The sequence below is a fragment of the Cyclobacterium xiamenense genome (assembly GCF_042140265.1).
GTDB classification, from domain to species: domain Bacteria; phylum Bacteroidota; class Bacteroidia; order Cytophagales; family Cyclobacteriaceae; genus Cyclobacterium; species Cyclobacterium xiamenense_A.
This window is the reverse complement of sequence record NZ_CP159481.1, coordinates 2,286,200-2,343,870: the sequence shown is the minus strand read 5'-3', so window position 1 is coordinate 2,343,870 and position 57,671 is coordinate 2,286,200. Positions and strand designations below refer to the sequence as shown.

35 protein-coding genes and 1 pseudogene (2 of these 36 running past the window's edge) are annotated in these 57,671 nt (G+C 50.7%); 9 read left to right on the top strand and 27 right to left on the bottom strand.

The features are described 5' to 3' along the window. A protein-coding gene (locus ABWH99_RS09960) for a PQQ-dependent sugar dehydrogenase (RefSeq protein WP_375586125.1) crosses the window boundary here: on the top strand, positions 1 to 1,132 show its 3' portion. It extends 44 nt beyond the left edge of the window; 1,132 of the gene's 1,176 nt are visible here — the last part of the coding sequence; the start codon falls outside the window, past its left edge; it ends in the stop codon at positions 1,130 to 1,132. A gap of 3 nt (positions 1,133 to 1,135) precedes the next feature. On the opposite strand, the gene ABWH99_RS09955 is transcribed toward ABWH99_RS09960, so the two are convergent. The 5 genes from ABWH99_RS09955 to ABWH99_RS09935 form a co-directional block, all read right to left on the bottom strand. Further along, positions 1,136 to 2,620, bottom strand: coding sequence for an NAD(P)H-hydrate dehydratase (locus ABWH99_RS09955; protein ID WP_375586124.1), 1,485 nt, complete (start codon positions 2,618 to 2,620; stop codon positions 1,136 to 1,138). Between the two features lie 225 nt (positions 2,621 to 2,845). Further along, positions 2,846 to 4,252, bottom strand: coding sequence for an aminopeptidase P family protein (locus ABWH99_RS09950; protein ID WP_375586123.1), 1,407 nt, complete (start codon positions 4,250 to 4,252; stop codon positions 2,846 to 2,848). A 69-nt stretch (positions 4,253 to 4,321) separates the two neighbouring features. Beyond that, positions 4,322 to 5,239 carry a dihydrodipicolinate synthase family protein gene (locus ABWH99_RS09945; protein WP_375586122.1) on the bottom strand — a complete coding sequence of 306 codons (918 nt, stop codon included), beginning with the start codon at positions 5,237 to 5,239 and terminating at the stop codon, positions 4,322 to 4,324. A 78-nt stretch (positions 5,240 to 5,317) separates the two neighbouring features. Further along, a complete protein-coding gene (locus ABWH99_RS09940; RefSeq protein WP_375586121.1) occupies positions 5,318 to 7,546 on the bottom strand; it encodes a S9 family peptidase in 2,229 nt (742 codons plus the stop codon). 255 nt (positions 7,547 to 7,801) lie between these two features. Beyond that, positions 7,802 to 8,677, bottom strand: a complete 876-nt coding sequence (locus ABWH99_RS09935) for an AraC family transcriptional regulator (RefSeq protein ID WP_375586120.1) — start codon at positions 8,675 to 8,677, stop codon at positions 7,802 to 7,804. 176 nt (positions 8,678 to 8,853) lie between these two features. On the opposite strand from ABWH99_RS09935, the gene ABWH99_RS09930 reads away from it, so the two are divergent. Continuing rightward, positions 8,854 to 10,425, top strand: a complete 1,572-nt coding sequence (locus ABWH99_RS09930; protein WP_375586119.1) for an L-serine ammonia-lyase, iron-sulfur-dependent, subunit alpha — start codon at positions 8,854 to 8,856, stop codon at positions 10,423 to 10,425. Positions 10,426 to 10,488: 63 nt separating this feature from the next. Here the strand turns inward: ABWH99_RS09930 and ABWH99_RS09925 are convergent, their stop codons facing one another. From ABWH99_RS09925 to ABWH99_RS09905, 5 genes are all read right to left on the bottom strand, one after another. Then, positions 10,489 to 13,224: a DUF6797 domain-containing protein gene (locus ABWH99_RS09925; protein ID WP_375586118.1), complete on the bottom strand. Its 2,736-nt coding sequence runs from the start codon at positions 13,222 to 13,224 to the stop codon at positions 10,489 to 10,491. 70 nt (positions 13,225 to 13,294) lie between these two features. Next, positions 13,295 to 14,770, bottom strand: a complete 1,476-nt coding sequence (locus ABWH99_RS09920) for a sulfatase (protein WP_375586117.1) — start codon at positions 14,768 to 14,770, stop codon at positions 13,295 to 13,297. A gap of 247 nt (positions 14,771 to 15,017) precedes the next feature. Next, positions 15,018 to 16,940: a hypothetical protein gene (locus ABWH99_RS09915; protein WP_375586116.1), complete on the bottom strand. Its 1,923-nt coding sequence runs from the start codon at positions 16,938 to 16,940 to the stop codon at positions 15,018 to 15,020. Positions 16,941 to 17,416: 476 nt separating this feature from the next. Next, the gene (locus tag ABWH99_RS09910; RefSeq protein ID WP_375586115.1) at positions 17,417 to 18,484 is read right to left on the bottom strand and encodes an agmatinase family protein; all 1,068 of its coding nucleotides are present in this window, start codon (positions 18,482 to 18,484) and stop codon (positions 17,417 to 17,419) included. A gap of 52 nt (positions 18,485 to 18,536) precedes the next feature. Then, entirely contained in the window at positions 18,537 to 19,013 is a 477-nt protein-coding gene (locus tag ABWH99_RS09905; RefSeq protein ID WP_375586114.1) for a histidine phosphatase family protein, read from the bottom strand. Positions 19,014 to 19,182: 169 nt separating this feature from the next. Between ABWH99_RS09905 and topA the strand changes: the two genes are divergently transcribed. Beyond that, positions 19,183 to 21,528: a type I DNA topoisomerase gene (gene topA, locus ABWH99_RS09900; protein ID WP_375586113.1), complete on the top strand. Its 2,346-nt coding sequence runs from the start codon at positions 19,183 to 19,185 to the stop codon at positions 21,526 to 21,528. A 133-nt stretch (positions 21,529 to 21,661) separates the two neighbouring features. On the opposite strand, the gene ABWH99_RS09895 is transcribed toward topA, so the two are convergent. Then, the gene (locus ABWH99_RS09895) at positions 21,662 to 22,576 is read right to left on the bottom strand and encodes a ThuA domain-containing protein (RefSeq protein WP_375586112.1); all 915 of its coding nucleotides are present in this window, start codon (positions 22,574 to 22,576) and stop codon (positions 21,662 to 21,664) included. 376 nt (positions 22,577 to 22,952) lie between these two features. Here ABWH99_RS09895 and ABWH99_RS09890 point away from each other — a divergent pair, with 376 nt between their 5' ends. The 6 genes from ABWH99_RS09890 to ABWH99_RS09865 all read left to right on the top strand — a co-directional run bounded on the left by ABWH99_RS09890 (position 22,953) and on the right by ABWH99_RS09865 (position 29,795). Then, positions 22,953 to 23,744: a PhzF family phenazine biosynthesis protein gene (locus tag ABWH99_RS09890; protein ID WP_375586111.1), complete on the top strand. Its 792-nt coding sequence runs from the start codon at positions 22,953 to 22,955 to the stop codon at positions 23,742 to 23,744. A gap of 142 nt (positions 23,745 to 23,886) precedes the next feature. Continuing rightward, complete coding sequence (locus ABWH99_RS09885; protein ID WP_375586110.1) at positions 23,887 to 25,527, top strand: FAD-dependent oxidoreductase; 1,641 nt, start codon at positions 23,887 to 23,889, stop codon at positions 25,525 to 25,527. A gap of 442 nt (positions 25,528 to 25,969) precedes the next feature. Further along, entirely contained in the window at positions 25,970 to 27,346 is a 1,377-nt protein-coding gene (locus ABWH99_RS09880; RefSeq protein ID WP_375586109.1) for a DUF4038 domain-containing protein, read from the top strand. Between the two features lie 302 nt (positions 27,347 to 27,648). Further along, complete coding sequence (locus ABWH99_RS09875; RefSeq protein ID WP_375586108.1) at positions 27,649 to 27,876, top strand: hypothetical protein; 228 nt, start codon at positions 27,649 to 27,651, stop codon at positions 27,874 to 27,876. Positions 27,877 to 28,581: 705 nt separating this feature from the next. Next, complete coding sequence (locus ABWH99_RS09870; RefSeq protein ID WP_092168146.1) at positions 28,582 to 28,794, top strand: (4Fe-4S)-binding protein; 213 nt, start codon at positions 28,582 to 28,584, stop codon at positions 28,792 to 28,794. A gap of 74 nt (positions 28,795 to 28,868) precedes the next feature. Further along, on the top strand, positions 28,869 to 29,795 hold the full coding sequence (locus tag ABWH99_RS09865) for a DUF5996 family protein (protein WP_375586107.1): 927 nt from the start codon (positions 28,869 to 28,871) through the stop codon (positions 29,793 to 29,795). 30 nt (positions 29,796 to 29,825) lie between these two features. Here ABWH99_RS09865 and ABWH99_RS09860 read toward each other — a convergent pair whose 3' ends face one another. The 16 genes and pseudogenes from ABWH99_RS09860 to ABWH99_RS09785 form a co-directional block, all read right to left on the bottom strand. Then, a complete protein-coding gene (locus ABWH99_RS09860; protein WP_375586106.1) occupies positions 29,826 to 31,910 on the bottom strand; it encodes a plastocyanin/azurin family copper-binding protein in 2,085 nt (694 codons plus the stop codon). Between the two features lie 46 nt (positions 31,911 to 31,956). Beyond that, entirely contained in the window at positions 31,957 to 33,018 is a 1,062-nt protein-coding gene (locus tag ABWH99_RS09855) for a PA14 domain-containing protein (RefSeq protein ID WP_375586564.1), read from the bottom strand. Between the two features lie 147 nt (positions 33,019 to 33,165). Continuing rightward, a pseudogene (locus ABWH99_RS09850) lies at positions 33,166 to 33,656 on the bottom strand (DUF1080 domain-containing protein); the annotation flags it as partial. Between the two features lie 320 nt (positions 33,657 to 33,976). Continuing rightward, the gene (locus ABWH99_RS09845; RefSeq protein ID WP_375586105.1) at positions 33,977 to 35,533 is read right to left on the bottom strand and encodes an arylsulfatase; all 1,557 of its coding nucleotides are present in this window, start codon (positions 35,531 to 35,533) and stop codon (positions 33,977 to 33,979) included. Next, positions 35,530 to 36,960 (bottom strand): sulfatase, encoded by a 1,431-nt coding sequence (locus tag ABWH99_RS09840; RefSeq protein WP_375586104.1) that lies wholly within the window; start codon positions 36,958 to 36,960, stop codon positions 35,530 to 35,532. The genes ABWH99_RS09845 and ABWH99_RS09840 overlap by 4 nt, the downstream gene beginning before the upstream one ends. A gap of 9 nt (positions 36,961 to 36,969) precedes the next feature. Continuing rightward, positions 36,970 to 38,544, bottom strand: coding sequence for a sulfatase (locus tag ABWH99_RS09835; protein WP_375586103.1), 1,575 nt, complete (start codon positions 38,542 to 38,544; stop codon positions 36,970 to 36,972). A gap of 73 nt (positions 38,545 to 38,617) precedes the next feature. Further along, positions 38,618 to 40,138, bottom strand: a complete 1,521-nt coding sequence (locus tag ABWH99_RS09830) for a sulfatase (RefSeq protein ID WP_375586102.1) — start codon at positions 40,136 to 40,138, stop codon at positions 38,618 to 38,620. A 13-nt stretch (positions 40,139 to 40,151) separates the two neighbouring features. After that, on the bottom strand, positions 40,152 to 42,998 hold the full coding sequence (locus ABWH99_RS09825; protein WP_375586101.1) for a glycosyl hydrolase: 2,847 nt from the start codon (positions 42,996 to 42,998) through the stop codon (positions 40,152 to 40,154). A gap of 221 nt (positions 42,999 to 43,219) precedes the next feature. Beyond that, entirely contained in the window at positions 43,220 to 44,143 is a 924-nt protein-coding gene (locus ABWH99_RS09820; protein ID WP_375586100.1) for a dihydrodipicolinate synthase family protein, read from the bottom strand. A gap of 98 nt (positions 44,144 to 44,241) precedes the next feature. Beyond that, positions 44,242 to 45,690, bottom strand: a complete 1,449-nt coding sequence (locus ABWH99_RS09815) for a sulfatase (RefSeq protein WP_375586099.1) — start codon at positions 45,688 to 45,690, stop codon at positions 44,242 to 44,244. Between the two features lie 91 nt (positions 45,691 to 45,781). Next, positions 45,782 to 48,223, bottom strand: coding sequence for a family 78 glycoside hydrolase catalytic domain (locus ABWH99_RS09810; protein ID WP_375586098.1), 2,442 nt, complete (start codon positions 48,221 to 48,223; stop codon positions 45,782 to 45,784). Between the two features lie 340 nt (positions 48,224 to 48,563). Further along, positions 48,564 to 50,069, bottom strand: a complete 1,506-nt coding sequence (locus ABWH99_RS09805) for a S10 family peptidase (protein WP_375586097.1) — start codon at positions 50,067 to 50,069, stop codon at positions 48,564 to 48,566. A gap of 204 nt (positions 50,070 to 50,273) precedes the next feature. After that, a complete protein-coding gene (locus ABWH99_RS09800) occupies positions 50,274 to 50,465 on the bottom strand; it encodes a hypothetical protein (RefSeq protein WP_375586096.1) in 192 nt (63 codons plus the stop codon). A gap of 658 nt (positions 50,466 to 51,123) precedes the next feature. Further along, positions 51,124 to 52,611, bottom strand: a complete 1,488-nt coding sequence (locus ABWH99_RS09795; RefSeq protein ID WP_375586095.1) for a DUF3863 domain-containing protein — start codon at positions 52,609 to 52,611, stop codon at positions 51,124 to 51,126. A 143-nt stretch (positions 52,612 to 52,754) separates the two neighbouring features. Continuing rightward, entirely contained in the window at positions 52,755 to 54,482 is a 1,728-nt protein-coding gene (locus ABWH99_RS09790) for a RagB/SusD family nutrient uptake outer membrane protein (RefSeq protein ID WP_375586094.1), read from the bottom strand. An 11-nt stretch (positions 54,483 to 54,493) separates the two neighbouring features. Continuing rightward, positions 54,494 to 57,671, bottom strand: the 3' portion of a protein-coding gene (locus tag ABWH99_RS09785; protein ID WP_375586093.1) for a SusC/RagA family TonB-linked outer membrane protein. The gene runs 134 nt beyond the window's last position; 3,178 of the gene's 3,312 nt are visible here — the last part of the coding sequence; the start codon falls outside the window, past its right edge — the gene reads right to left on this strand; it ends in the stop codon at positions 54,494 to 54,496.

The following is a 57,671-nucleotide window of genomic DNA, read 5'->3' as shown; positions in this document are numbered from 1 at the left end:
GCCCCTGAGTTTACACGGACAGATCAATACACAAAAAGCCCAGCCCATCGTCGGCGAAGTTCCACAAAAAACCGAAGATGTGTTTCTACCAGAAGTTCCCGGCGTGAAGGTCGAAGTCTGGGTAGATAGCCTGACGATTCCCTGGTCTCTGCGCTTTCTACCGAACGGCGATGCGCTGGTAGCCCAGCGGCCGGGCACCATCGTGCGCATTCCTGCAGGGGAAACCAACCCCCTGCCCTATCTGGATGTTCCCGGTACGGTGCACGAAGTAGATGCCGGTCTGATGGGGATGGCAGTGCATCCGGAGTTCGAAACCAACCGTTGGATTTACGTCATGCATGCGTACCGGGACGCTGAAGAGCAGCTCTGGAGCAAAGTAGTACGTCTGGAGGATCTGGGAAATACGGCCCGCGTTGACAAGGTGATTTTGGATAAAATTCCTGCTTATGCGATCCATCTTGGTGGCCGGATCGCCTTCGGTCCCGACGGCATGCTGTATATTGGCACCGGAGACATGTCCCAACCTTTCGTGGCACAGGATACTAAAAACCTGGCCTCGAAAATACTTCGACTGACGGACGAAGGATCCATTCCCACAGATAATCCTTTCCCCAATTCTTCAGTTTATTCCTACGGGCACCGCGTGGTGCAGGGATTTGCGTGGGATCCGGAAACCGGAGCTTTCTTCAACTCGGAACACGGACCCTCTGGCGCGGAAGTGGAAGGAAGTGTGCGCTACCGCGACGAAATAAATAAGGTGGAGAAGGGCGGTAATCACGGCTGGCCCATTGTCGTCGGTGCTCCCAGAATGCAGGCGTACGTCGATCCGAAAGCCTCCTGGAACAAGGCGGCAGTTCCTCCCGCTGGCATGACGTTCTACAAGGGGGATCTGTATGTAGCCTCCCTGGGAGGCCAGGCCTTGATCCGATTGGTATTTGATAAAGCCAACGAGTACGAAGTGAAACGCGTGGAGCGATGGTTTTCCTATGCACCGTCCAGAGGGATATACGGAAGGATGCGGGACGTTACGGTGGGGCCTGATGGCAACCTGTACCTGACTACCAGCAATACCGATGGACGCGCAGCATTGCGCCTGCACGACGACAAAATTTTGAAACTGACCTTTGAATAAGCCTTAAACCACACCGAAAACCCGAAAACTCTCGGGTATTTTTTCGAGAATATCGCTGGCCAGGGTCCCTCGTCCGAATTGGGACCCGGCCAATTCTCCGGCATGCCCGTGATGATATACACCGCATACAACGCCATTCTCAATGGAATAACCCTGCCCAAGAAACGAGGTCAGCATGCCAGTGAGCACGTCTCCCGAGCCACCCGTAGCCATGTGCACCGACCCGGAATTATTGAACACTTGCTTTCCATCCGGAAAACTAATAAGCGTATACGCCCCTTTTAGTACCAACACGCAGCCGTATTTCAATACAAAATCCCGGGCCAAATCCATTCGGTGAAAATGATTTTTTGCCTCTACCCCTGTAAGCCGCTCAAACTCCTTAAGGTGTGGGGTCAACACCACATTGGCATGCAAAAAGGAAAACCATTCCGGATGATTCCCTAAGATATTAATGGCATCGGCATCCAAAACCGTGGGGCCATTATACGTTTGTAATAATTGATAGAGCATTTCCACCGCACCTTTGCCTTTACCGAGTCCGGGCCCCATACCTACCGCATCCATCCCATCAATTTCCAAGCTCCCTCCCACTTCATTTTCCCCACCGGGCGACAGTACCATCGCTTCCGGTATGCTGCCCTGCAACACCTCCACACCACAAGCAGGAACCTTGCAAAAGACCAGGCCTGATCCGGTACGCAGGGCGGCACGGGTACTCAAACCGATGGAGCCCATTTTGCCGTAACTCCCTCCTATCAAAAGAATCCTACCAAAATCGCCTTTATGACTGGCACCTGAAAAGGTCTTGTGGAGGGTTTCCAGAGATTCTCCGGAATAAAAAAAACGCTGGGAATCAAAGGATTCAAAATACCTGGCTTGCATTCCGATAGATTTGACAGCCAATTTACCTGTATACAGGGCATGTTCGGGAACCAATAAGGAAAGCTTTGGGAATTGAAAACTAAGCGTATGATCGGCTTGGAGAACATCCCCCTCTGCCGGGCCATCGGAGGGTAGGCCCGAGGGCATATCCACGCTTATTTTCATGCCAGCAGAGGCATTCAGCTGCCTTATCAGCCGCAGGTAATCGCCTGCCAATGGTCGATTGATGCCCACGCCAAAAATGGCATCGATGATCACTTGGCTGGAGGGACATTTTTCCCATGTCTGTGGGATAATTGTTTCAGGTAAGACCTGCAGGTTTTGCTGAAAATCGGGAGAGCCGGAATCCGGATCCCCAATCAAGCCTACCGATACCGCATACCCTTCCGCATGCAGCATGCGTGCAATTGCCAGTCCATCTCCACCGTTGTTTCCCGTTCCGCAGAAAACGGAAACGGATTTTTCTTTGGGAACCCACTGAACAAACCAGGATGAAAAAACCCGCGCCGCCCGTTCCATAAGTTGGTAGGATCGAATGCCTTGCCCCTCTATGTACTGTTGATCCAAAGATTTTACCTGATTGCCCGAAAGTATCTTTTGCATGTCCTCTATTTTTATACTCCGAAATACAGCCGCTTTCTATGGTTGAAATGGGAATTTTTTCTGGCTGGCCCAACCGGTTGTCCGGCAGGAACTGCGAAATAGAACAGAAGTTCGGTATTTTAAAAAATATAACCTAACGAAATGCCCGGGTTTAAAAAAAGGAGAGATTTGCCCGCGATCGATGCAGGCTACAACAGTCGCTAAATGAATCCCCCAAGCCCCCCCTTACTCGGCGTTGCCGCGGAGGGATTCGACCTCATCGGGGGAAGATTCCAGCGGCATACCCATCAGCTCCGAACCCTTTGACGTAATCAGAAAATCATCCTCTATCCGTATACCGCCAAAATCACGGAACCGTTCCAGTTTATCGTAATTGATAAAATCCCGATGCATGTTTTGTGCCTTCCAGGAATCGATTAATTGAGGAATAAAATAAATCCCGGGCTCCACAGTAAGCACCTGCCCTGCTTCCAACTCCTTTCCGAATCTAAGGGATTTAAGGCCAAATTGGGTGCTTTTCTGCAGCGCGTCCGTGTACCCCACGTATGCTTCTCCCAAATCCTCCATGTCATGGACATCCAAACCCATGAGGTGCCCCACACCGCATGGAAAAAATAAGGCATGGGCCCCTTGTTGAACGGCTTCCTCCACATCCCCCTGCATGAGCCCGATGGTTTTAAGTCCCTGGGCTATTTTTTTGCAGGCCAGGAGGTGAACCTCAAGAAAGCGCAAGCCAGGCTTCAATGAAGCGATAGCCGAACGGTGGGCCTGCCAGACAATCTCGTACACCTCCCGCTGGGCTTCGGTAAACTTTTTTCCTATCGGTATCGTGCGGGTAATGTCACCTGCGTAATGCATGGCTGTCTCGGTACCAAAGTCCCCAAGAAGCATTTTCCCCGGCTCTAATCGGTTGGTATACCGATGGTTGTGCAAGGTCTGCCCGTCGGTGGTAATGATGGGTGGGAAAGAAAGGTGGCCCCTCCCTGAAAGCGCCTCCCCATACACCATTCCCAACAATTCGTATTCGTACATACCAGCGCGGGCGTGCTGCATCACCTTGCGGTGTATCTGAACCGTGTGGTTGACTGCCTTGGTAATCTCCCGGATCTCCTCTTCCGACTTAATGGATCGTAACTTTGCCACGGCCTTGATGAATTCCACCGAAACCCGGTCCTCTAGCGCTTCGGTCGAAAGGCCAAGCCAGTGCCTGAGTTTCATGGTGTTTTCTGGCCGGAAAGGGGGTAAAAAATGAATCCTTCGCTGGGAAGATTTTGCCAGGTAACTGGCAATTTCTTTGGATGGCCGGACCTCTTGCAGCCCTACCAAATGCGCCAAATCCACCAATTTGGGCTTTTCTCCATGCCAGACCAGTTCCTCGGTAGTCAACTCGTCGCCAAAGAGAATCACCTGGTCGGCATCCAGGTCCATCACCGCTGCCAATCCGGGTAGATCAAGTCCAAAAAAATACAGAAACGAACTATCCTGCCGGAAGGGATACCAATTGTCCTTGAAATTACTGCTACTTTCTTCGTTACCTAAAAACAGCAAAATCCCTCCGGAAACGGATTTCATTACTTTGCTTCGTCGTTCCCGATACGTTTCTTTCGAAAATAAATCCATTTTGTGTTCCATACCATTCGATTGCTCCCCATCGCAGCCACTACTTACTTTTCTGTGGGAGTTGCATACCTACTCAATTCATTAAAGGGCCATTTTTTCCCAGGTGGGTAATTCGGGTCGTACGGCTAGTGAACTCTCGATAATCTCTAAAATGCGCTTGCGCTCTTCTCCGGTGAGCATCAGCCGAGGCGCGCGTACGTATTCGGTACCCAAACCAGTGGCTACCTCTGCCAACTTGATGTATTGCACCAGTTTCGGGTGAATATCCAATTCCAGTAGGGGAAAAAACCAGCGGTAGATTTCCAAGGCTTCTGCGATTCGCCCTTCCTGAACGAGACGGTAAATGGCAACGGTCTCGTAGGGAAATGCACAAACCAACCCGGCTACCCAGCCCTGTGCACCGAGTACCAGACTTTCCATGGCCAGCGGATCCACACCTGCCAGAATTTTAAATCGTTCACCGAAACGGTTGATCATCTTCGTAATCAGGGTGAGGTCTCGGGATGAATCCTTGACTGCCTGTATATTTTTACAGGGCTCCAGTTCCTCAAACATGTCCGGGGTGACCAGAATTTTATAATCGATAGGATTGTTGTAAATCATGATGGAAAGGTCAGTAGCGGCGGCTACTTCCTTAAAAAAGGCAAGCGTTTCTCTCGGGTCCGCATTGTACCGCATGGGCGGCAAAACCATCAGGCCCTGAATACCACTTTTATCTGCCGCTTCGGCCAATGCCACCGCCTTTTTGGTGGATTGTTCGGCTATGGTTAATACCACTGGAATTTTGCCGCCGACCAGTTCCACGGTGGATTTCACCAGTTTTTCTTTTTCCGGATCACTGAGCGTACTTGCTTCACCCAGACTACCACCGATAATGATTCCATCGATTCCCGCTTTTAGTTGTACCTTGATATTGGCATGAAAAGCGTCTAAATCAAGCTTGTCATCCGAAGTAAATTTGGTGGTAATCGCTGGAAATACTCCTTTCCATTTTATCATAGCTTTTTATTTAAGAGTTTCAACATAGCCTATTGTCTTGCATTCGGGTTTTGGATACCAGTAGGATTCGCTGCCCGCTTAACGTGCACCGGGCTCCAAATGCTCTACCCAGAATTTTTTCATTGTCTCCCGTACATGAAGGGAAGTATTTTCTCGCTCGTTGATCCCATGAGCCCGCATGGGGTAGACCATCATGGAAAACTGCTTGTTGTACCGAATCAACCGATCTACCAGCATTTCAAAGCTTTGGTAATGCACGTTATCGTCCGCTGTACCGTGCATGATTAGCAGGTCGCCCTGCAGATGCGCTGCATGGTGAATGGGTGAACCATCCCTATATCCTTCCGGATTATCCTCCAATAAGCCCATGTAGCGTTCCTGATAGGTAGCATCGTACAGGCGCTGATCGGATACAAACGAAACCGCAATTCCGGCCTTATACAAATCCGGGTAGCGAAACATACAGTTTAAGGTCATCTGACCGCCACCGCTCCAACCCCAAATACCTACCCGGGAGGCATCGATAAAGTCGTAAGTGGAAAGGATCTTTTGAGCCGCTGCATGTTGCTCCTTAGCCGCTAGAATACCGATCTGCCCATAAATGGACTTTCTCCAATCCCTGCCCCGCGGGGTTTTTGTCCCCCGATTGTCAACACTGACAATCACATACCCTAGCTGCGCCAGGTACTGATGCCAAAGATCGCCATTCATCCAACTGTCCTGCACGGTGGATCCCGCGGGCTCGCCGTACACGTAAAATAGAAGCGGATATTTTTTGGTCGGGTCAAACGACCTGGGTTTGATCATGAAAGCATCAAGTACATGCTCCCCGATATCCACTTTAATAAACTCCTTTGGACGCAGTCCAAGGGCATCGTACTTTTCCTTGAGCGACTGGTTTCCTTCCAGCAGACGTAGCTCCTTATGGCTCGGAAGCGCTACCAGGGAAATCCGCGGGGGACGGACCGCATTGTGGTAACTGTGTATGGCAAAGCGGGAGTCGCCCGAAAGCTGATACGCGTGCTGACCCGGTAGGTCGGAAGGCGTTATCCGTTCGGCGGGGCCGGGTCGGTCTATCGGACTTCGATAAAGGTACCGCTGCGTAAAATTCTCCGGAGAAGCGATGTAATACACGTAGCCTCCCTCCGGATCGATATGACTGATCCGTTCCACGTCGAAATCCCCTTGCGTTAGTAGTGTTAGCAAAGATCCGTCACGGGATACTTTGTACAAGTGCCTCCAACCATCCCGCTCACTGGTCCAGGTAAAATACTTCTGCCCTTCCAGCCAAATCAAGTTATCGTGAATATCCAGAAAGGTTTCTTCTTTTTCCTCCAGCACCTTTGATAGTGCCATCGAATGAATATCACCCACCCAAACAGTATTTGTATTTTGCGGACGGTTTAGCTGCTGAATCAAAACCTCATCAGAATCCGGAATAAAATCCATCCGGGCCAGGTAGTTGTTTTGGGGATCGCCTGGAACGGCAAACCATCGACTGGCTCCTCCTTTGGCAGGAACCACACCGATTTTCACGGAGGAAAGCGTACTACCAACCTTGGGATAGGGCAAGGGAATGGGCTGGGAATACACCGAATCGATGTTGTTTATCAAATAAAACGTTCCTATTTCCCGCGTGTCGGAATGCCAGTAAGCGATGTGTTCCCCATCCGGACTCCAACGAAAGCCATCACGACATCCCAATTCCTCCTCGTATACCCAATCAAATGTACCGTTGATGGTATTTTCTCCGCCATCCACCGTGAGTGGAATGATCTCGCCGCTTACCAGGGATTCAACAAAGATATTGTTTTCACTTACATAAGCGACACGGGAACCCTCCGGGGAGAATTTTGCAAACATCAGGCTGGCCTCCGGGAGCCCTTTACCCAGCTGCTTCAAGGCTTTTGTATCCCGATCCAATACCCAGTAGTCTCCACGGGTATGGTAGCGCCACACCTTTCGGGTATTGGAAAATAGCAGTAGTCGCCGGTTGTCCTCCGACCAGTGGTAATCCGCTATCTGCAGCGGAACTTTCTGACCTTCCGGAATCAACTCTTCTGCGGACACAAGAAGGCTTCGGCGGCCGGAGATCGCATCGTAGCGAACCAAATCGTCCCCATCCAGCTTGGCGTTCTTTTCAATGCTTGAATACCCCTTCGAATCCTTCATCCAACGGATAGGGCCGAATCTCGCGGCAGCAAACGCATTGTCTTTGTAAATGGCTTCCAGACTAAGGTTGGTTTGGGAGAAAACGACTCCGGAGAGGATAAAAAAATACAGAGGTATAAAAACAATCTTTTTCATTTGCCGATACGAATTATTGCACGCTTAAAACCGGTTAGCGAATGCCAAGAATTTCCTAACCCTTGGCACACTGTTTACTAACTACAGGCCTAAAGATAGGTCCTTCCCACAGAATTACTATTCCATCATTTTATCCAAAGGGTATGGTATTTTAACGAAAAATAGAAAACCCAACCCTGAATACCCTGGCCTCCGAAAGAACCTATCGATCCGCTCACTAGAAAACCGTATCCAAAACCGCCAATGGACCGAAAATCAATTGGTTTGTTTCAAAATGCTATTTCTGTATTCAAGAGGCGTCATGCCGGTGACACTTTTAAAATGCTTGTGGAAGTTTGACAGATTGTTGTACCCGGAACTGTAGCAACATTCAGACGTATTGAAATCATCCTGGTACAAAAGGCGACAGGCATTGGCAATCCGCACTTCTATCAAAAACCGGGAGAAGGTCTTTTGGCTTTTATACTTAAAATACCGGCAAAAAGCCGTCGGCGACATATTGACCAGTGCTGCCACTTGTTTGAGGCTGATCTTCTCGCTAAAATTTTTCCTGACATAGTCAAAAACCAGATTTATTTTAGGCAAATTTTCCTGTACGGAATGTAGGGGGACACCCAGAGAAGAAATGAAATTAAGATTGTTGTCCTTGGAGATACATTCAAGAATATCCAGTAATCCCAAAAATCTTTCGAAAGAATTTTTATCCGGAAGTAGGGCCAGTTTTCTGCTGATATCAGCTTGCTTGCAATCGGAAACCTTTACTCCATACACCGAAAAATCAATCAGTCGCTGTATAGCATAGGCTTCCGGAATATCCATCAGGGCATTTTTCAACACATCCTGGTTAAAGAATACCGAAACCGCTTTTGCTTTGCAGTGCCCGCTACCTTCGAAGGCAAAGTTTTTGTTTCGAAATACATGGGGCAGATTCTTGCCAAAAAGGTAAATTTCCCCTTTTTCAAACGGAATTACACTCTCCGCGACGAACAGGGATCCCTCTCCTTCGAGAATCAGCGAAATTTGAAATTCTTCGTGGTAATGGATGGGCTCGAAAAAATTATCCAGGTCCCAACATTCCACCCGGATGGTCTCTTCTTTTAGTCGGGGTACTTTAAAGTGTAATGGCTGCATGGATAAAGGTACGATGGTTACTCATTCTCTTAATTTAGACCAAATGCAGATACAAAGCAAAAAAGCACACAAATATTGAGCGAATTGCTAAGATAGTATACAAATTAGCTAAAATTTGAAAATGGATCGGCGTCAAATACCACTACATTTAACTACAGACAAAAACAGTTTCAACCATGAACTATCCAAGTATATTTAACGACGTGGTAGGCCCGGTGATGCGGGGACCTTCGAGCTCACATTGTGCGGCCTCCCTACGAATTGGCCGGATTTGTCATGACCTAATGGGCGGGAGCATATCTTCAATCGAAATCGAATTTGACCCGGAAGGCTCCCTGGCCACCACGCACAAGGAACAAGGATCGGATATGGGATTATTCGGTGGCTTTCTGGGATGGGAAGCCTATGACGAGCGGCTGGTTCAGGCCGAGCAACACATGGGCGCTGCCGGGATTCAGGTGAGCATTTCCATACGCGATATACAGGCCAATCACCCCAATACCTACAAAATCACGTTGACCAATCCTTGGGAGACACATCGGGTCACCGCCATTTCCACGGGCGGCGGCATGATCGAGGTGATTGAAATCGACGGGGCCCCTGTCTCCTTTGCCGGCGATTGCTACCTCACCCTTGTGTATACCAACGACCCGAACGGCACGAGGAACTACCTGAGCCATGCCCTGCCGGATATCGATAGCATCGAGCTTCGCAGGGGTGAATACTCCTATATCGAGGTAAAAGCTCAACATTTTCCCGACGAGGCGTTCCTTAAGGAGCTCGAACAAGTAGAGAACGTATCCAGTGTAAAACGAATACGACCCGTTCTGCCGGTGCTTACTGCAAAAAACCAGAAAGTCCCCTTTATTACCTGCGAAGAAATGTTGGCCTATAACGAAGGCAAGAAGCTATCGCTCTGGGAACTGGCTCTTCGGTACGAAAGCATGCGGGGAAACATTTCGGAACAGGAGGTACTGGATAAAATGGAGGAAATCCGTAAAATTCTTAAAGAAGCGGTGAACACCGGCCTGAAAGGCACAGAATACCGGGACCGGATCCTGGGTCCGCAATCCGTGAAATTTAAATCCTTGATGGAAAGCAAAAAATTAGTGGATGGGGAGGTGCTGAATCGGATCATCATGTATGTTTCTGCGATCATGGAAGTAAAAAGCTCCATGGGGGTGATCGTGGCCGCACCAACGGCGGGCTCCTGTGGGGCCATGCCGGGAGCCATTCTGGGGGTTTCGGATGCCCTCGGTTTGTCGGAAGAGGAAACGGTAAAAGCCCTGTTAATTGCAGGCCTCATCGGTGTTTTTATCGCTGCTCATTCAACTTTTGCTGCTGAAGTAGGCGGCTGTCAGGCGGAATGCGGATCAGGATCTTCCATGGCTGCTGCCGGACTGGTGTATCTGGCAGGGGGCAAACTCGCCCAAAGCATCTCCGCAGCTTCCATGGCGTTGCAAAGCTCCCTGGGCATGATCTGTGATCCCATTGGGAACCGGGTGGAAGCCCCTTGCTTAAACAAAAATGTGATGGCGGCCTCCAATGCACTTTCCTGCGCAAATATGGCACTGGCAGACTACGACCACCTGATTCCCCTCGACGAAGTCATCGACACCATGTATGAAGTGGGTAAAAGCATTCCCAATACCTTGCGCTGCACCAATTTGGGCGGCCTTTCCATCACCAAGACAGCGAAAGAAATCGAACGGAAACTGGGACAAGGGCAGTTTTATAAAAGCTGCTAGCCAGGTAGGTAAAAACGAGGAATTGAACCCTCCGGTTTCCATACCGAACCGGAGGGCTTTTTTTTACAAAGAAGTGGGCGCTCCCAATTTGTGGATCGTGTTTTGAATCAATCCTTCTACGGGTTCGCCCGCTTCGCTTTCCAGGGTATACTGGATTTCCATGACCCAAGTCGGTTCGATGGATGGAATCTTTAATTTTACCGATTTACCATTCCGACCCAGTACGGCAGAAGCGATTGGTAATTCCTGCTCATTGTAATGTTTGGATCCGTACTTCCTTGACCGCAGCAAATCCCAGGTAGCAACGGTATAGTTATCCAAATTTTGAACGCTGCTTTCATCCAACTTTTCGGTAAAGGTGAGTAACACGCCATCTTCCTGAGCCTGAATTCCCACAGGCAGATTCACGGGGGTCTCGGTCATGCGGATACGATAGAGCCCTCCCAGCTGAGGTTGCGTTGACCCCCAGGCAGAAAGTCCACAAAGGTACAAATGACCGTCCTCCGAATTGAAGCGTCCGCGCATCACACCGGTGGCAAAACGGGGAAGGGGCAGTTCTACGATCCCTCCCTGCACCTGACCGTCCAATTTTTCAAACGGGACCAGGTAGATTTTTCCGTAGCCATAGGAAAAATTAAGCAGCTTGCCATTCAGCGCTCCCCATTTTTCACTATCCACCCAAAGCAACTCAGAGGGCGAGCGATCCCGCTCCCGTTCCACCCATACCAGCGGCTGCTCCATGCCGGAATCGGTACTGTCTGCCGGCGGATCAAACCCAAACATATTACCATAAAAACCGCCCTCTTCAACCCAGTTGATGCGGTTCATTGGGTTCCAGTGCCCTTCCTGATCGGTGACAATAAAGGTTCCGTCCGGATTGAGGCAGACGCCGTTGGCAGCCCGAAAACCCGTGGCAATAATGTCTGTGCGCTCCCCATCCGGGCTGACGCGTAGTAAGGTCCCGTGCTGCGGCACCAGGGCCTCCCGGGCATGGCGGGCACTTTTGGCATAATAAAGATTTCCCGCTGCATCGGCCTGCAATCCCATCGCAAACTCATGAAAGTGGTCGGTCACCTGATGGTCGCTATTGAAGCTTTCGTAAAAGTCGATTTCTCCATCCCCGTTGTAATCGTGTAGCCGAACGATTTGGTCCCGGCAGGTGACAAAGATTTCTTCCTCAATCACCTTGATGCCCAGCGGCTGAAACAGACCGGACGCAATGCGCTGCCAGGTCAATTTTCCCTCGTTTTCTGTAAATCCCTCCACCAGCCATACATCTCCATCTGTGGCACAAACCACCCCCTTGTTGCGATCCGTGAAAAAATCAAGGCCACTTAAGCGCAGCTGGTTTTTCCAGGGACTATTAAAGGGTGGATTCAGAATATCTACCTGAAACGCACCCTCCTGCTGTCCGGGTACGATGGCCGTCTCGAGAAGCTGTGGATAACGGGCAGGACCTCCTTCGGTAAATGGCGACAGCGATTCGGCGGGAACCGCCTGCGCCGCGTATTCCTGCAGGCCGGTAAAACCCGCTGCTGCCACAAATACTTTGATCCGGGTAGGCTCGGTAGCCGTGACGCGAAGTAGCCAATAGCCGTTTTCCTCCTCCAGTATTGCTCCTGACCCCTTCAGGGCTACTTCCGCTTCCACAGGAGCCACCCGCATGGTAAGTAGTTCGCCCGAAGGCCTGAGGTTTAATGTCCGGGTAAACACCGGCTGATCGCCGGAAAATTCAACTCCAAATGTCTCCAATACAGGTGTTTTTCCCACGGTGTAGGAAACGATCGCCCGGTCTTCGTAGGCATACAATCCTTTGTACTGCGCCCAATCCCTGGGAAGGGGTCCGAACCTGCGTCCGTCTCGGGCCTGAAACCGGGGATCCTCAAACGTGCCGGTCACCGGGTGCGCCCAGCCGGGCCCCGTCTCGTTTTCGAAATGAAGGTCTCCGATCGTTCGGGGAGAAATGTTGTGTTTTTCGTTGAAAAGGATGGCTTCCCAGTCGATAAATCCCTCCCCTGTCCAGCCACCGGCTACCCGCATGAGGTCGTGATCAAAGAGCATCCAGGCATTCCCTGCGGCCACGCCTCCGCTTCCTTCGTCCAGCCGCACGGCGATGCCCTTGTAGGCAAAATTGGCCTCGCTGAAATCTTCATCTGGCAGCGGCTGCACCGGTCCGGTGGATCGTTGCCGGGGCGGCGCATCGGCCGGTACCAGTTCGTAGGTATTGATCAGAAAGTTTCCATAGTCCATCTCTGCCCAGGGTTTGTATTCCCTGGGTTCCGGACCCATGCTGCTGCCGGCAGGTAATCCTGCCAGGTAATCTTCACTAATGGCAAGGTACTGGGAGGGATTTTTCGGGGCCACAAAGGTTTCGCGGATGTAGTGTATCACGTCGTACTTTTCCACGGGAGTAAGGTTTACCTGAGGAGGCATGGCACCGTGACCGCGGGTGAGGGTCTGATAGATGGAATAGGGGTCATTCCCTACCTTAAACGTACCTTCCCAAAATTTAAACGCCGTGGGCAGCGAGCCCTCTTGTTCCGGACTACCGTGGCAATTGGCGCAGGTATTTGTGTAGATGTGTTCTCCGGTACGCATGGATTCCCCGTGTCTGTCTCCCAGGGCTTCGAGTAATCCCCTGTGATCGATGTTTGTTTCGTAGGCGGGAAGATCGGACTCCTGAAGGATAAAGCCGTCAGAGGGGATTTCCACAGTGGATTTTTTACCGGAATTGGATTGGCAAGCAAAGGCAATAAACAGGAGAAAAAGCGCCTGCTTTGCATCAAATTTTAACTTCATGGGATTTGTCAACGATTCGTTTTCAAAAGATAAATGAAATACACCTAATAAAAAAACAACAAGGATCGGTTTAATCGGGAATCCGTCCCCACCAGGGTCCTTCGTCCCGGATGTCCAGCCATAGTTCCTGCATTTTGGGAATCAGATTCAGCAACCTTGCGTATTCCTGCTGCGAAATGTCCCGGGTTTGGCCTGGATCTTCTCTGATGTTGTACAATTCGAAGGAGTCCGGAACAGCCGTTTTCAACCAATCCACCGCCGGATAGGTTCCGTGGCCGCGCTGACCGGTAAAGTCTCCACGGGAGGGCCCCAGTCTTCCCACCAAGACGTACGCTGAGTCCCTCATGGCCATTTGCGCCATTCCAGGCATCTCGGAAGCGTTCAAAAGAAAAAACCAGATGGGCAAAATTTTCCGTTTGTAATCCTTTCCCAGAAATGCCTGAAAAGCATCTGTCCCGTCTATGGTGCGATCCGTAGGAACGACAGCGCCTGCCAGTTTGCAAAGGGTGGGCAGGAAATCGGTGCCGTTAAAAAGTCGATCGCTTTGGGTGCCCGCTGGTATGTGTCCCGGCCATCTGATCAAGCCCGGAACGCGATGCCCGCCTTCGTAAGGATACCGCTTCATCCCCCGCAATGCTCCGGGTGTACCAAAACACTTGTCCCGAATCGGGTCTTCCCATTCGCCTTTGGACTCTTCCAGGGTAACGGGATATTCCGGTCCATTGTCACTGGTAAAAATAACCAGGGTGGATTCGCGCAATCCCTGCTCGTCTATAAAGCGCATAAAGGCGCCAAACGAATCGTCCAGCTGCGTTACGGTGCCGTAGTATTCCTTCGAATGAGAAGAAAGGTCCTTTGCGGGCCGTGGTACGCCACCGTACGAAGCTTTTCGGGATCGCTGCCGTATCTCTTCGTTATCGTAGGCGCTTGCGAAACTTTCCGGAGGGTCCAGTGGAGTGTGGGGCTCGTTGGTCGAGACTATAAGGAAAAACGGTTTATCGGGATTCTCTCTCCTGGTAATCCAGTCGGCTGCTTCCCGGCAAACTATGTCCACGTACCAGCCTTCCATCGGACCCTCGGGAACCCCGTTTCTGATGAACTTTTCCGGATTTTTTGGTCCGGTTCCAAAGGCATTGACGGAAGTAGCGAGTGAATAGTCAAACCCCATTTCATTTACTGACACTTCTTCCGCGGATTCCAGCTTCGACAGGTGCCATTTACCAAAAAATGCGGTTTCATAACCCACTTCCCGAAGCAATTGCGGCAAGGTAATCTCGTTTTTATCCAGGGTGGTTCCAAAAAAGCCGGCAATGTTATAAAACCCGCTTCGGTACCCATTTCTTCCCGTAAGAAGTGCGGCCCTGGAAGGGGAACAAACCGTTGCAGCGGAATGCATGTCCGTCATGCGGACCCCCTCGCTGGCAAAATGATCCAGGTGAGGGGTTTGAATGATGGGATTTCCATAACAGCCCAGATCCCCATAACCCAAATCATCGGTTAGAAAAACAATGATATTGGGGCGGGGGGCTTTTGGGCTTGTGGCCATTGAATGGTGGAACAAACTGTTCCAAATAATCAGGAATCCAAACATCCACTTTTTTTTGAAAAATAAACGTACAGGCATCGATCGCGTCATAAACTGTAGCAACCAACCCCATAGTGGTTGCCGATTTTTTTTTACATGCCAACAACCAACACGCGATTCTTTCCTCGCGGCGGCTGCGGGATTCCGACTCCTCGGCAATAATTCACTCTTTAGCTGGTCAAGCCAAATAGCCAACGAAAACAACCGACTATTTCCCGGCCAGAGCAGACTCCGATCGGTAGGTAGCTGCAACCAATTTCCGCTCCTGTCGGATCACAATGGGAACATAGCCGACTTCCATTCCTGCCGGAGGACTGAGGATCAACACCGGATCAATGGACACCAATCCGCCAGAACTGGGCGGTGCCATGTAGCTTTTGTCAATGGTCCAATCTCGGTGGATCTTTTCTACCAGACGCTGAAGCGCTGCTTTTTCCTCAGCACTCCAGTCAAATTGCTGAAAAGATGGCTGGTCAATAAAACGGTACCATTTGTAGGTCACGGTGGATCCATCTTTCAAATCTACGGAATAGGCTTCGGAAACTGGTCCCGGTTGCACCCAAGCGCCTGTAGTGGGCGTAGAATAGGGAAGGTCTTTGTCGATTCGGAAATTCCCCGGAACGATCTCGTTTCCATCCCGCCAGTTGACGTATTCCTTTTCTGTACCCGCCAGTGCAAAGGCACTGGCTTTTAACGCTTCCGGGACTTGGCTTTCAGGGATGGGGACGCGCTGTTCTCCCACTTGCTTGAAATACTGCGGAAAAAGCCCCTGTTTCGAAAAGGGGTTTTCCTGCCACTGCAAACCAAAGGCATTGGTATCGGTAACGATGGTTTCCACGACCGTTTCCAAACCGCCCAGATGCGTGCCTCCGGCATTGAGTTGGGCTCCCCCATCGAGGGATATTTTCCTGGGACTGATGGCAGGTTTCCAGGAATGGGCCTCCAGAAAAGTACCTGAGACGGCCGGCCCCCCGTTTTTCCAAGCCTTAACCGGGTTGAACAAGGCATCTTTGGAGTAATACGTTACGTCCTGTACCAATACCGAACGTCCTTGCGCATCTACCGGGAATTGCAATTGTGGGATTTTAACAAACAAATCCCCTTCTGCTGTTTTCATTTCGAAGGAAGGCACTGTATTGATTTCCATGGCACCTCCTCCTCCCATGGTTCCTTCCCTTGCATCCAGCCCCATACCTTCAATGGCAGGGTAATCTTTGGAAAGGCGGCTCCACATTTCCGGAATGTAAAACGCCACGGGTCCCTTAAAATTAGCGGCATTGAGAAAGAGTGTCCAGCTCTGGTCACCAGTAGGAGGCGGTCCCTCGCGCTTTTCGGTAAGTGGCAGCATCATGTGCGTGTAGCCTAAAAACTTACCCTCCAGGTCTTCCACAAAGGTGATTCCATCCGGTGGTACCAGCATACGGTTACTGAGCTGAGCGATCCCCAAGTGGTCTTCCGGCAAGGCAGCCGCACGGTAAAAAAAGGGCCAACCGGGAGAGGCAATTTCCGAATTGTAACAATCTGGCACCCCATTCATGCTGAACTTGGGTGGTCCATAGTGGAACCGGTTTCCCCGCCAATAGCCCAAGCCCCCTTCCTGGGTTTGAAATACACTGGCCCAGGTAGGTCCCCGGGGTTCCCAGGTGCGTGCGATGGTTCCTTCGGGGCAGCAGGCAAGGTCTGTATTGTCTGGATTATCCGGAATGATCCAATTGCCGGGAAGTCCGATCTGAAATCCGGCAAGCGGCTGCGCTACCAGCGGCCATACCGCCGTGTAAAAGCCGATACCCGCACCAAATCCGTCCGGACGCCTTGGCGAACGATAGCCGATGTAGCCGTGTAGTCCGTTTGCCCGTTGCGAAATTTCATACGTTTTTTTGGCAGGGTCCTTGGGCTGAGGATTGGTGGCATGGATCAGCAAGCCACTGATTCCTAGCAACAAGCTACCAACTAAGAGTTGTAGATACATAGCACTATTTTTATTACATGGTTCAATTTCTCCAGCGTTCCTTGCGTTTCCGGATTCGGTCCCGTCCTCAGATAAGTCGGCGACAGCCAGACCAGCAACGGATCCGTGTTGTTCCGCGGGAAGCGCTTCTCTATTCACAGCGGGATGGTACACAATACCCATCCCTTGCATTTTTACCGACCAGGGAAACCAAGGGCGCCCTGCGCCTTTTTACCTGTTTGGCACCTACCGTACTGCAGGGCAAGCCTGCGCAAAGGGAGATGTAGGGTAGATTCTTTCATATCCGTTGATTAGGTGTGAAAGGTTAGGCCAAGTTAGATCCATCCTTTTGCAAACCTGTGCTACATCTTAGCCAAAAAATATGGTATCTTATCCGATAACCCCTCAGCCCCTCAAAACGGGGCGAATTTGCCAGAAAAGGAATCGCTTCCGAAGCGCTTTGTTCCTGACAACCCAAGGCACCCCTAATTTTTGGGAATACCCATGGGAATGGGTAAAACTGAAGGAAAGTATTGCCTGTTTTGGAAAACACCGCCTTGGCTGGCTGTCTCGGTGCTCCATAGACACCTGCATTCCGCTGTATACCCTTGAAAATCTGTCGGTTGTAGTTCTACAGCAAGCCTGCGCGAACAGCCCCTTTATCGCCAGGCAAGCTTTCCTTGGGAAACGGCGGCCAGATTGGCGATACGGTACAGGATACGGGCTCCCACGTTGGCATCCCACTCCCCACCGTCACTGCCCGGGGCCACTTCTACCAGGTCAAAGCCAATCAGCTTTCTGCCGGACCGTACCAAACGTTTGATCAAATACATGAGCTGCTGGTAATCCAATCCCCCCGGTACGGGCGTTCCGGTATGGGGGCAAAGCTGTGGAATCAAGCCATCAATATCAATGCTAAGGTATACCTGCGCTGGCAAATCTGCGAGAATCTCCTCACAAAGCACCTCCCAGTTGGTCCCCGCATAAAGCCGCTCCTTTAAACTACTGTCGCTGAAAAGCCGGCACCGCGCGTCGGATTGACTGAGGTTCCATTCTTGTGCGCACAAGTCCCGAACGCCTACCTGTACCAGGCGCTGTACCTGCGGAAGTTTCAGGAAATTATACGCGATGGAGGCATGGGAGTAATCGAATCCCTCATAAGCCGGCCGCAGATCGGCATGTGCATCGATTTGCAAAATACCGAACCCATCGTATTTTTTGGCCAGGGCCCGAACCAATCCGAGGGGCGTACTGTGATCGCCACCCAGCAAACCGACCAACTTTCCTTGTTCCAGCTGCTGTTGCGCCTGCGCGTACACCCAATCGTTCATTTTCCGGCAAGCGTCATTGATGATCTCCGGAACGGGGGCAAAGTGTTCCTGCTGGTCCTCCGGAGCGCCGTCCTGAAGCCAACGGATGTATTTATCGGCCAGCAAACGGAAGTTGTTATTCTCCGCTTGCAGTTTTGAGTTCAGGGGTAGCATGGATATTCCCAGCTTCCAGGCGTGCGAAATGTCTTCCTGAAACAGGTCCACCTGTACCGATGCCTCAAGGATGGCAGCAGGCCCCCTGGCCGTGCCCGATCGGTAAGAAACCGTCACCTCCCAGGGAACGGGTAGGATCAATAGCTGACTGTTTTCCGGCTCAAAGGGAAGTCCAAAGAGTTGACCGGAATATCCAAGGCCATTTGGATCAAAATTTCTGATGGAGGTAGGGATTTTTGACATAAAAAAGAAATTGTAGGCATCAACGAATGGACATCCGAATTGAAAACGGCCCCTATTGCAACACTTCTTCCAGCGTCCCGGTCCCTTTGGATACGTCCTCCCATTCCTGATCGGTAAAGTGGATCCGGGCCATCATGCCAGGGGAAAACATCAGGTGGGGCGCTCCGGTAAGGTAGGCCGCAAGCTGGGTGATAGCAGGGTTGTGACCAACGAGGATAACTCGATTGACTTCCGAGGGAAACTGCAGGATTTCACGGAAAAGGTCCTCCCGGCTGGCCTGATAAATGGAAGAGACCGCCATACAGGATTTTGATGTCAGTTGTTGGGCAAGGATTGCCGCGGTATGGGCGCAACGCTTTGCAGGACTATGGACCAAATAATCGCATTGTTGCTTGTTAATGGCCAGCGTTCTTCCCAACCGTTCCACTTGCTGGATACCTCCGGGTGTAAGGGACCGCTGAGCATCGTCTGTCGTAAAAGAAGGCGCTACGGCTTCTCCGTGTCGGGCCAGTAGTAATTCCTTAACCATAAGCTGTCGTTGATCGGTACTTTGAAAATTAAATATGTAGATTTTACCCCGGCAATAAAAATTGCAAGGGAGGAATATTTGGAAGACAAGTATATGACGTCTATTTTTAAGCCAAATTTAGCGGATAGTGACCTGATCCCATGTATTTTTATCTTTAACTACGTATAACATGCCAAAGAATTTAGTCATTGTCGAGTCCCCTGCAAAAGCCAAGACCATAGAAGGTTACCTTGGGAAGGACTTCAAAGTCACTTCCAGTTACGGGCATGTGCGGGATCTGCCGAAAGGGGAAAATGCCATTGACATTAAAAATAAATTCAAACCAACCTACGAGGTCAGCCCGGACAAAAAGGAAGTAATTCGGGAATTAAAGAAATTAGTCAAAGAAGCAGAAACCATTTTCCTGGCCAGTGACGACGACCGCGAAGGAGAGGCCATTTCCTGGCATTTAAAGGAGGTGCTTCACCTAAAGGATGAAAATACCAAACGGATCGTGTTTCGGGAAATTACTAAGTCCGCGATCATCAAGGCCCTGAAATCCCCGCGAAAAATCGACCAGGATCTGGTCAATGCCCAACAAGCCCGCCGGATTCTTGACCGTCTGGTCGGTTTCGAACTCTCCCCGGTTTTGTGGAAAAAAATAAAGGCCGGGCTTTCCGCCGGCCGGGTGCAGTCCGTCGCCGTTCGCTTTATTGTAGACCGGGAGCGGGAAATCGAAAAATTTGACGCCACCTCTTCCTACAAGATTACCGCGCTTTTTGACGTGGACGGGAAACAGCTGCAAGCCGAATTGCCAAAAAAATTCGATACGAAAGAAGAAGCAGAAGCCTTTTTAAAGAATTGCTTGCTGGCCAATTTCTCCATCAAATCCCTGGAAACCAAGCCGGCAAAAAAGACCCCTGCCGCGCCTTTTACCACTTCCACCTTGCAGCAAGAGGCAAGTAGAAAACTGTATTTCTCCGTGGCCCAGACCATGAACATAGCCCAGAAACTGTACGAGTCGGGGAAAATCACCTACATGCGTACCGACAGTGTGAACCTGTCCGAAGACGCATTGAAAAGTGCGGAATCTGAAATAAAAGCTGCCTTCGGCAAAGAGTATCATCACCAACGCAAATTCACCTCCAAATCCGAAGGCGCGCAGGAGGCTCACGAAGCCATTCGCCCGACGGATTTTTCGGTCACCGAAGCGGGGAACGATCGCAACGAACAGCGCCTTTACGAACTGATTTGGAAGCGGGCGATCGCCTCTCAGATGGCGGACGCGCAATTGGAAAAAACCAACGTCTCCATCGCCATCTCCAATGCGGATCAAACGCTAAGTGCGAGCGGAGAAGTAATCAAATTCCAGGGATTTTTGAAAGTATACCTGGAAAGTACGGACGAGGACGAAGAAGAAGAAGCTACGGCCAAAGGCTTGCTCCCTCCCCTTACGGTAGGACAAGAACTGCAGCTGATCGAAATGAAGGGCCGGCAATCCTTCACTCGCCCACCTGCCCGGTATACGGAAGCTTCTCTGGTGAAAAAATTAGAAGAAATGGGCATCGGTCGCCCTTCCACCTACGCGCCAACCATCTCCACCATACAGAAACGAAACTACGTTATCAAAGAATCCAGGGATGGAACGCCGAGAAAGTACACCGAAATGGTGATCAAAGACGGAACATTTGTGTCCGCTGAGAAAACCGAAACTACCGGCACGGAAAAAAACAAGCTTTTTCCCACCAATATTGCGATGGTGGTGAACGACTTTCTGGTTGAGCATTTTCCAACCGTGATTGATTTTTCCTTCACAGCCAACGTGGAAAAAGAATTTGACCACATTGCCCATGGAGAGCAGTCCTGGGAAGAAATGATTCAGAATTTTTACGGTGCTTTCCATACCAAGGTAGAGCAAACGGAAAACATCAAGCGAACCGATGTGAATAGCTCGAAAGAGCTTGGCATCGATCCCAAGACCGGTAAAAAGGTCATTGCCCGGCTCGGTAAATTTGGCCCACTCGTACAGATCGGAGATCCGGATGACGAAGAAAAACAATTTGCCAGTCTTTTGAAAGGGCAGTTTATTGAGAGCATGACCCTGGAAGATGCGCTGGAACTCTTCAAACTGCCTCGGGACGTGGGTCATTTTGAGGACAAGAAAATCGTGGCTGCCGTCGGGCGTTTTGGCCCCTACATTCGACACGATGGAAAGTTTGTTTCGCTAGGCAAAGAGTACGACCCCCTGTCGGTGACCGAAGACGAGGCCATCGAACTGATCAAGGCCAAACGAGAGGCCGACGCAAAAAAACACATCAAATCTTTCGACGAAGACCCCGAATTACACATACTAAACGGACGTTGGGGACCCTATATCAAGATGGGTAGAAACAATTTTAAGATTCCCAAAGATAAGGAAGCCGAATCATTGACTTTTGCCGAAACCATGGAAATCATCGAAAGCCAGGGAGACAGCAAAAAAGGAAAAGCCAAACCCAAAAAAGCCGCTCCGGCGAAAAAGAAAACGAAGAAATAAATTTACTACCCTGTTTTAGCAAAAAGTCCGGATAAACAGGTGCGTGTATCCGGACTTTATGTTTGGTATCAGACAAGGAAAGTGAATGGATACCGCAAAGAAGTTTACGGCAAATTCCCACTAAGGATTCCGTTTATTGCTTCATCGGGCTATCGTCCGCAGGAAGGTCACCGACCACGTATTGGAGCCCGTCGAGAAAGAACTGCAGCAACTCTGGCTGATCCATGCTTTGCGCATTATGGGAAGGAGAGCTGTAAAATACCCTACCGTTTCCGTACCGTTTGATCCAGGCTACGTAAATGGTATTGTTGCTCACTTCCCCTCTGACGCCTTCCAATTTATCCGCCTCTATGTACAACAACGGGCGAAAGTTGTAGTCAAAATAGGCATTTTTGAAAAAGTACGGCTCATCTGTATGGACAAACCCTTTGCCCTCAAAGGCCTGCACCAATGGGTGAGCAGGATCCACTTCTTTTAGGTGCATTTCCTGTTGCCGGGGGTGGTAATCAAAGCTGCCACCCACCATCGAGCTAAATCTTTGGGAATTATTCTGCACGGTAATGGCGCCATGCATGATAAACAGGCCGCCACCCTTCTCTACATACTCCATCAAATTGGTCTCGTATTGGCTGGCCAATACCGCAATGCGCGCCTCATCCAGACTGGAATTTTTTTTCAACAGATCCGCAAACAGGTCTCGGTCCGGGCCGGAAGGATTGGAATTGTTCAATACCACTGCGTCGTATTGCTTCAGGTTCTCTTTTTCAAACGTATCGATATCCCGTGCAATGGTAATCTCAAAGGCACCGGTCTTTTTTGCCAGGATTTTAAGTAGTTCGTCGTTATGAGGAATGGTCCAATGGTAAAACCCCGTATGCTGCGAGAAAACCAGAATATTTTTTACGGAGGCGTCAATTCTGGTTTCGGACGGGGCCAGGGCCTCTATTTTTTCCAGCCATTCCTCGCTTACCGGAAAATCTTTCATACTTTGAGCGAACAGGCCGCCCGCAATTAAAAATAAAAATAAGGTGTAGATGCTCTTTTTCATGGTTACTACCGGGTATATCATGTATTTGGTGAATAAGGTTCGGAAACGCTGCTAGGAATTCATCAATCAGATCGACCACCAAATTATGCGTATAGGTAGCGATCGTTAGGTTATCCGTCATCAACGAATCAGCGGGTGAATATAGGCGAAAAAATCGATCGTACCAACGAGAAGCCCTCCCTTTTGGCGATTTCCCGCGGTACCGAGGGGGACAGAAAGAACTCCCTGGGGAAATCAGGGCGGAATTCCGAAACCAACTATCCAATGCAGGCAGTCATCCCCAAGCCCCTCAATTGCTGCCCTTTACCCGGAAAACGAATCCTCTTGCCGGGCATCTTTACAACAGAATTCCTACATTCGCATCAAATCCAAATTCATGCAACAAAAAATCTACCAAATCGACGCTTTCGCCGACCGGGTCTTCACCGGAAATCCGGCAGCGGTTTGTCCGCTGCAAGAATGGTTGCCGGATTCGCTATTGCAAGAAATCGCCATGGAAAACAATCTATCCGAAACGGTATTTTACGTAAAGGAAGGAGACCGCTACCAGATCCGTTGGTTTACCCCACGCGTTGAAGTAGACCTATGCGGACACGCCACCCTGGCAGCGGCCTTCGTCTTGTTTACCTTCGAAAAGCATGCAGGCTCCCACATTCATTTTTATTCCTCGCGAAGCGGAGACCTGACAGTCAGCAAACGTGCCGACCAATTAACCCTGGATTTTCCGGCCGACCCCGTACGGGAAATTCCAGTAAGCGACGGGATACGGGAGTGCTTCGACCTGCCTCCGGTAAAGGCTTTTGCCGGCAAATCGGATTACCTGCTGGTGTACGATACCGAAGCAGCCATTCAAAACCTCCAGCCGCATTTTGAGCGGATCGCCGCACTTCCGGCCCGGGGCATAATCGTCACTGCCAAAGGGAAGCAGGTAGATTTCGTTTCCCGGTTCTTTGCACCGGGAGCGGGGATAAACGAGGACCCGGTAACGGGTTCGGCACATACCACCCTGGCTCCCTACTGGTCAGCGCAGCTAGGCAAACCGGCATTGCAGGCCGCCCAGCTATCCTCCCGCAAAGGCTTGCTACACTGCCGCCACGAGGGCAACCGCGTAGCCATCAGCGGAACCGCCAAATTGTACATGATGGGCAATCTCTTTCTGGGCGAATGATCCCAGTGTTACGGTACCAATGAGGTAGGATCTTAACAATGTAGATGCTTTCGGAGAACGAACCTGATTCTTACGCAGGTTTTGATTCCTTTCGCCAAAGGTCGTATATTGAAGCAGAACCACTCGTATATTTTCCAACAGAATGCTAACCGCTTGTAAACGCGCTTTCGGACAAATTCCAGCATCCGTATTGCTGTCCGTATTGCTGTTGCTGCTTTTCTCCTGTCAGGACGCTGAGAAGCGCGTCGAATCCGACGTATGCATCTATGGCAACTCCAGTGCTTCCATTCTGGCTGCCCTGCAATTAAAGAAGCGCGGCCGGGAAGTAGTGATTGTGAGCCCAGACCCCTACGTAGGAGGCATGACGATCGAAGGACTGGGCGGATCGGACATCAACAATCATGCGGGCTTTAAGAATGATTCCGTGATCGGCGGGCTTACCCTGGAGTTTTACAAGGAAGTGGCCCGGCATTACGGGATCACCAACTTTGATTCGGAACGCGCCCAGGCCCGCACCTGGCGCTTTGAGCCCCATGTGGCCAAAGCGATTTTTGATCGATGGCTGGCTGAGATGGAAATCCCGGTCTATACAGAATCCAGACTCCGCCTTACCTCCGATGCGGTAAGCAAAAAAAATGGAAAAATCGTATCCATTCAAACGCTCGACGGGAAAACGTTTCAGGCCTCCCTCTTTATCGATGCCTCCTACGAGGGCGACCTGCTGCATCATGCCGGGGTATCCACCATCGTAGGCAGGGAGCCAAACAGCCGTTACGGGGAAACCAAAAATGGCATTCGCGAATCGAATACCTACCGGAATTTCGAGGTGGCTGTGGATCCCTACATCGAACCCGGCAATCCGAAAAGCGGTCTGATTCACACCATTCAGGACGAACCCCTGGGACAACCCGGTTCGGGTGATCGACGCATTCAGGCCTACTGCTTCCGTGCCTGCCTAACCAAAGACCCGTCCAACCGGGTTCCCTTTGCCAGGCCCGAAAATTACCAACGCGACTGGTACGAAATCTACCTGCGCTACCTGGACGCCGGCGGTTCCTTGTACAAACCTTCCTATTCCATACCGGGTAACAAAACCGATTTGGGGGCCTGGCACGACCTCTCACACAACCTGTATGGCATGAACCACGCCTACCCCGAAGGGAACTACGAGCAACGGGAGGAGATTTACCAATACCACCTGGATTTTACCCGGGGGCTGTTTTGGTTTTTGGCCAACGACCCGGCAGTTCCCGAAAACGTCCGCCAGGAGTGGAGTCAGTGGGGCACCACCAAAGATGAATTTACCGACAACCAAGGCTGGCCCCGCATGCTATATATCCGCGACGGGCGGAGAATGCAATCCGATTACGTAATTACCGAGCACCATACCCGCAAAGATACCAGTATTCGTATCGAGGATCCGGTAGCCATTGCCTTTTGGCCTCCGGATGTGCACCACGTGCGGCGCATTGTGCGGGAAGGTAAGGCCTACAACGAAGGCTTCGTTTTTGGTGGGGACAATTGGAAGCCCTTTCCCATTCCCTACCGCAGCCTGGTTCCCCGGGAATCGGAATGCAGCAACTTGCTGACGCCTACCTGTCTTTCTGCCAGTCACATCGCCTACGGCGCCATCCGGCTGGAATGGACCTTTATGCTATTGGGGGAAACGGCGGGCATCGCGGCCGACCTGTGCCTGGAAACAAAAAGCTCCGTGCAAGAACTGCCCTATTCCAGACTAAAGGAACGCTTGCAAGCCAACGGGCAGGTCATCGAACTACTATAAATGGAACCACAAGGACCCGGAAAAACCCCGGATTGTTCCTGCCCCTACCAACGGTATTTTTTTCTTAATCGATTATTTAATACCTTTATCCATAGTTAGTACCATCCGGATCCCTTAACCATAGGCATAGATGATGCGGTAGGCCAGTAATCGGTACTATTTCCTTTTTAGGAACTCGCCGGGTATACCGATACTGGGGGAAAACGATGAATTAGTAAAGGAGAAATTTGGATAAGGGGGTCCGTTTCCACCCAATTCAGGTCAAACGTGGTGCTGGGTACTAGCCCTTGGAAAGTCTGTCGGGAAGCTGCGTTTGGCTGCAAGCATTGCAATTTCATCTTGCGTAAAGGATCGTTGCCCGATACATACATTCCGCAAAAAAGCCACTGGTTTGACCGTCTAAAGTATTGATTGACCTTATCCAACCGAACCGATATATCGAATGAAAACTCTCCCCCTACTTCTCTCATTACTTCTCCTGACACAGGTCAGCGGCGCACAAAAGCTACCCTTGCTGAAAGTCTCCGATAACCAACGGTACCTGGTAACGGAAGACGGGCAGCCCTTTTTCTGGTTGGGAGATACGGCCTGGGAATTGCTCCACCGCCTGGACAAAGCAGAAATCGACCAGTACCTACAAGACCGGGCCAATAAGGGGTTTACCCTTATCCAAACCGTAATCCTCGCCGAACTGGATGGATTGAACAGTCCCAATGCGCAGGGAGCTACCCCATTGATCGACAACAACCCCGAAAAGCTGAACGAAGCTTATTTTGAACACGTAGATTACCTGGTGGAAAAGGCTTCGGAGCTGGGGCTATATGTGGGACTTCTGCCCACCTGGGGAGATAAGTTTAACCGACGGTGGGGCCTGGGACCAGAAATCTTCACCCCGGAGAATGCAGCCGCCTACGGGGAATTACTGGCCAAACGCTACCATCGCCACAGCAACCTGGTGTGGATTCTGGGTGGAGACCGGGCCATGGAGAACGAAACTCATTACAAAATCATTCGCGCAATGGCTCGGGGCATCCGGGCCTATGACCAACACCACCTGCTGACCTTTCATCCAGTCGGAGGAAAGAAAGCGACGGACTTCTTTCGCGAAGATGCCTGGCTGGACCTGGATATGTTTCAAAGCGGGCATAGCCGGCTGACAAAGGACTACCAATTTGTGTTGGACGCGCGAGACCTGAGCCCCACCCGGCCGGTGATCAATGGGGAGCCCCGCTACGAAAATATTCGCGATCGGTTCTGGGAAGACAAGGATTATGGCTGGCTGGACGATGCCGATGTGCGAATCGCCGGGTACTGGAGCATGCTATCGGGAGCCGCCGGCTACACCTACGGCTGCAACGATATCTGGCAGATGTACAGCAGCAAACGCGAGCCGACACTCAATGCCCGCACCGGTTGGCGGCAGGCATTGGATCTTCCGGGCTCCACACACATGGGGTACTTGAAAAACATCTTGTCAGCCTTACCCTGGCAGGAACTCCAGCTGGATCAACGCCTGCTGTTGGGAAGCAATCCGGAAAACCCTTCCCACCAACTGCTCGCCCGAACGGAAACCGGCGACTTACTGCTGGCTTACACGCCTACCGGGTTGCCTTTACATCTGGATTTACCCCAATTGCAGGCAGATACCCTCAGTGCCTACTGGTTCAATCCCAGAAATGGCCGTGTGAAGGTGATTGGAGACCTAAAAACCGACAGAGCTCACCGCTTTACCCCCTGGGCAAATGGCTGGGGCAGCGATTTTCTCCTGCTGCTCGTCGACAAAACAGCGGGATACGATTTTACAGCCTTCATGGATTAGACTATTAATTTTGTTACCCCTGTGAGCATGCCATGCGGTGTACCAAAGCCGGACCATCCGTGCACCGACATTGGGTATCGGGCCACCAGGAGCCAAAGGTGTTCCTTCTTCGTTTAGACCGAGTCGTTTACATGGCAAAACAGGGTTCCAGACCCGTTCCATAGTTCCATCACGCGCCTTTTTACGATTGCATGATCGGTGGTTTTAATTTAGTTTAATTACAAACTAGAAATTTATATACAGGATGGGAAACAAATCCTTAGATAAAAAGTCATTTGTATGTAAACAAAAAGTAAAAAGCTATGGAAAAAGTTTGTTCGAATTGCAACCATTGGGAGCCAACGGCGCCGGTAGTTGCCAACAAGGAAAATTACGGTGAGTGCAATAAACTAAGTCACCTGGAGTCCAAAATGGATCCGGATTTCATCATTCCGGTTTTGAACGATGGGCGCCCTATTGACCAGAATACCAAGTCAATAGAATTTATTACAGGCGCCGGATTTGGCTGCAATCAATTTGCAACCGCCTGAGAATAGGTAAACGCTATGGTTATCAAACGGACTGTAGCGTTTCTTTTGTGGCAGTATTTAGAATTAATCCAACTATAAATTCTTTATCAATCTACGTAAAGCCCTTTCCATTTATATAAAAAATCAGGTTCCGGGAAAGATCTGCTTTGCCTGCCATCCCTAAAAAACGGCGATGCGACTTTTCATGTACCATTCCTCAGCCGCTGGATTCGATGTGAAAATCCCGTTCTCTTGCCTGACTTTCTTTTTATCAAATCCAGCTTTTCTGTTTGGCAGCATCCACGAGCCTGAAGTGGAAACGGTCGTTACATCCACCGCGCGAAAAGCGTAGATAATCGCGAGCAGCCGGGATTCCGGTTTGCTGCAATGCGGAAAACGATGGTGCACCCATGCATTTTTTGAGGGCGGAAAAGGAGTGGCTTTACCAGGCGTGTAAGCAGGCATCAAATATTCATTTAACCCACCTTTGACCGCAGCTTGGATCTGTTGTCTTTTAACGCTATATTCAACTGGGGTTAACGATATGCCGAAAGATCCAAAAAGCCGGTGAAGGCACCAGCGATTGAAGGCCGCCAGGCACCTATATGCAGGGTCCGGTCGGTTTACGTTGGTCGATCAAAACCTAAAAAAGCGGGGTTTTATGAATCCGGATCAATATACACTACTCAAAAAAGAACTCATCTTTGCCTTAAACCATACCTCATCATGAAAGACTATTCGAACGAAGACATCACGATCCACTGGAAACCTAATTTGTGCAAACACGCCGGAATCTGTGTAAAAACACTTCCTCAAGTGTACAACCCAAAAGCCAGTCCCTGGATTGCCATTGAAAACGCCAGCACGGAGGCGCTCAAGGCGCAGGTTTCCGCCTGCCCCTCTGGCGCTTTGAGCTATTCCCTGAATAAGAAAGCGTAAAGGGAAGTTCCAGGCAATTTCGTGCAATCGCCACGATTTCGAATTGCGAGCAATCAACGAAAAAAGCCAACCTCATGGAAGCATCCAAACCCGCCGTACCCTGGCCCAACCTGCACTTCACGGAAATAAAGGATACCCTGGAAACCTTGCATCAGTGGATTCAAATTGTTGGAAAAATCCGCCTGCGAACCATGCCTTGGCAAAACCATTCCTGGCACAGCACGCTCTACCTAAGCCCACATGGCTTTAGTACCCAGGCCATCCCTTATCGGGGTGGGTATTTTCAGATTGATTTCGATTTTCGGCAGCATCGCCTTCTCATCGCCTGCGCGCACGGCGAGACACTGCGGATGGACCTGCGTCCCATGACCGTCGCGGATTTTTACGCGGAATTGTTCGAAAAACTGGTACAACGGAGCATAGAGGTGGCGATTCACGGCAGCCCGAACGAGCTGGAAACCGCCATTCCGTTCCAAGAAAATACCGTTAATAAATCTTACGAACCCGAGGCAGCGCAGAAGCTGTGGCAGGCCATGAGTAAGGCGCAACAGGTGTTCACGCTTTTCCGCAGCGATTTTATCGGGAAATGTAGTCCCGTACACCTTTTTTGGGGGGCTTTTGACCTGGCCGTTACCCGCTTTTCCGGAAGACCCGCTCCCCTACACCCCGGAGGAGCACCGAATATGCCGCTAGACGTGATGCAGGAAGCCTACTCCAAAGAAGTCAGTAGTGCGGGTTTCTGGCCCGGTTCTGCCGATTTTCCGGAACCGATCTTTTATTCCTATGCCTATCCGGCCGCACCCTCATTTGGCGAACAAAAAGTCCTACCAAAGGAAGCGTTCTACAGTGCGGAAATGGGCGAGTTTGTACTGAAATATGCCGATGTACAACGGGCAGCGAATCCCGAAGCCCTGCTACTGGAATTTCTACAAAGCACTTACGAAGCAGCTGCGATGACTTCTCATTGGAACAGGGGAGAATTGGAACGAACCGCCCCATAGGCAACGTTTCATCCAATTCCTTGACTTTTTTTAGTTGCTGACCCGAAAAACCCCCTGCATCACGTACGCATGCCCGGGAAAGGTACAGACATACATGTAATCCCCTGGGACAGCAGGTGCTTCGAAATAAATGGTCTCGGAAGTTTCAGGAGAGAGGATATTCGTGTGGAACAGTACCTTTTCGGAATCGGGGATGTAATTTTTTTGAGAGCCCTCTAAGCCCATTTTCAACGCCAACTCCCCTACTTCGATTGCTGTACCCGGTTGAACGATTACCAGGTTGTGCAGCATATCGTCGTTGTTATTGAAGGTGATTTGCACCTTACTGCCTGCTTTTACTTCGATAAGCTCCCGGTCGTATTTCAAACCGGGTAGCGTCCCCATGACAAGGGTTTGATCCGGTCCATCGGACCAGGAATCGGGCATCTTCGTCGTTCGCTTGCCCGTGACGGGTGCAGGCGCTCTGTCAGGCATTTCGTCCGAACGGGGGGCAGCCGCCGATTGCCTATGGGCCGCATGAGGATTAGCGGAGGTTGCATCGATGGTAGACAAAGCCACTTTTTCACCTTCCGGAATCTGGTTCAGCGTGTAATAGCCGACCGTATGCAATAAATCACGACCCGAAGCGGACCGAACACCTGCCGCGTCGATTTCGTGGATGTAGCCCTTCTTCAGGCCGTCCACCACCAATCGCACACGCATGCCGTCCTCCGAGACAAGCGCGGCCTTCAGGGCAAGCTCTTCCAATTCGATGACAGGACTTCCGTAATTGTGGTGGTACTTGTACGTAAAACTCGATAATTTGTAAGATGCTGTATTCCCAGCTCCGGCTCCTGCTACTGGTTCCGTAAATGTCAGTTCAAACCCGTCAGGCCGGGCCTGTACCATTTGTATTTCAAAAGGTATTTTCCCAGTCCACGATAGTTTTTGCAGACCAAAAGGAGCCTTTCCGGTGGCACTCCAGCCCCGGCTGGTCATCCCCACAAACAAGGAGGCATCCGTTCCCCAAACCATGCGCAAAACCCCGGAGGCAAATCCCTCCCGAAACGGAAAGGCTACTCCCTGGTACACGCCATTTACTTTTTCCAAATACACCCGAACGATTTTACTATGGCCCTGATCGCCTACAAATAATTGCCCGCCAAAAGGGCCAAAGCCACCATTTGTTTTATCCGTTACAATGTCCGAGGTAGAAATGCCCATGAGTCCGTGCGGCAGCCATACGGCGGGGGTTTTAAACCCGGGAATATCGGCCGCTACTTTCGACATGGGTAGTCCGGTATCGGGAATATCCTCCGGCTTCAGGGATACCGGCGATTCTGCCAGGTAGGTCCATTTCAAGCCTTCCGGATTCCCCACAAAATCCCCTTTTTCAACATGAGTAATCCTGCCGGATCCCACCCAACCCCCTTGATTCTCCGAATAAAAAAGGTCTCCTTCTGCATTATAGCCCATGCCTGCCGGCGATCGCATGCCGGTAGCAAAGGGCATCAATGTGCCCTCCGGCGAGACCGTAAGCATCCAGCCCCGCCATTTTGCCAGGCTGGCACCGTGACCGATCCATGCCAAATTCAAGGCCACCAACATATCGCCTTCTGGCGTAAACAAAGGCCCGTAGGAATATTCGTGATAATTTCCTGACAAAGGCCAGGAAACTACCGTCTCGAAGTCATCTGCCCGGCCGTCTCCGTTTCGATCGGTCATTTTTGTCAACTCCGAGCGTTGGGACGCATAAAAGCTGCCCCGGTGGTAAGTTAGCCCCAGGGGTTCATGCAGTCCGGCCGCAAACCGGGTAAACCGGGGAATACGCGTGCCGGTCATGTAGGGGTTTTCCACCAGCCAGATTTCCCCTCGCCGGGTGGCGATGCCCAGCCCTCCGGTCGGCGTGAGGGTCATGCCGCCCACTTCCAACTCAATATCGTCGGGAATGGGAATGTCGACCATGCTGTAATATTCCGCTTCCTTCGCAGCGAGCTCAGGGGTATCCGCCGTTTGCTGGGCATACAAATCCAGTGAAACCATTCCGAGTAAAAAATAGCCGTATACCTGCAATTTTTGTAAACCAAGGCCTATCCGACGATGCAATTTCCCCGCGCTTTTGTCTCGTATGTTCATATATTTTTTAGCTACCAATTGACGTTATATTCCTTATTCTTACGGCTTACCAGATATAACTGTAAACCAGCCTATTTGTGTCCAAATCAGCGGAAAGAGAAACAAGTAACTCCTGACCGGATCCGGTTTGACGAAGGACAGCCTTGCCAAGGGTTTCCTCAGCCAGGCGTATGTAAAACTGACCCTGATTTACCGAATAGAGACCTTGACCCATATCAGTCAGCATAGCCGCCGAGACAATGCGCGCCCAAAGGTCCTGCCGCTTCTTGGGATTCGAGTACCGGATCGACCGGGTCAGGAGTTTTCCATCCATTTCAGGGTATAAAAAATCCTCCACGGCAACTCCATGAAGCAGGTACTTAAACGTAGGCCTCCTGTCCCGGTTTAGTGCATACCCCCGGATCTGCAGTTGGTCTCGCATCAGCGAATCGGGCCAGGGACTATCTGCCGCAGCCAGTGCAGCTATACAGGGAGCACCCGCCAGGTTGACCATTGCTCCGAGAGGAAGCATCAACTGCGATTGCCCCCGCTGCCTCCACATGGGAGAGGTATCCAGGTATTCGCCCCTCCAAAGGCTCAAAAGTGTTCCTTGCTCCAGATCGTAGGCATAACTAATTCCGCTGGGTTCACCTACAGCCACCGCATGGGGCTTTTTTACTCCTCTATGCTCGAAAAAACCACGTGTGAGTAACGGTTCCAGCACCGGTTCCAGGTACACCGGCTTCTGAATCCGATGCGCAATGTAGGAGTTTGCATCGTGCAAGGGGCTTTTCCGGATTCCCGGTCCCTCCACAAATACCCCCAACTGGGGGCTACGGCCGGGATAATTATTTTTGTAGAAAACGAGCCTGAACGAGACCGGTCCCTTAGGCAGGTACCGGGTGCTACTCCTCGGGGGGTCCGCGGGAAATTGTGTTTCGTCCGCAACGATGTTTTCTCCATCCAGATACAGGCTGGTCTTCCCGAAGGCCATCAGCGAAAACGTGTAATCACCGGCTTCTTCTATTTCCAGGACCCCGGAATAGACATACGCAAAGTCCAGTACCCCATGGCCGAGATCCCATGTTATTTTCTGCAGGTCTTTCGCTTCCTTGGGCACACCGCCCATGAAATCGGCCTCCGAGGAGAATTTGCCCTCGTGGTAGGCATAGGATAAATCCCGGACTTTGGGTGCCGGCTTTCCGAAAGGTTGGTAGCGTAGGTTCCGAATGGCCACCGGACCGTGGTCTCCTTGAATCATAAGGGGTCCCAACGGTTGCTCGTCGTCAAACATGGCCGACCGCGTAGGTCCGGTTACCTCCACATTTTCGTGTACCAAAACCCCGTTTAAAAATACCTGATTGAATTTTGCGTTCGCCACTTTGTTCCCGGCCGCATCAAACCGGGGTGCTTCAAAATCAATTATTAACTGTTGCCACAAGCCAGGAGCCCGTGCGGCATTGGTCCGGGGAGGTTTTCCCTCAAATCCCCGCTGCTGCTCTTCGTTCCAGCGTTGGTAGATCCCCCCGCATCACCGGAGCTGGGATGGGCTTTCCCCCAGCTGTCGAAAATCTGGATTTCGTACCGTCCCTGAAGGTATACACCGGAATTGGAGCCCTTGGGGACCATAAACTCCAGTTCCAGGGTCAGGTCTCCGTGAACAAAGTCTGAAACCAGGTGGGGTCCGTTAGCTGGTTTCGGTGGATTAATAAGAATTCCGGTCCCCGGAAGCGTCGACAAAAAATCCTCCCGCTCCCAATCGGCCATAATCCCGCCTACCTCCTTCCAGGTAGATGGAATGGCGCCAAAATCCCTCCAGTCATCGAAAACGATCACTTCCTGTGCAGAAAGCCTGCACGAAACCACCACAAGCAAGGGCAACAGCAGTTTTCTAACGTTTACAAAAATGTGCATAGTTATTTTTTTTTCTTTACGGATTGCTAGGTAATCGTTCATCGCACTGGCAAATACAGTCCGGTCCATCTTTCCGGCTTCCGGCAGGGAAGTTGGCTGCTATTTGGCAGGGAAGTGACTTCTCCTGACCTTTCGTCAAAAAGAGAGGCATGGAAGGATATCGTTGTGGGGGCTCAGTCATCTTTTATCAAATATCCCCCAGCTTTGCCTTCCAAAATCAGGCGATCCATGCTTTCCACCAATTCCGGCCTTTGCTCGTAGTGATTCACCCGCTGTTCGGGATCTGCCGAAAGATTAAACAGCAGTCCGGCTGTAGCAAAAGGTACGTACCCACGCAGATCTGAAAAAGATTCGGGCATTGCCGAATGTTGGCCGGTACTATCGTTGATGTACAACCAATCCCCTTTTCGAACTGCCCATCGGTTGGCCATGGTATTATGGATGAGCCACTCTCGCTGGGGCAATCTCTGCGGATCAACACTCAATTCGGGCAAGAAATGGTAACTGTCTGGCGCGGCTCCCTCGGGGAGTACGGTTTGCGTCAAATCCGCCAGGGTTGCCATGATGTCTATCTGGGAAACCAATTTGTCAGAAATCGTCCCTGCGGGAACCTTGCCCGGCCACTTGATAAGAAAAGGAACCCGGTGCCCCCCTTCCCAGATATCCCGCTTCAATCCGCGCAAGGGCCCCATGCTGAAATGTTCGTATTTCTCCGCCCGGTCGAACGCGTACCGTTCCGGTCCATTATCTGAAGTGAAGATGACAATCGTATTTTCTTCCCATCCCTTTTCACGAATTGCTTGCAGCACCTGTCCGACTACCCAGTCGGTTTGGTACACAAAATCGCCGTAGGCACCCGCCTGGGAGGTCCCGTCGAACTCGTCGTTAGGAATAATCGGTGCATGGGGCGAAGGCAGTGGGAAATAAAGAAAAAAGGGCTTGTCAACAGTCTGACTACCGATCCATTCCACCGCCTTTTTCGCAAGTGTCGGCAGTACCTCGTAGGGATTCCATCCGGGCACCTTGGGGCCGGGCCGAAATTCCCAATTGCCTTCCTTGGTTTCGTAGCCAATATCCTGAATGTCCATGACTTCCGTAGGCATCCCGAGCAAGCGGTCGTTTTCCATCCAGGCGTAGGGAGGAAAGTTGATGGTGCCGTCACCAAAATAGTACGCAAACCCCCTATCGGTGGGGCCTCCCGAGACGGCTTGGTCCCATTTGACATCGCCGGGCAGATAAAAGGACACCTCCCTCCCCCATTGGGTAACTTTCCCCGAAGGAGGATTCGTAAAGGTCCAGTTCCAGCCCAAATGCCATTTCCCAATGCATGCGGTAGCATACCCCCGCTCCTGAAGTACCTGTGGAAGGGTGATGTCTCCATCGTTAAAAAACGGTGGTCCGAAAGCACCCACTATCCCGTGTTGACGTCTCCAATGGTAAGTTCCGGCCAGCAGCGCGTAGCGACTCGGCGAACAAATCCCGGAAGAACTATGGGCATTGGTAAAGCGCATCCCCTCGGAAGCCAGTTGGTCGAGATGAGGGGTAGGAATCTTTGAGTCGGGATTTTGAACCGCAAGATCACCGTAGCCCATGTCGTCCGCATAAATAATCACCACATTTGGTACCATGCCTTCGTTGCCCGGTTGGCAGGCAACTGTTGCCACAAATAATACCGGCACAACAACCCGCCAGATTGATGCGATAGGGAAAATTTTGGTTAGGACAATCATCGGTTGATTACACGTTTATGCATGAGTTGTTGGATAATGGAATCGCAGGTGGTCGAATACTGGGTGATTAGCTCGGCATAGGCTTCGTCCAGGGCCAGGTTATTGACCTCGTGTACGTCGGTTTTATGGTGGTACAATTCGATCAAATCGCTGTCATCGTACCGTATAAACTTATACGCTTCGTCCCGATACCCTTCTGTTTTGAGTAGCTTTGGGTTGTTTTCCAGGCGATGTTCTAGAAAAACACCCCTGCGCCAATCCTCAGGAGCGCCTGTGTAAAATTCCGTCAGGCTGCGCCCGGCGTAGCTATCCGGAATCTGCACTCCCGCCAGGGAAAGGAGGGTGGGTGTGACATCCACGTTCAATACCGGCTGCGTGTACCGCTTCCCGCGGTTGTTTTCAGGTTGCCGGGGATCGTATACCATCAGGGGCACGCGAATAGAGGGCTCGTGCAGGAGCCATTTTCCAGCATAGCCCCTTTCACCCATAAAATACCCGTTGTCTCCCATAAAGACGATCACCGTGTTATCGGCAAGTCCCTCTTCCTCCAGAGTGCGCCGGATTCTGCCAAGCACGGCATCTACCGTACTGATCATGCGGTAATATCCCTTTACCATTTCCTGAGATTTATCCGGGGTATCGTAGCGCCAATACCAGCGTTCCCGGTTCAGTGTATGTTGCAGAACTTCGGGCAATCCATCAAAAAAGGAGGGGTCGGCGGTAGGCGGAACCGGAATACTGGCCTCCCGATACAAATGATCCACGTATTCCGGCCAAAAGTACTGCTCCGCTGCGCCATCGTCCGCATGGGGCGACCAAAAGGACAGGGAGAGACAAAACGGCTGTTCCCCGGCTGTTCGAATAAACTCGACCGCCCGATCCCCGTTGATATCTGCCAGATGCACCTCTTTTCCTTCCACTTCCCTCAGGTAGGGCCAGGATGTTTTATCCATTTGGTTGAAAAGTGAATCCTCCATACCTGGATTTACCTTCACCCCAAATTTTCCGATAAATCCAGTACGGTAGCCGGCATTTTTTAGCAGCCATGGGTAACTCTGGCGTAGGTAGGCCTCCTGAAGAGGCGGTTTTCCAAAAGTAAAGTCGTGGGTCCGCTCGTACAATCCGGTAAAAAGCGAAGCCCTGCTGGCCGCACAAATGGCGGTGGTCACAAAAGCATTGTCGAAATACAATCCCTGGCCAGCCAATGCATCCATTTCGGGGGTATGAATAATATCGTTGCCGGCAAAACCCAGCGCATCCCATCGCTGATCGTCCGTCAAAATAAAAAGTAGGTTCGGTTTTTTAGATTCCAACCCCAATTCGCCCCGTTCCTGCGATCCACAACTGGCGCAAACGGAGGCAAGAAGGAACAGGACAAACCCCATTGTTCCGGAAAATGGGCAGGTAGCCGGCTTGCAACGTTTCATCGTTCTTAACTAGTTTTTGGAAAGACTTTGCTCGATAAACTGCTGATTCAAGGCGTCGGAATCCCCGTATTGCTCCCGTAGTTCTTCCAATCGGGTATGAAGCATCTGTTGCACTTCCGCGTAATCCGGATCGCCGTAGACGCTGTTCATTTCATTGGGATCGGCTTCCAGATCGTACATCTCCCATTCGTCGATATCGTGGTAAAAATGGATCAACTTGTAGCGTTCCGTACGAACTCCATAGTGCCGTTTCACGCTATGGGCGCCCGGATATTCGTAGTAATGATAATACATGGCATCTCTCCAGGCAACATCCTCCCCGGCTGCGAGGGCCCGCCAGGATGCTCCTTGCATTTCGGCCGGTTTTTCCACGCCAGCATAGTCCAGCAGCGTGGGTGCGTGATCTATGTTGACCACCATGTCTTCAACAACGGTACCGGCTTTGATTTCCCTGGGGTAGCGCACCAACAGCGGCGTACTCAACGATTGCTCGTACATGAAGCGCTTATCGTACCAGCCGTGTTCTCCAAGGTAAAATCCCTGATCGGAGGTATACACGACAATCGTATTGTCTAGCAAACCGTTGGCTTCCAGGTAATCCAATACCTTCCCAATGCCATCGTCCACCGATTTGATTACTTTGAGGTAATCCCGCAGGTAGCGGTGATACATGAATTTTGCAAGGGCTTCACCGCTTGGCTTCTCCTGGAGGAAGGCTTCGTTTTTGGGCCCGTAAACGGCATTCCAGGCGGCCATCTGCTCTTCGGTCATCCGTCCAAAAGGAGCGGCGAGCCTGCTGGGTTCTCCGGTGAAAGGGTTGGCTTCAAACTTCATGTCCCAACCCCAGTACATGTTGTCAACGATTTCCATCTCCTGCTCCCGGGCCGCTGTGCCCCTTCCTTCGTAATCGTCGAAAAAGTTTTCAGGAAAGGCAAATTCCTCGTCCTCCAGGTAATCCAGGTACTTTTCTTCCGCCATCCAGTTGCGGTGAGGAGCTTTGGTGTGGTAGTTGATGGCAAAAGGCTTCGTTTTATCCCATTCCTTATCGAGCCATTCCGTGACAAATTCCGGAATCAGCGCTTCGCAATGGCCTTCAAAGGATACCTTTTCCTCTCCGTTTTTGATAAAATCCGGATTGTAATAGCTCCCCTGTCCGGGCAGGGTCAGGGAATAATCGTATCCCTGAGGCTTTCCCGCCAGGTGGATTTTTCCGATCAGTGCCGTTGCGTAGCCTGCCTCCTGCAACAATTTGGGATACGTCAGTTGGTCCCAGTTAAACGGTAACACATTATCCACCTTCCCATTCAGATGACTGTATTTACCCGTAAGCAATACCGCCCGGCTGGGCGCACAGATGGAGTTGGTTACAAAACTGTGCTTGAACAGCGCACCCTCCCGGGCCAGTCGATCCATATTTGGAAAATACACTTTGTCCAGCAAACCCTGACCGTAGGCATGGATGGCCCGTTGGGAATGATCGTCGGACATAATGAACAGGATATTGGGTCGTGGAGCCACTTCAGCCTCTTGGCAAGAGACGCACAGGTAACACAAAACAAAAATCGGTAGTAGAATCTTTTTCATGGATGTTCTAATTTTTTCAAGGCGCTTAAGATACTAAAGATTTTCCCCAGGCCTGCTCTTCGCTGTAAAAAACTTAGGAAGCATCTTTACGAAGTTGCGGAGATTGAGGAGGAACGGTACCTTCTTTGTCGTAGGGAATGCTTCCATGGGCTCCGGGTTTTAATTGCCAGCGATCGAGGTACCATTGCGCCGGATGGAAGGCATCGCCCCGTTTGCCCAATAGTGCCTCTAGCTTTTCGTCCAATTGGCTAACGATTGCTTCGTAGGCAGGTTCCTCGATCAGGTTCGTTAGTTGCAGGGGATCCTTTTGGTCGTTAAACAACAGCCAGGGGCCGTCCAGGGAACGAACATAGGTGTATTGCGCAGTTTTCACCGCCCGGTATTCCCTGCCATAGGGCCCTGCTACTCCCCAGGGAGCCAACTGCATGTAGAGAACGGCATGGCCTTCTATTTCAGAATTTTCGGTAAGGACCGAAGAAAGATCGTCGCCTTCGTACGTATCGGGAATAGGCAAGTCGAGCAAACCAAACAGTGTCGGGAAAATATCCGGCGTGGTGATGGGGGTTTGCACCGTCCGCCCCGACTTACCGTGTAGCGGTGGGTAATGAAGCAAGAAGGGAATCCGGGCGGACTCCGCAAGTGGCACTTGTTTGGCCTTTGGTCTTACGCCATGCGAACCAAGCATCTCTCCATGATCGGAGGTGAAGACAATCAGCGTTTCCTCTCGAATACCCAACGCATCCAGGTAAGCCAGCAAATCACCGATACTTTGGTCCAGGGCCTCGCAGTGCGCGTAATAGCCCTGTGCTTCCTTTCTTACCTGCTCCCCCATGGATTCCGGAACATTTGCCGGAAGGATAATTTCCCCCGGCGGATAATTTTGCTGCAGTTCCTCCGGCGCCGTATGGTGGGGAAAATGCGGGGTCCCGTACGAAAGAAATAGCGCAAAAGGCTTCTCGTTTTCCAGCTGCCCGGCAATGTAGGCTTTCGCGTCGGCAGTCTGCGCATAGACATCGTATCCCTCCCAATACTGTTTTTCCGGGGAATTGCCGGTGTAATAGTGGGATTGATTGTAGTCGTGATCGCATTCAGCCGCTTTCCAATAGGCAAAACCCCGGCGCCTTTCGGGAGGAATGTAGGCATGCCGCCCCTGCCCATCCAGGTGCCATTTTCCGATGTAGGCGGTGGTATAGCCGCGGTCTGCCAAAACGTCTCCCAATCCGTATTCCGTCAGTGGGAGATGCAGGTCGTTTAAGAACATACCGGTAGAGGTGGGGTAGCGCCCGGTCATCAGGGAGGCACGGTAGGGGGTGCAAACGGGAATCACCGAGACGGCGTTTTGGAAATTGATGCTTTGCTTTGCCAATTGATCCAGGTGAGGCGTCCGGACATTAGGATCGCCCGCATAGCCCGTGGCAGAGGCCCGCCACTGATCCGCCAGGATATACAGGATGCTGGGTTTTTTCTCCGGTTTTTTGGGAGCACAACCCAAGAGCAGCACTATCCAGGCACACAAGCAACCCGTAAAATAAACGCGGTGGCGCATGCGGTCGGCAAGCATTGCAAAAGGGGTGTGAACTGCCTTGCTATTCATAATATCGTCGTATTTAATTAGGGTTCAAAAACTGGATATGGGCCTTTCCCAGCAAGCCGGAGGGCAGCAGGGGACTTTCCGCAGTGAATTTACGACGGGCGTTCGTTCGGGTGACCGTCAGCTCCGGATTCCGCTGATCCCCAACAATTCGGTTATTCCATGTATTGATTACCTCGACGGTGAGGGTATTGGTACCCTCCCTTAGGTGTGGAGTAATGCGGGCCGCATAGGGCGGAAGCCAGACGATGCCGCAGTCTTTTCCATTGACATAGACCCGTGCCATTTCCTGAATGTCTTCAAAGCGGGCAAACGCCTCTACCCCTGCTTTCAGCTGAGATTCCTCCAGGAAAAACTCACGGGAATACGTAGCCATGCCGGAGTGATACCGTGCCTCTGACTCCGTTAAATCCGACCAGCTCACAAGGGAATCCAGTTTGAGCGTCAGGGAATCTCCCACAAGCGGATCAAATCGAAGCAACCAATCGTTGGAAAGGTCAAGGGATAAAACAGCCCTATCGGCCAGGCCCTTATCGGGAAAACCACCTTGCAAATCGCGATGCAGCCCCTCGCTGTTCTCGCCGGCCTTGTTTTTTCGGAAAACCACAAAGCGGGAGCCAATGGGCTCCAGCACGAAGTCCATCTGTATTCCATCGGAAAGCCTGGTATACACTACTTCGCGTTGCACAAGGCCCGACGCGGCATCCCAAATTTCCGGGTGCAAATCCGTATCTACACGAAAAACCAGGCTCAGGTGCTCCTGTCGTTCGCTGCTATTGGAAATAAAATAGATTTCTTCGGTATCGGTTTGCCGATGCACAAAATCAATGTGTCGGTCTGCATTGTCCACACCTTTCACTTCCACGTCCGCCCCTACCTGCAGCTCCTCCAATACTTCCTGTATGGACTTTCCCCAGTACACGGTTCCAGCTCCATAGGTATGCGAAAAAACGGTTGTGCCATCGGTATTGCCCCATACCTTATCGGCCAATTCCTTTACCTCCTGATCAACCGCTGGATACCCCTTCAGGGAACTGGCCCTTTTTGGTTTTGGGCCCAGGACAACGGCGCCTTCACGGATCAATTTTTCCAAACTTTTGAGTACGTCGAGGGACATGTCCGCCCTGTCTGGCAATACCAGCAAGCGATAGGAAGCCCCATGTGGAAGCTGTAGTTTTCCCTCCTTTGCTTCCAGCCTGGTCGTGATCACGTCTGCATTCACATAATCGTACGCGTACCCCGGTAAATCACCTGTAATGATGGGCCGGGACATCCCGCAGTGTGGACACTTGGTTTTGTCGTAAAAGTAGGTGGGAAACAGCCCCGGCATATCGGGGGTGTAGTTCGGATCCATTCGTTTGGGAGGTACCAAATTGGGGGCATCGTCTCCGTAATAGAGTAGTACATCGGCCACAAAATTTCCTTGCCGCAGCAGGTAGGACGCACGGGCGATGTAATCCATAAACGGGCGAGACAACGGCCACCAGGTGGCGTTAACGTTTACATGCTCTCCTGCATGGTACACGAAACCGGGCTTTCCTGCAATCGCCGGGTTGTGCGAAAAGGTGTGAAAAACGACCTGATTCAACCCCTCGCAAAATGCCACGTCTACCAATTGCTTGAAATCGGTGGGCCCGTGTTGCCAATGATTCCATCCGGTCAGGGATTCGGAGGCGACCACTTTGTGTCCGTAAATATGGGCTGCACTGGCCGCTTCTTTGGTCACCCAATGCCGTTGCCTATTCCAAAACTCTCCCATGGGGATGTGCGAATGGCCCAGTGCCTTCAGTGGCTCCACTCTGGGATGCCCCCCGTGGCCTGCTTCCGTTATCATTTGGATCCCGTGTTCATCGCCTATCGTTACCGCCTGGGCGTAGTGGTTTTCGATAAGTAGGTCGCTTACCAGTCGCCGATAGTCTCCCTCAAACCGGGCTTGTATCAGGGAATCGGTGTGATGAAAGCCCTGCAAAAGGGGTAGAAATGGGGTGGGATCGTACCCGTAGCGTTGCTGAAATTGTTCCAGAAACCCACTCGTCCAGTCCTTCATTTGCCATACTTCGTAGCTGTCCAGAAAAATAAACTTCATTTTCCTTTCGGTGGTACTGATTCGATCCAGGCGAGATAGCAATTCCTCTAAATGGCGCGCGGTAGCCGGACCACTCAGGTGGTCGATGATCAAACCCGATGAATTGGGGCTGGGCACCACCAGCGGCTGCATGGTATTGCAACTAAAAAAGGAAAGAATTTCCCACTTCCCCTCAGGTGCCTGCCAGCGCAGGTTTCCGCCCGACCATTCCTGTTCGGAAAAGAGAATGACCTCCTCTGTAGAAAAGGACTGGTTCGGGTGTCTGGGAATCGCAATTACTGTTAGAAGTTCGCAGTTTTCTGCCTTCCCCCGTGGAGATTCAGGGTTTGTTAGCTCGATTTCGACCGCGGCGGGACCCTCAACAGCATGGGAGGAACTCAATAATTCTTTGCTACCGTCCGCCGTCTCCACCCATTCGCCTCCCGAATTCCAACTACTGGCAGCACTCATCCCCAGATCCAATCCCAGGGAGTCGCTGGTAGCCAAGGCGAGGGCAAGGTACCTGAGTGATTCCGGGCCCAGAAAGGCAGGACCATCCGGAATCATCCCATCGGGGTTAATCAGGGCACCGATGTCCCAAACGATTGCGCCCCGCATTCCCTTCTCTTTCATCTCCGTCAACTCATGTACCAATTTCACCGTATCAACGTACCCGTTCATCCAGGTCCACAGTGCCATGGGTCGGCTCTCGGTAGGAGGATCAAGAAATGCCTCTTCTAACCGATCGGAGGCTCCCGGGGGATCCGTAGGATTGCAAGCAGGCAGGAAACTACCCATAATTACCAAAAAAACAATTGCCAGGGGGCGTTTTCTACTGCGGACGAGAGGGTTGACTTGTGATTGCATGATACGGAAAAACCTTTGCCACTAATGGGGATTGGGAATTTTAAATATAGATCGATTCGGTCGGTAAAACTTTCAATATATTACCGAAACAGTGTGTTATTTTAACCCAAGCTTGTCCTGGCTTTTCCATTTTCTACAGACAGGTGCCGCCATTAAAGGGCTTCACGGCCCCTTTTTATTTCATTTTCCAACTGGATTACCCCTTGGATCAACCTGTTAGCGGTTACCTGATGTTGGGAATCAAACTGAATCGAAGACACCCGTACACCTGCTGTAGGATAGATCCCCTGGCTAGCCAACAGGCGTTTAAAAAAATGAATCGAAACCTCCAGGTGCTGATTGGAAAAGGCCAGTACCGGGAGGATCCGGTAAAACAGGTCAGTGGCTTCTTCTGTTTTGCCCTGATTCCAACAGCGATAAATCTCGGTATACACCCAATGCATGGCGGTGGGCATGAATGCATGAACCCCTCTTTCCAGGCCTTCGATCATCTGTGATACGGCCCATCCCCCGCTGACGTTTAATAGCCCGTTAGTCAGTGAAAGTATCCTGGAATATTTGTAACCGGCGGGAACCGTTTCGACTTTCAGGCAACGAAATGCCTCCACGCTTTCAAATAGCTCACCGATTAAATCGTCGGGGAGTCCATAGCCGGATGCATCCCAATCTTGCAGCATGATGGTTTTTACATCCATTTCTGCCAAACGGTAAAAATCAGTTCTGAACTGTTCCTCATCCCGAAAGGGAATTTGGAAAAGCACCTGCTTGCAACCCAGCTCAAGGTAGGCGGCCAGCAGAGTTTTTCTCCTGGCAGGGTCCGGTTCACCCGCACCGGCAAACACCGGCACCTCCCCATTCACCGTTTCCAGGACGGTTTCCACGAGTTTGATTCGCTCCGAAGGAGAGAGTTGATATACTTCGGAAGCAAGGGCCGGTACCAGAAAGCCCGCTACTCCAGCCGCCAGGGCTTCCCGCACGTGCAGGCGCACCGCTCCGTAATCGATGGCCCCATCGGTTTTAAACGGCGTATTCAATACCGTAACGATACCAAAAAGCGGATACAGGGTTTTATTCATCGGGCACGGGTTAATCCGGGTTCTGTCTTACCGTTTCAAGGTAAGGAATACCCCTGGGAAAACGAACACGATCGACTTGTTTTCCTTTTTCAAGTATTTTATAGAAAACCCGCTTCAAATTCGGGCAACAAATGATCATTCGTACGCTTCATTTCCCGGAGTAACCGCCCTTTTAGTCGATCTACAACCTCCCTATACGCCGGATCATCCATGAGGTTGGTAAGTCCATCGGGGTCCCTGGCGAAATCGTATAGCTCCTCCGGTACGCGGTATTCGTACATCTTGAGGCGCTCGGCCACGGCTTCGTCCCGGGGAGCCGCTTCCTGCATGGCGGCATAGGTTCTGCCACTGGCGGCATCTCCCCGAATCTTGTGTTCCCCATCACTCCAAAAATTAACAATGTACCCGTAATCTCCCTCCTGTACACAGCGCATGGAATAATCTACGCCCGCAAAAATCTTATGAAATTCGGTAAAGACGCGCGTTCTGTTCCGTTGGCTCTTGCCTTTCAGGACCGGAAGGAAGGAGCTCCCGTCCATATCCGGTACCGTTGGTAGATGCAGGGCGTGTAGAATAGTGGGCATAAAATCATTTCCGGAAATAAAATGGGTGCTGTCTACCCTACCCTCGGGAATTTTGCCTGGCCATTTTACAATCCAGGGAGTTTTGTTGCTGTTCAGGTAACAATTCGACTTGCCAAAGGGCAGGGCCATGCCGTTGTCACTAAGAAACATGACAAGTGTGTTTTCGGCCATTCCGGATTCGTCGAGGGCCTGCATCAAGGTACCGACCGTCTGATCCAACCGGTACACCGAGGTGTAGTACTCGGCGATTTCCCGCCGGATTTCCGGCAGGTCCGGTAGGAATTCAGGTACCTGCACCTCATCGGGATGTATGGTTCGCGTGGCTACCGGCAGATCATCTCCCCACTGTTTTTTTTCCTGTTCGCTACCGGCAAAGGGTCGGTGCGGATCGTGGCTATTCGCCATAAGAAAAAAGGGCTTGTCTTCTTTTTTTGACCTATTGAAGAACTCCAAAGCATAGTGGTAATACAAGTCGGGATCCCTGCCGATACCCAGCCCGGATGCCAAATCCCCTTCACGGATGTAATAATCCCAGTGAAACTTCTCGGTGGGCTTCAGGTGGATTTCTTTTCCCAAAATACCATTCAGGTAGCCGACCTTTTTGAGCTGCTCCGGCAAGGTAGCTACCGAAGTATCGATTGGCTCGAAGCCGAGGGCGCCGTTGGTATGGGGATAACGGCCCGTCAGGATCGATTGCCGGGAAGGTTGGCAAACCGCAATGTTGACAAAGGCATTTGTAAAACGAATACCTTCTTCGGCCAGCTTGTCCAGGTGAGGGCTGATATTGGAAACCGTACAACCGTACACCCCTACTGAATTGTAATTCAAATCGTCTGCGGTAATGAGCAGTACGTTTGTAGGGCGATACACCGCTTCCTTGTTTTCGGAGGAGGCACACTGTACCAGGCACAAACCGCCCAGGAAAAGGGCGAATAGGGTACCAATTTTTGACTTTTTATGCATGAATTGTTCGAATTTTGTGGACTGGGCAGGAACCGATCCCGGGAATTAAATTTTCGACAGTCCTGCCCTACTACATACGGTTTCGATTGCCTCAGTTGGAAACACGTAGCGTGTACGCTCCGGCTTCCAAGATAAAATTTCCGTCCGCGAGGCCCTCGGTATGCTCTGGCTGAAATTCCTCCGGGTGTTGTGCCACTACGAGTGTCTGTGAACGGAGAAGGGCGATCGAGACCCGGGCCCTACTGCCTTGGGGTACCTCCATTTCATAGGTAATGGTGCCTTCGGTGTCTTTTTTCCAATTGGAGATAATTTCCCCATGGGGAGAAGGATACGTACTGCGAACAAAATTCAGATCCCGGGGAACCCGTGGTGCCAGCACAAATTCTCCAAAACCAGGGTGTTCCGGATCCGGGCGAATCCCCCCCAACCATCGGTAGAACCACTCCGTCACCGATCCAAACATCGGATGGCAATTGGTAAAGGTATTGTCACTTTCCTTCCAGGTTTCCCAGATGGTCGTAGCGCCCCGGTCGATCATGTGGCCCCAACCGGGGTATTCCCTGCTGTTTACGATGGCAAAAACCTCGTCAATCGAGGCATGCTCCGAAAGGGTTTCCAGAATGTATTTGGTCCCAAAAATCCCGGTGGTAAAATGACCTGCCGGTGCCTGTCGGACCGCCTTTCGCAGGGAATCCCGTGCCGCCCCCAACTCCGACTTTGGAACGATCCCGTGGTACAGTAAGGTAGAAAACAACGTTTGTCGGTTGATGGGACCTTCCACGGACTGCTCCCAAAATTCTGATCTCAGCAGGCCCTGCAGGCGATCGGCCAATTGCCGAAACCGCTCCTCGTTCGCGGCATCTTCCATGACCGATGCAAACGTGGTCATGATCCGGGCACATTGCAGGTAATGGGCCGTGCCCGTGAGTTGCACCGGAACGGGATCCAGAGACTCGTGATCACTTAAACCGCTGTTCACCAAACCCTCCGGATGGATCCGGGCCACCTTTTCCATCCAGCGGAGGTTTTGCTCGTACAGCTCCTCAATCAAATCTACATGGTTGTAATACAGGTACAGGTAATATTGAGTGATCAGGTACGCGGACTCCCAGCTGATGCCACAATACTGAATGCCGGCAAAGGGTGCGGTATCCACAAAAGTCGAATCATTCATGGCATCCACCCAATCGTACACCGTTTTTCGGTAAAAATCCTCCATGTCGAAATTGTACATAAACGACTCGTTGGTGGCATTTAGGTCGCCCCCATAGCCAAATTTTTCGCGAACGGCACAATCGGATTGTACGCTTACCAAATTGGAAAGAAAGGTTCGTTTGGTCGCCTCCTGAATTTGGTTCAGCAAGGGACTGGAACTGCTGAAATTGCTTCGATCCGGCACGTCGGAATAGGTAAACCAACCTTGTATATCCCTCAGATCAGGAGCCTCTTGGAGACCGGATATCTCCATGTAGCGGTAGGTTCGGTAAACAAAATCGGGTGTAAAAAAGGCCTGCCTTCCGGCTGGGACATAGCTATCCGTTTGCCAGGCAATGGCAGGAGCTCCGGGACCACCGATTCCCTCGCGCTTGATCTGCCCCACCACGGTCGTCATGGGGTTCAGACTTCCGTCTTCGTAGACCCGCTCGCCAAACCGAAAGGTAAGCGTATCGGTTGCGTTGGCAGGTATTCGAATACGGTAGGTTCCGGTAAAATTCACCCCCATGTCCACCAGGTATTTTCCGTCCGGGAGGCTGCTAACGGAAACTGGCTGAATTTCCTGCATTTTTTTGACCGGAGGGAAAAAGGCGGGTTGAAGCAGACCTCCAGGACCATCTCCCTGCTGCGCCGTCTTCCAGGAATCGCCTGCGAAATTCGGTGAATCCCATCCTGGTATTTCCTTACCCTGGTCGTATACCACGCCTATGTACACACTGTTTTTTTGAAGGGGCCCGTACGCGTAATCCCAGGAACCGTCCGTCACCACCTCCGAAGTTTGTCCGTCTGAACGATACACCACAAGCCTTGCGATAAAAGTGGGTTTACCCACATTCAAATCTTCCCTGGGGTTTCTTCGCCCCCATTTCCGCAAGGGAAGGGGATTGTAAAATCCATTCCCCAGGCTTACTCCGAGACAATTCGAACCTTGCTGCAATTGGTGACCTACCTCGTAACTGCTGTAGTAGATACGCTTGCTGTAGTCGGTCCAAGCAGGATCCAGGACGTTTTCCCCAATGGGCTGTCCATTCAGCGAAGCCTTGTAATAGCCTGCCGCCGTTATGAATAAGCGGGCACTGTCTATTTTTTCTGCCAATCCAAATTCCTTGCGAAAAAGCGGCGCGGGGCGGGGCAAATAAAAAAGCGAGTCTTCATCAGGCAGTTCTTCTGCAACCTGAATCCATTTAGCCGCCGTGTCCTCGCACAGTGCACACTCCGGCAGGCTTTTATGGGATTCCTGACAAGATGCCGCAAACAAAAGCGGTAGTAGCCAGAAACGGCCAATTGTTTTGGTTACCATCGGTTGTATCTCCTTCATTGTTTTTTTTCTGAAGTCCGGTTTAATTAACTAACCCGGTTAGCCATTTTGTGCACCAACCAGGTCTGGCTACTTTTGAGTTACGACACAAAAAAGCTGGCCATGGGTAAAAGTAATAATTTGAGCGGACAGCCCATATTCAATCAGTTGACTACGTTCATTGACAACAGAGACCTACGGAAAACAGCCCGAAAACAGGAAAACGGAGCGTTGTGACAAGACGTGTACGACTTATCATCTCTTTTTTCCTTGTGTTCTCATGTCTACTACTGATAAATTTAAATTCCAAGCTTTGACAGCGTTGAAAATACCGTGTTATTGTGCTCCATTATAGCCTACATCAATACGTTGCCGCTTCACCCTTCCCGGGGATGGATTGTTGAATAAACTCCCGGAGATCATTGGTAGAAGTTACCAAATCTTCCTCCCTCACATACATCATGTGACCGCTTTCGTATACTTTAAAATGCAAACGATCTTTCATTTTACCACTTGGATCAAGCTTCCACATGCCATTCATTTGTCTAAAATAATTGACCAACATGTCGTAATACCCGGCTTGAAATAATACTTCAAGTTTGGGATTTTGCATCATGGCATTGCGCAATTTCTCCCCGGTCCCATCCGTAAATCTATCCCATGGCCAGGGAAATACAGGACCAGAAACAAGGTATTGCAGGTCTGTTTTAAAATTTAAATCATTTCGAAGATACGTATTAATGGCAGGCGTGAAGGCATTATCCCAGGCAGCTGACTCAGGTGGAGTACTTCCGGTAAAGGTATCGCCCCCGTCCATTTTATCGATACCTTTGTACCGCGCATCCGAAAGACCCAGGAAATAGCCTTCCTCCCTTAGCAACTCTTTTCTGAATGCTTTAGTGGGGACTGTCAGGTTGTGGTCCAATATGAATTCCTTTTTGAGACCGGTGTACCGGGCTACTTTTTCTGCAACGGCTTGTTTCTGATCTTCATCGATAAATCCCCCTCGTTCGACTGCCGGCAAATATTCATCAATGGCGTAGGTTTCAACTTCCTGGAGAACATCCGTAAGATTTTTTTGCTGTAAATCGTCAGGTAGCTTGTTGTGATACCAGGCTACCGCAGTGTAGTTGGGTAACTGTAGTACTTCATTACTTGCGATCGGTAGTTCCATTTTGGTGCCGGAAACAATAACTACTCCGTTGAGGTAAATCCCATGCTTGTCTTGCAGTTCACCGGATAAGCCCGCTACGCGGGTGGCCGAATAACTCTCCCCAATCAGGTATTTTGGCGATCTCCACCGCTCCTGTCGTGATAAAAAATTGTCAATCCAGTCAGCCAGGTAGCTGATGTCCTGATACACCCCAAAAAAATCTTCCCGCTTGCCGTCATTCAATAGGCGTGAAAAACCCGTATTAACCGGATCAACATATACGATGTCGGCTACATCTATAATTGAATGGGGATTATCGACGACGCCATAGGGTTGTATGGGATATCCCTCATCACTTAATTCCAACCGCTTGGGACTTGTATAGCCCAAATGCATCCACAACGATGCAGCGCCCGGCCCTCCGTTGAACGAAAATGCAATGGGTCGATTTTCGACCTGATCGACATCATTGCGTTTGTAATAGGTATAAAACAGCGCTGCATCAGGTGCTCCATCTGCACCGTATACCGGCTGCGTGCCTACCGTCACCTGATAGGCTATTCTTTTCCCGTTAACCGTCACTTCATCAGAAGAGACAATAGTAGTGTCAGCCGGTAACGTGCTCTTTTGAGCATGCACAGAAGTAACGCAAACAAGTAGTAAAAGAAAAGGAGAAATTAGTTGATAGAGAAATTCGCCGGTTTTATTACACATGATAAGGTATTTATTTAGGAGTTAAACTTTTTATAATTTTTCCGCAGATGCCGTAAAGACTGCACAAAAGCATCAAGGATGCCGACGGGTGACTCAACCGGGTTGCATTCCTCGTTAATGCTAATAACTTAAGAAAAAACATCCTATTTGGGTACTGGTTTCAGAACAAGAAAATCAAAACTTTTTCATTTTGAAACGAAAAGGTTAAGCTAAAAGACTTAACTTAACAGCTTTGGGTTCGGGTGCCCCTCTAATGATGGCAATTCCACCTAGAATATTATCCATGAGCTTTTCCCTGCGGCTGGCGTATTCCTCTTTTTCGAAGATGAGCTGTGCATTTCCCTCAATTACCGTGAAGCTAAGCAACAGCGTTAGAAATAAAGCAGATTTTATCATTCCTGGATTATTGGTTTTATGTAATCAAAAGAAAAAAGGGAACCATTTGATGCCAGTTTATCAGTTGGTTTGAGGTGGGTCCTATTTGGCATCATTCGCTAAAATTACAAGGTTTGCGCTGGTTAATCCTCAAGCATCTTAGCCAAAAAATATGGTATGTTAACACTAAGCGAGCTGAATTGAAGTATCTTCTTTGCCTTTCGTGAAGGCCTACATGTGATACTAAAAAATTTCCAAAGCATCAATGGGTTCAGAGTCCAATTTACGTGGGATTCGATGCTAAATGAAGTTTCATTTACTGCCCAGCTCTTTACTATGCAAGTTTGCGGTTCGAAGGTTCGGCGTAGGACATTTTTTACGATGGCCTGCACCCATCGCTGGGAGATCTTGCCCTTTCAGCACTGGCGTAACGGAAAACTGACTTATTTCTACACCTTGAAAATAGGACAAATACCCATACAGATTTTTACGACCTGACAGATTATACTATACAAACCGGAGCCCTGAAAGGGCGCAATATCAGTGCGCAGGGTGAAGCCCTGTGAAAATAATCGATAAGACCAACCCCAGCCCTGTAGGGGCAAGATAGGTTCGTCTATCCCTACACCTGTTCAGAAAAAAATCAACGGGTATACTTTTTCAGGATTAGTCAAAACCGTTAGTTAATACTCAGCGGATGCCCTTCCTCGAATAAAACCGGGTACCTCTTTTTGATCATCTCCTGTTCTTCCGGATACAATGCCTCTATTTCCATCGGTACATCTTGCGGCCGGCTTCCTTTTTGATTTAGACGATTCATCAGGCTCCAGTTGCGAATGGGATGTCCGGGTCGCGGATCAGGCGGTTCCTGCGCTTTTAAATCGTATCTGGTGAAGTCTATGACCTTTTCCGGTGTCTGTTCGATCCAGTTTCTGAGTGTTGCTAATCGAAAATCCTTGTTCATAAACCAGCGGATCTCCAGTTCCGGTTCGGATCCGCAGATGCCGGACCCCCGGTGTACAAAGCGGTAATCCAATTGGTCATTACTTTTGAAATGCTCCCGCCAAAGCATTCCGAATTCTCCATGCGTGATGGCTTTGGCATCTGGCCAGCGGCGGCGAATTTCACGGAGCCAGATATCCAGCCCTTCCATACCGTTCCTTCCCTGGTAGCCCGGCCATAGCTTCCTGGCTTCGACCAGGCTCAGTTCCCAAATAGAGGTCACCCAGGCGAAACCATTCCCTTCGAATCCGGTATCAAAGTGGGTGGACGTTGTGGCAAGCATTTGTCTGACTCCTCGTTCTGTACCGAGTCGGATCAGGGTTTCGATGGGACCTACCCCCATCCGGCTACCACAATTGACGCCGTCGATTCGTCTGGCACCGGGATACCTGGCATTCAGAAAATCCACGGTCCAGCCATCGAGATTTACACAATCAATTTGATCGGAAACTCCCTGGGCGGGCTTGTTGAAATGCTCGGTAGATGGATAGTAAGGGTACACAAGGGACCCGTCCCCGTCCCCATTGTCTACCGCATACTGGCTCCATATGGTGCCCTGTGCCACATGTATGTCTTCTTCTTCTGCAAGATAACGGAGATTATCGGCAGACAGAAATCCTCCAATAACAGCCTGCGGACGGTACCCATGCCCCACCATGTCCGACACCATTTGTAAACCCTCATGCAGGTCACGGTTGGTTTGTTCCCGAGCGTTGTACATGGGAGAGAAATAGGCGCCCGGTATAAAGGTGATTTCGTCCCCGTATTTTTTATGATAGGAGACGATAAGTTGCCGCAATTCCCGATAGTTTTGCCGTTGATCTTGCAAGGCAAGCCAGCTGAAGGCCCAGGTCATGCGGGCTCCCGGCCATGCCTTCTCGAAGGCTTCACGTAACATACGGGCTTCACGTGGACTGTGCACGGCCGACTCATCCACCCCCCTGGACTCGGTTCGGGTGGTTTCGATTTGGTTTACCCGAACCACGGAGGCAAAGGTAAGGAATCGGTTTCCCATCAGCTCCAAAGGCTTTCCCCGATCAATCTGCGAACGATTCCCGTCCAAATCAGCAGCCTCGGTTTGCCCGCATACGATCCACGCTCCAGATAGGGTTAGGGTCAGGAAACCCCAGACCAGGAACGTCAGAAGCAGTTGTTTTTTTTTCATTTGCTGAAAATAAAGATAGCGTTGTTTGGAAAAGGGCTATGGTCGAAGGGGCTGTAAAAAGCAGGCTACGTCCGCGCAGACCGGATAGTCGCGCCGACGCAGCCATGCATCATTCGTTTATTTTTAGTTAGGAACAGGTTACCTTACCAACCCGGGTTTTGGTCGAGATTCGGATTCAGTGTCAGCTCATTGGTGGGCAAGGGTATCAGGTAGTCCCGCTCCGGATCAAATCCGTATCCCCCGTCCGGACCACTTAACCGATCCCGAAATGGATCAAAGAATCCGTCCGGATTTATCGGAACATTTGATATTTCCTGTAATTCAGGCGTAGCAAAAGTACCGACAAATCGCTTGCCTGCCCAATATTCGTGGGCTCTCCACCGCATCAAATCGTCAAAGCGAAACCCTTCTGCAAACAATTCCACCACCCGCTCTCTTCTGATTTCCTGTAAATAATCCGGCAAAGAATAGCCGTAATCCGGCCAGTTCGGATCAGGAGTGATATCGTTCAAGATCAGGTGAGGCATCCCTACCCTGTCCCGGAGGAGATTGATGGTCATGTCCACATCCGCCTGCGTCAGCGTACCCAGTTCTGCTTTCGCTTCGGCATAAATCAACAGGGCCTCGGCATACCGCATAAAGATATAATCAACGTTGCCGTTATTGATGCCCACAGCCGGGTCTACGACGATATGGCGAAATTTTTGCGATTCAATGCCAGTCCCACTATTATCTACATCCGGAGCCTCGAAGTACAAGGTGTCCGTGCCTTGGATTCGTCGGATATCCCCCGGCACCATAAACGTCTGCGCAAGTCTGGGATCGCGATTCGTTTCCAGTATATCTAAGGTCTCATCACCCACAAAATTTGGGCTGACCGCTATGGGCAACCCGTCGTTGCTCAGATAAAACCGGGATGCATCGTAGGTATAGCCGTATCCGTTTGGCCAGTTCCATAGTTGATTACTAAAGCTGTCTCCGTTTACCCGATCAAAATGTTGGTAAAAAATCACCTCCGGGTTACCGGCATAGTTTACCTGGTTAAAGAGCTCAAAGTAGACGCTGCTGCTATCTCCGGTCACCAGGGAAAAATTTCCCTCGTCCATGAGCTGCTTCGCAGCGGCTGCTGCTTGTTGGATGTATCCGCTACCATCCGTTTGTCCGGCAAAGACGGTGCCCTGATGGTATTTTTCCCAGGTACCGGCAAATAAGGCTGCTCTGGCTTTGAATAACAAGGCTATGTCTCTGCTCAACCGGGTTCCGGGCGTCGCCAACTGATTGCTTGGGTCCATTTTGGAGATGGCCATATCGATATCGCTGAGAATAAAATCAAAGACCTCCGTCCGGTTGGCTCGGCCACCGTACAAGATATCCTCATCTTCTGCCATAACGGGAACCGTAATGATCGGCAAGGCGCCAAAATCCTTAAAGAGGTCAAAGTAAAACCAGGCCCGGAAGAAATGCCCTTCGCCCACGTAATGCTCTCGCATCGCTCCCCCTTCGGGAACGCGGTCGACATTGGCGAGGAAATAGTTAACGTTTCGAATATTTTCCCAATTCCAGCCGCCGCCGGAACCCGGTACGTTCAACACACCGTCCATGCGTTGGGTAAAGGTACCGCCAAAGGCATTGAGGCCTTCGAGTGCAAAGTCGGTTCCCTCGTCCTTGGTGGGTGCCTTTCCACCGCCAGACGCTGGCCATCCCTCGAATTCGTCATAAAACGAGTTCAGAAATAACTCCAGATCGGACTGACTATTCCAGAATTCCGGATCGGATATCTGATCGAGTGGCGATCGCTCCAGAAAATCTTCCTGACAAGAAACCAGAAATGTTCCTGATATAAGTAAGAATATATAAAATAGCTTTTTCATGGCGTCTTTTTTTAGAAATTAAGGTTTAAACCGGCAGACATGGTCGTACTCAGCGGATAGGCATCTCCCGCACCGTACCATCTTCCGGCAAGTGCCTCCGGATCAAAAAACATCAAATCGGTAAAGGTTAACAGATTCTCACCCGACACAAAGATCCGGGCATTCGTTAAAAGCACCTTTTCTGCAATTTTTCGCGGAAGCGAATACCCAATCTGCAGATTTTTAAGCCGCAGATAGGCGGCATTTTGAAGCAGGTGATCCGTAGGTCTTCCGTAGTTTTTTACGTTTTCGCCAAAAAACTGGGCATATGGCCTTGGGAAATAGGCATCGGGATTCGCACCCAATACACTGGTTTCGTCACGCCAGTAATCCATATGACCTTCGAGGACATTGTTGTGCATCGGACCGGCAGCGGGCCCCCTAAATACGGAACTGCTCCCAAAGGTCCAATCTCTTTTCGCCACTCCCTGAAAGAAGACCGAAATATCGAAGTTTTTGTACTGTGCGCTCAAATTCAATCCATACGTGTATCTCGGCGTGGTATTTCCAATGATCTCCTGGTCGCCGGGATTGGTCACCGTATTGTCTCCAATATCGATTTTACCATCTCCGTTCAAATCTTTGTACCGAAAATCACCCGTTCTCCACACGCCGGAATAGATGAAACTCTGATCTACCCCTTCATTGATTTCCGCCTGGGTTTGAAAATGGCCGTCGTAGCGGTATCCCCAAATCTCATTCAGGTCCTGACCCGGGTAAAAGATGTCATTACCTAATAATCTGTTCGGATTGTTGTAATCCACCACGGTACTTCGGAAATCCGCCAACTGGCCCCTGATTTCGTAGCGGAAATCCTGGTTTACCTGATTCTTCCAGGAAAGCTCCAATTCCCATCCCCGGGTCATGATTTCTCCCTCGTTTCGTTTCGGAACGGTAGAGCCCAATACTGCCGGAAGGGGCTGGCCCGGTCCGACCAAATCGGAGGTCCTGGTTTCGTAGACACCGAACGATACCCCTAACCGATTGTTGAGTAACTCGGCATCAATGCCCAGGTCCAGTGTAGATACCGTTTCCCAGGATAAATTCACACTATTCAGGTTGGGTGCACCCACTGTCCAGGCCCGCTGCGTTCCAAATAGCCAGTTATTGGTTTGGCGAATAGGCATGGTCGGTATAAATAGATAATTGGCCACATCCTGATTACCCAGGGTTCCATAGGATCCCCGAACTTTTAACAGATCAAATAAATTCGTTCCTGACATAAAATTCTCCTCCGATAGGATCCAGCCTGCCGATACCGAGGGGAACACGCCCCATCTTTCAGCTTCTTCAAATCTGGAGGATCCATCCGTCCTCATGTTTACTTCAAGCAGGTACTTTTCGTCGAAAATATAGTTGAACCTTCCAAAAAAACTTTGTGTGGACCAGTGTCCTACCCCGTCCGTTACCAGCTGATCGCCCACGGCCGTACTGATCGAAGGAATGGCATCACTCAATAAGAAGAAACTTCTCGCACCCAAATTGCTAAAGGTATACTCCTCTTGTTGGTACCCAAGCATCAATTGAAGGTCATGCATTCCAAATACCCTGGAGTACGAAGAGTAGATGTTCGGAGAAAGATAGGTATCTCTTCTCAACTCGTTGTGATACTCCGTTGACTCGCGGTTTTGGGGTATAAAATCGATCTCTCCTCCTGAGAAATTGGGGCCATCACCGGGCCGGACCCAAGGATATTGCAAGGCTGTCCGGGTATCTTCCACCTGAGTCGAATTGTAATTGACCTGTATGGTAGTCACCCAACCTTTTATTGGTTCTAACGCTATTTTTGGTGAAAGGACGATCTGGTTATCGTTAATTGTTTGCCGCACTTTTCTCCAGGCCTCCACATTGGTCTGTTGGGTCCAGATATCGGTCCCGGGATACTTGGCCGGGGTACCAAATTTTATTTTTCCAATCCAATTCATGTACCAGGCACGTCCAAAGTTCTGGTTCCAGGGAAAATCTTCATTTTCGGATTTGTATTTAACAAATAGATCCAGGTTCATCCAATCCGTGACCTTGGCACCGATTTTAGCATCCACATTAAATCGATTAAAGGACTCATCCCCGAATCTCAAAAGTCCGTCCTCCTCATAAAAGCCAGTGGACACATAATAATTCACACTTTCGTTTCCACCTGAAACAGACAGGTTATGTTTTACCCGAAAGGAATTGTCCCTCATGATCAAATCTCTAATGCCGTCGTTTGCCACACCTCTGGTACCCGTGTTCATCAGGTCCCAATTGTCGCCCGAACCAAGGGGTAACATGCCGGGGGCACTTCCTGGATTCGCCAGGTTCTGTTCCAGTCGTTGAATGGCTTCCTCCGGGTAAAATGGGGAGGCTCCGAAATTGGTCCGGGCATCGTTTAAGGCATGGGCCCAGTCCGTTCCTCCCTGTAGCTCTGGCCAGATGGTGGGACTGCTTAATCCGGCGTTTGTTGAATAGGAAATTCGTGATCCTTTACTGCCTTTTTTGGTGGTAATCAGGATCACCCCATAGGCTGCCCGCGCCCCGTAAATGGAGGTGGAAGCAGCATCTTTTAACACCGACACCGATTCGATATCGTTGGGGTCAATGTCGTTGATACCCATCGGTACCCCATCCACCAATACAAAGGGAGCGGTGTTTCCCTCAAAGGACGCCAAACCACGAATGGTCATGGCCATGTCCGCACCCGGCTCTCCTCCCGCAGTGTTGGGTTGAATGACCAGATTGCTCACCAGTCCTTGCATGGCCTGCTGTACGTTGGTTACCGGGCGATTTGCCATGTCCTCTCCCCTTGCAGTGGAGACCGCACCGGTAAGGTTGATTTTCTTTTTGGTACCGTATCCAACGACCACCACTTCGTTTAGGGAGGATAAACTTGCCTGTAGGGAAATATCAATCTGGGTCTGATTGCCCACCACTACTTCCTGACTTTCAAAGCCGATAAAGGAAAACACCAGCGTGGATCCCTCCTCTACCGAAAGCGTGTATTGACCATCGATATCCGTGACCGTCCCGTTTGTCGTACCCGCCACGGTGACCGATGCTCCCGGAAGGGGCTCTCCGGCATCGTCAGTGACGGTGCCGCTGACCTGGACTTCTGCCCAGGGAAGGGCTGCAGCGTCGGCATAAAGACCTTCATCGGCCCCATCCCTGGCCGAA

Coding starts and splice junctions, on each gene's coding strand:
- topA (WP_375586113.1), top strand. CDS start 19,183: ATGCCAAAGAATTTAGTCATTGTCGAGTCCCCTGCAAAAGCCAAGACC.
- ABWH99_RS09835 (WP_375586103.1), bottom strand. CDS start 38,544: ATGAAAAAGATTCTACTACCGATTTTTGTTTTGTGTTACCTGTGCGTC.
- ABWH99_RS09940 (WP_375586121.1), bottom strand. CDS start 7,546: ATGAAAAAGATTGTTTTTATACCTCTGTATTTTTTTATCCTCTCCGGA.
- ABWH99_RS09855 (WP_375586564.1), bottom strand. CDS start 33,018: ATGGGCGGTGTGCCCAAGGAAGCGAAAGACCTGCAGAAAATAACATGG.
- ABWH99_RS09935 (WP_375586120.1), bottom strand. CDS start 8,677: ATGCAGCCATTACACTTTAAAGTACCCCGACTAAAAGAAGAGACCATC.
- ABWH99_RS09875 (WP_375586108.1), top strand. CDS start 27,649: ATGGAAAAAGTTTGTTCGAATTGCAACCATTGGGAGCCAACGGCGCCG.
- ABWH99_RS09860 (WP_375586106.1), bottom strand. CDS start 31,910: ATGAACATACGAGACAAAAGCGCGGGGAAATTGCATCGTCGGATAGGC.
- ABWH99_RS09830 (WP_375586102.1), bottom strand. CDS start 40,138: ATGAATAGCAAGGCAGTTCACACCCCTTTTGCAATGCTTGCCGACCGC.
- ABWH99_RS09815 (WP_375586099.1), bottom strand. CDS start 45,690: ATGCATAAAAAGTCAAAAATTGGTACCCTATTCGCCCTTTTCCTGGGC.
- ABWH99_RS09825 (WP_375586101.1), bottom strand. CDS start 42,998: ATGGGTAGTTTCCTGCCTGCTTGCAATCCTACGGATCCCCCGGGAGCC.
- ABWH99_RS09800 (WP_375586096.1), bottom strand. CDS start 50,465: ATGATAAAATCTGCTTTATTTCTAACGCTGTTGCTTAGCTTCACGGTA.
- ABWH99_RS09820 (WP_375586100.1), bottom strand. CDS start 44,143: ATGAATAAAACCCTGTATCCGCTTTTTGGTATCGTTACGGTATTGAAT.
- ABWH99_RS09925 (WP_375586118.1), bottom strand. CDS start 13,224: ATGAAGTTAAAATTTGATGCAAAGCAGGCGCTTTTTCTCCTGTTTATT.
- ABWH99_RS09880 (WP_375586109.1), top strand. CDS start 25,970: ATGAAAACTCTCCCCCTACTTCTCTCATTACTTCTCCTGACACAGGTC.
- ABWH99_RS09950 (WP_375586123.1), bottom strand. CDS start 4,252: ATGGAACACAAAATGGATTTATTTTCGAAAGAAACGTATCGGGAACGA.
- ABWH99_RS09955 (WP_375586124.1), bottom strand. CDS start 2,620: ATGCAAAAGATACTTTCGGGCAATCAGGTAAAATCTTTGGATCAACAG.
- ABWH99_RS09865 (WP_375586107.1), top strand. CDS start 28,869: ATGGAAGCATCCAAACCCGCCGTACCCTGGCCCAACCTGCACTTCACG.
- ABWH99_RS09810 (WP_375586098.1), bottom strand. CDS start 48,223: ATGAAGGAGATACAACCGATGGTAACCAAAACAATTGGCCGTTTCTGG.
- ABWH99_RS09915 (WP_375586116.1), bottom strand. CDS start 16,940: ATGGGTATTGTGTACCATCCCGCTGTGAATAGAGAAGCGCTTCCCGCG.
- ABWH99_RS09805 (WP_375586097.1), bottom strand. CDS start 50,069: ATGTGTAATAAAACCGGCGAATTTCTCTATCAACTAATTTCTCCTTTT.
- ABWH99_RS09930 (WP_375586119.1), top strand. CDS start 8,854: ATGAACTATCCAAGTATATTTAACGACGTGGTAGGCCCGGTGATGCGG.
- ABWH99_RS09945 (WP_375586122.1), bottom strand. CDS start 5,239: ATGATAAAATGGAAAGGAGTATTTCCAGCGATTACCACCAAATTTACT.
- ABWH99_RS09885 (WP_375586110.1), top strand. CDS start 23,887: ATGCTAACCGCTTGTAAACGCGCTTTCGGACAAATTCCAGCATCCGTA.
- ABWH99_RS09910 (WP_375586115.1), bottom strand. CDS start 18,484: ATGTCAAAAATCCCTACCTCCATCAGAAATTTTGATCCAAATGGCCTT.
- ABWH99_RS09840 (WP_375586104.1), bottom strand. CDS start 36,960: ATGAAACGTTGCAAGCCGGCTACCTGCCCATTTTCCGGAACAATGGGG.
- ABWH99_RS09890 (WP_375586111.1), top strand. CDS start 22,953: ATGCAACAAAAAATCTACCAAATCGACGCTTTCGCCGACCGGGTCTTC.
- ABWH99_RS09790 (WP_375586094.1), bottom strand. CDS start 54,482: ATGAAAAAGCTATTTTATATATTCTTACTTATATCAGGAACATTTCTG.
- ABWH99_RS09905 (WP_375586114.1), bottom strand. CDS start 19,013: ATGGTTAAGGAATTACTACTGGCCCGACACGGAGAAGCCGTAGCGCCT.
- ABWH99_RS09895 (WP_375586112.1), bottom strand. CDS start 22,576: ATGAAAAAGAGCATCTACACCTTATTTTTATTTTTAATTGCGGGCGGC.
- ABWH99_RS09870 (WP_092168146.1), top strand. CDS start 28,582: ATGAAAGACTATTCGAACGAAGACATCACGATCCACTGGAAACCTAAT.
- ABWH99_RS09795 (WP_375586095.1), bottom strand. CDS start 52,611: ATGAAAAAAAAACAACTGCTTCTGACGTTCCTGGTCTGGGGTTTCCTG.
- ABWH99_RS09920 (WP_375586117.1), bottom strand. CDS start 14,770: ATGGCCACAAGCCCAAAAGCCCCCCGCCCCAATATCATTGTTTTTCTA.
- ABWH99_RS09845 (WP_375586105.1), bottom strand. CDS start 35,533: ATGATTGTCCTAACCAAAATTTTCCCTATCGCATCAATCTGGCGGGTT.